Source organism: Caulobacter sp. 10L414 (assembly GCF_056395525.1).
Genome location: NZ_JBFTJR010000028.1, coordinates 1 through 52,706, shown reverse-complemented (window position 1 = coordinate 52,706; position 52,706 = coordinate 1). Strand labels below are relative to the sequence as shown.

Genomic DNA, 52,706 nt, shown 5'->3' with positions numbered 1-52,706 from the left:
CCGCGCCCGGCGCGAGCTCTATGTCGGCGAGTGGCTGCCCGAGCCCGTGGTCGACGTCGACGAGACCTTCGGCCTGGGCGAGAACCTGACCGTGGCCTTCCTGCTGGCGCTGGAGCGCCTGACGCCGCTGGAGCGGGCGGCCTTCCTGCTGCACGACGTGTTCGACACGCCCTTCTCCGAGATCGCCGCCACCCTGGACCGCTCGGAAGCCGCCGTGCGCCAGCTGGCCGCCCGGGCCCGCGACCACGTCAAGGCCGGCAAGCCCCGCTACAAGCCCAGCCCCGACGAGGAGCGCCGCCTGACCAAGGCCTTCATCGCCGCGGCGCTGAGCGGCGACGCCGCCACCCTGCGCGGACTGCTGGCGCAGGACGTGGTCATGCACGCCGACGGCGGCGGCAAGGCCTCGGCGACCATGAACCCGGTCTTCGGCCTCGACAACGCCGTGCGGCTGCTCGAAGGCATCGCCCGCAAGTGGCCCCAGCCCGACGACGTGGCCGTTCGCCTGGCGCGCATCAACGGCCAGCCGGGCGTGGTGCTGTCGCACGCCGGCGTGGTCATCCAGACCATGGGCCTGGACATCGTCGAAGGCCGCATCGCCGCCGTCTACACCATGCGCAATCCCGACAAGCTGGCGCGGGTCGTGGCCTGACGATTGCGAGGCGCGGATAAATCGCCGAGCTTGCGGTCATGTCGCCCTATCCTCTCCAGCCGAAATCAAGCGCCAAGCTGACCCCAGGCGATTTCTGGCCGATCCCGCTCGTGAACGGCCGGTTCGGCTGCGGCCGAGTGCTGCAACGGCCGCCTGCCGGCCTGATCGGCGGCAGAACCCAATTCCTCGGCGGTCTGATGGACTGGCATGGCGACGCGCCTCCGACCGCGGCCGATCTGCGGGGCGCTTCGACTATCGACCAAGGCATAATGCCCTTGAGGTCCATCACCGACGTCGGCGGCGCGATCCTCGGCAACCGCCCACTCGAGCACGACGGCGAGCAGCCATGGACCTTCGTCAATGGTGATCGCATCCAGCGCGGCTATGACGACCTGCGCGCCTGGCGCGATCCGACAGACAACAATCTGCCGCCCCTCGGCTGGCAGGGTTGGAATGTCATCTGGCTGCGTGCAAACGAAAGGCTGGCCGGCGTCGACCTGCCGGACGACGCCGAGCCGCCTCGCCCCGGAACGCCTTAAGGCAACGGAACCTTCGCCAGGCTGTCCTTGGTCTCGCAGGCCAGCTTGCCGGCCTTGCCCGCCGCGCCGGAGATGTCGTCGAGCTTGGCTTCCTGGCGCCAGTTCTTGGGCAGGCCCTTGTCGCCGGCGAAGTCCATGCCGAGGTCCATCCACTTGTCGGCGGCGCAGTCGAGGGCGAAGAGCATGATCGGGCCCTTGCCGGCCGGCCAGGCCTTGTAAGGCCCGCCGCCCTTGCCTTCGGCGATGCGCAGCACCACCAGGCCGGACTTCTCGTCCACCCTCAGGAAATCGGCGTCATAGAAGGTCTTGGCCTCGCCCGGGGCCGGTTTCCAGGTCTCCGCCGGAGCGGCGACCGGGACGAGCAGAGGTACGCTGAGCAAACACGCTACGAGCCGCTTCTTCATGGCGGTCCCTCCCCGTTATCGTTCGCTGGTGAAGGAGGCTATGCCGGTCGCACAACCACGGCAAGAGAACGTCGTTATGCGCGTTCGGCGGCGTGCATTTCTGTGGTCGCGAGCTCTCGCGCCAGATCGGATCGGCTCTCTCCACGCCGTCTTTCCCCGCGAAGGCGGGGATCCAAGCTGACTTTCAGGAGGAGGCACGGCCGTGGATCAGGTGCGGATTCGGCTTGGGTCCCCGCCTTCGCGGGGATGCTCGGTGAAAAGTCGTTTAGGCTTGCAAATTGGGATCCGGCTTAGAGGCGCCCCTACCTCAGGGTCAGCCCCGCGCCGCCAGCCCCTGCGCGATGGCCGCGTTCAGCGCCGCGACGGCCGCATCGGGACCTTCCGGATGGGCCCAGACCCCGCCCGAGACGGCCAGGAAGTCGGCGCCGGCGGTCGCCAGGCCCGCGGCGTTGGCGGCGGTGATCCCGCCGATGGCCACGCACGGAACCTCCATCGTCTCCTGCCAGATCGACAGGATGTCGGGCTCGGCGACGATCGGCGCGTCCTTGGTGGTGGTCGGGAAGAAGGCCCCGAAGGCCACGTAGTCGGCCCCGGCCTCGGCGGCCTCCATGGCCAGGTGGCGGCTGTCGTGGCAGGTGACGCCGACCATGCGGTCCTTGCCCATCAGTTTGCGGGCGGCGGCATAGGGCGTATCGCCCTGCCCCACGTGCACGCCGTCGCAGTCGAGGCGGGCGGCCAGATCGGGGCGGTCGTTGAGGATCACCGCCACGTCGTGGGCGCGGGCGATCGGCGCGATGGCCTCGACAGCGGCGGCCACCGCCTCGTCGGAGACGTCCTTGAGACGGATCTGCAGGGCCGCCACGTCGCCGCCCTCCAGGGCGCGGGCCAGCTGGCGGCCGAAGGCGGCCAGGTCCGGCAGGGACGGCGGGGTGATCAGATAGAGGCGGCAGTCGAGCGTCATGCGCCGCCTTTACGCCGATTTGGGGCGGAGCGCGACTTTGGGGGAGCCTGGGCCGGGAAGGCTCTCTCCGATAGACCCCATATACACCGTAAATTCCCCGCGAAGGCGGGGACCCAAGCCGACTTTCAGGATGAGGCTGCGCCGCGACAGATCCGCCGGCTCAGCTTGGATCCCCGCCTTCGCGGGGAAGCTCGGGAAAAGGGGGGCCAAGCTCTCGGCTGTTACTCCGCCCCCTCGCCTGCGACGACGCGCCGCCGTTCACTCGACTGAGAGTCAGTTGCAAACCGGTGGAAAACTGTTAGATGAGAATGACAATCATTCGGTAGGGCGTTCTTTCCTTGTACGTCTGCAATTGTAACGGCATCCGCCAGCGTGAAGTCCGCGCCGCGATCGACGCGGGGGCGACTCGTCCGGCCGAGATCTTCCGCCACAAGGGCTGCCAGGCCCAGTGCGCCAAGTGCGTCTGCGAGATGCGCCAGATGATTCAGGAAGCTCAGGAAGCTCTGGCTTACGCGGCCGAATAAGGCTTCCTGCGACGCAAAGTCGACAATTTCAGGTTACCGCGAAGCACTCTCACGCTTTTCTGTGAGGCTGCGAAACACTTGCACACATTACTGTTGAAGCGCAGAAAAACGCGACTAAGGGTTCGGTCGAACTCGAACCTTAGGAGGCCGCCATGCAAGGCGATCCCGGCGTTATCCGCGTCCTGAACGCTGTGCTCACCAACGAGCTGACGGCCGTCAACCAATACTTCCTGCATGCGCGCATGCACGACAACTGGGGCTTCAAGCGCCTCGGCCAGATCGTCTACCAAGAATCGATCGGCGAGATGAAGCACGCCGACAAGCTGATCAACCGCATCCTCTTCCTGGAGGGCCTGCCCAACCTGCAGGACCTGCACAAGCTGAAGATCGGCGAGACCGTTCCCGAGTGCCTGGCCGCCGACCTGTCGATCGAGCTGTTCAACCGCGAACTGCTGGTGCCGGGCATCGTCCAGTGCGAGCAGGCCCGCGACTACATCAGCCGCGAACTGCTGCGCGAGATCCTCAACGACACCGAGGAGCACATCGACTACCTCGAAACCCAGCTGTCGCTGATCAAGTCGCTGGGCGAGCAGAACTACCTGCAGAGCGCCATGGGCGAACTGCCGGCGGCCTGACCCGCCACGCAAGTCCAAAGACTTCGAACGGCCTTCCCGCTCCCGCGGGGAGGCCGTTCTGCTATTCGCCCAGGCCTATTCGCAGAGCGCTTCCAGCGCGTCGCGGTCGAGCAGCTCGACGTGGCGCACGGTCGGCAGGGCGATCAGGCCCTCCTGCAGGAAGCCCGTCAGGGTGCGCGACACCGTCTCGATGGTCAGGCCCAGATAGTCGGCCATGTCCTGGCGGCTCATCGGCAGGTCGAAAGCCGCCTCGCCGGTGCGGTCGGCCAGCAGCAGCAGGAGGCCCGCCACCCGCTCGCAGGCGCTGCGGCGACCCAGCATCAGCACGTGGTCCTGGCTGCGCTGCAGGCCAGAGATGGTCAGTTGATAGAGCTGGCGGGCCACCTGGCCGTCGCGGGCGGCCAGGTCGCTGAGCGCCCGGCGGCGGACGATGCGGACGGTGACCTCGCTGACCGCCTCGGCCGTAGTGCGGCGCACCTCGCCGGCCTCGAAGCCGAAGGCCTCGCCGGCGAAGTGGAAGGCGTCGATCTGGCGGCGGCCGTCGCGCAGCAGCCGGCCCGTGCGCACCGTGCCCTCGACCAGTTCGTAGACGTGGTCGGCGCGGTCGCCCTCGGCGAAGATCTCCTCGCCGGCGGCGTAGCGGATCACGCTGGCGGCGGCGACCGGCAGGGCCGGCTGGGCGCAGGCGGGCTCGAAACGAAGGGGCGACAGCATCAGAGACGGCTCCCGAAGGAATGGGGGCGAGAGACGCCGCCCCAACGCCGACACATTCCCCCTACTCTTCGTACGGGTAAATTCGGGAGCGCCGCATAAGGGGTTCTGCGTAGGCGCCGCCCGGGGAGGTTCCTCGTCAGCGCCTCTTGACCATCCGCTCCAGCTCCACCGCCCGCACGGTGGTCATGCTGAGATGGCAGCCGCCGATGTTGAGCATGTCGATGGTGCCGCCGGTCAGGCCTTCCTGGCATTCGGCGTCGCGGCGCTTGATCCAGGCGCGCTGGACGGTGCGCAGCTTGGCCTGCTCGGCCTTGGAGCGCCTGGCCATCACCGCCTTGTAGGCGCGGTTCAGGCGGGCGTCCTGTTTCTGGAGCTCTTCATGGGTGCAGCCGGCCATGGCGGCGGTGACGCCCTTGATCGCGTCGCCGCTATTGAGGCAGCGGTCGTAGGCCGGCGAGTATTCCTTCTGGGGATCGATCGGATCCGAGGCGGCGAAGGCCGGCGGCGCGGCGATGGCCAGCAGCATCAGGCCGGGCGTCAGTCGTCGTAGCAGCATGCGGATCCTCGCTTTCGGCGGGCAGGATGACCCGCCGATCTCGACGCCTTCAAGGCGCCGCGCCGCTAGAGGTTCCTGGCGATCCGGTCGGCCAGGGGCGACAGGTCCCCGCCGTCGTCGTCGAACACGCCCATGTCCTCGGCCGTGACCTGGGCGAACAGGTCCTGCGCCGCCTGCGAGGTCGTCAGCAGGTCGAGCGCGGCCTCCGCCTCGTCGCCTGGCCAGCGGTCAAGCCGTGCGCCCAGCGCCTTCAGGCGCGCTTCGAACAGTTTCAGGTCCATAGCCACAGATCTTCTTCTGCCTCTGGAGTCTCGTCTTCAAGGTCTGCCGGCCCCGTTTCAGGAGCGAGCGGACCGCCTGTTCCGAACAGCCCATGGCGTCGGCGATTCTACCGACCTCGAGCTCTTCGAAATAGAACAAAGTCAAAGCCTGGCGCTGGGTGTCCGGCAGCTTGCCCAGGGCCTGCTGCAGGGTCACGGCGACCTCCGAGCGTTCGAGGTTGGCCAGGGCGTCGGCCTGCGCCGGCCCTCGCACCTCGGCGTCGGCCAGGCGGGTGATGACCTCCTGGCTTTCCGGCACGGCCTTGCGGACGCGGCGGCGGTCGATGGCCTTGTTGACCGCGATGCGGTGCAGCCAGGTCGAGAACCGCGCCTCCGGCGCCCAGCGCTCGCGGGCGCGCCAGGCGGCAATAAATGCCTCCTGAGCCGCGTCCTCGGCCTCCTGCACGTCGCCCAGGACGTTCAGGGCCAGCCGCCGGACCATCCGCAGATGCCGGTCGACCAGCACCCGGAACGCCAGCTGGTCGCCCTCGCGGCAGGCAAGGAACAGGTCCTCGTCCGACCGCGCGTCCGCCAGCCCGAACTCGCCCGTCACAGTCATCGCTGAATTCGCCATGGCGATTACTCGCCTCCATCGCTGTATCGCAATGGGATTGGCAAACAGCGTGCCATATATCGGATAACTAAATTATTGAATTCACCCGATACATTTCGAATACATCGGCGCGTTGCTATTTTTCAGAGCGGAGTTCTTTGCAGAACGGACGCAACAAGTCGAGTACGATTTGATACGAATTCGACACATCTTTGCGGCGACTGGCGCGAACCATGCTGTCGAGCACGTACTGGTAGAAGCTGCGCAACGTCCTGCCGTCCGGTCCGGCGGCCGAGAAATCCAGGCTGGTCGACAGCACGGTGAGGATCTGGGTGGCGCGCATGGCGTGTCGGCACATTTGATCCAGCCGCCCCTGCTCGTGGGCGAATTTTGCCGAGCCGATCGCCCGGTAGAGCTCCTCGTGCACCGAGGCCAGCACGTCGCGCGGGCTGGCGGTGAGGCGGCTGGAGGCCGCGTAGGCGCTGAACGCCTGGCTGTTAGTCGTCGTCATCGCTGCTGGCTCCGAGGATGGCCTTGATCTGCTCTTGAAGGATCTGGGCGGCGTAGAGCTCTGTCTCCATCGCCGAGTACTTCGCGATCAGCTTGGTGCGGTACGTCTCCGCGCTGTCGCGGATGCTTTCCGATTGCTCGGTCAGGTCGGCGTTGACCGTGTCGAGCGTGTTGATGCGCTGCTGGATCACGCCGGTGGTGGTGTTGGCGTAATCGCTCATCAGGCTGGTGATCAGGTTGGCGAAGCCCTGGGTGATCTGCACCGAGATCGTGCCGCTGGTCGGGTTGGCCAGGGCGAAGGACAGGCCCTCGTAGATCGACCCCGTCGCGCCGACGATGCGGCTGCCCGAGATCGTGAACAGGCTGGAGTCGCCGTCCACCGACACGCTGGAGATCGCCCCGTCGGTGACGGTGACCTCCAGGTCGAAGTCGTAGGACAGGGTGGTGTCGTTCTTGAGGAGCTTGAGGTTGCTGTCGCTGGCCTCGAACTTGGTCTCGAAGAAGGCCGCCACGCTGGACAGGTCGGTCAGCAGCAGGTTGTCGAGCGAGGTCTCGTCCGACAGCTCCAGCTGGTTGGCGCTGTTGAGCGTAATGCCCAGGGCCGACAGGTCGGTCAGCTCGTCGTCCGAGCCCGAACTGCCGCCCAGCAGGGCGTTCAGCTGGCGGTTCACATCGCGCAGGATGCCGTCGGCGAACAGCACCGCGTCGTCGGCCACCGTGCCGTCGGCGCCCACCGTCTGGTTGGTGACGACGAAGGCCCGCAGGGCGTTGTAGGCGTCGATGAAGTCGGTGATCGCCGTCTTGATGTCGTCGTAGTTGGCCTCGATGTCGAGGGTGATGGTCTGGCCCGTCGTGGCCTGCATCAGCGAGATCGACAGGCCGGGAATGACGTCGGTCAGCTCGTTGCCGTCGCTCTCGATCTCGACGCCGTCGATCGTGACGATCGAGGGCTGGGCGGCCTGCAGCACATTGGCGAAGGCGCCCGTGCTGTCGGTCAGGCCCAGCGACTGGCCGATGTCGTCGCCCGAGACCGAGGACATCGTGATCTGCTGGTTGGTGTCGCTGGTCGACATCACCAGGCGCGTGCCGGTCGAGCTGGTGATCAGGGTGGCGGTGACGCCGGTGGTCGAGGTCTTGGCGTTGATGGCCGCGGCGATGTCGCTGACCGTCATGGTCGAGGTGACGGTGATGTCGGCGGCGGTCCCGCCGTCGACGCCGATCGAGACCACGCCCGACAGGTTAAGCGCCGTGCCGGCGGTCTGGGCGCTGGACGTCACCTTCATGGCCTTGGCCAGCTGGGTGACGGTGATTTCGTAGGAGGCCGCCACCGCATCGCTGTCGGCGTCGACGGCGATCACCGAGGTCGCGTCCGTGCCGTCCGAGGCGGTGAGGTAGGCGCTCTTCTCGTCGAAGGCGTTGGTGGTGGTCGTGACCGAGCTGTAGGTCGTGCCCGCCAGCGCGGTCATGGAATCCGAAATCGCCTGCAGCAGGGTCTGCAGCGACTGGTACGAGGCGATCTTGCTCTCGTTGGCCGTGACCTTGGCGTCGATGGTGTCGGCGCGGGCGGTCTTCTGGGCGACGGCCGCCTCGATCAGGGAGTCGGTGTCGAGGCCCGAGATCGTGCCCGTCAGGTAGGTCGTCGAACCCGAGGTCGAGACGCTGCTGGTCGTCGTCATGGCAATGTCCGGAAAGTCGGCGGGAGAGCCTTAAGGGGCTCCCCCGCCAGTCTGCAGGACGACGGGAGCCAGGCCCCCGCCATCGCGACACGAGCGACTACTGCAGCAACTTCAGAAGCGACTGGCTCATCGAGTTGGCCTGGCTGAGGGCCGAAATCGCTGCGCTGGTCAGGGTCTGAGCGTTGGTGAAGTTGGTCTGCTCGGCGGCGATGTCCACGTCGGTGATCGCCGACGCCGCCGACTCCAGGTTCTCGAGCGACGTGGAGATCACGTCGCCGCGGAACTCGAAGCGCGACAGGGTGGCGCCGACGTCGGCGCGCATTTTCGAGACCGCCGTGATCGCCGAGTCGATCTCGTCCATGGCAGCGACGGCGTCGCTGGTGGAGGTGATCGAGGTGACGGTCAGGTTCAGCCCCGTGGTGTTGGCCTCACCCAGCTCGACCTTGATGACATCGGTGCTGGACGTGCCGACCATGAAATCCACGCCCGTGCCTTCGGTGTAGTTGCTGTCACCGTTGAGCAGAGTGACGCCGTTGAAGGTCGTCGTCTCGGCGATGTCGTTGATTTCCTCGGTCAGCTGCTCGTACTCGGCGCTGATGTACGACAGGTCGGCAGTGCTCGACGTCCCCGACTGGGCCTGGGCCGTCAGGGAGTTCATGCGCTGCAGGATGTCGGCGATGTTCGACAGGGCGCCGTCCGCGGTGTTCAGCACCGAAGTGCCGCTGGTCACGTTGGTGGCGGCCTGGTTGAGCACGGTGATGTCGGCGTTCATGGACGTCGCGATGGCGAGGCCGGAGGCGTCGTCCTTCGCGCTGACGATCCGCGAGCCGCTCGACAGCTTCGCCAGGGATTCGCTCTGCGCGGCCGAATTGTTGTTCAGGTAGCGCAGGGCGGTGTTGGCGGCCGTGTTGGTGGAGATAACAGGCATGTTCTAGTCCGGTTCTCTGTCTGGAGTCCGCCCGGGGGAGAGTCCGGTCGGGAAGCTGTCCGCCGTTCTGACGGCCTGGCTTCGACGGGTTGAACGGGACGTCCGCCGACGATGGGGCGGATTATTTTTCGCAAAACGAGCGGCGCGCTTGAGCCCTCCCCCTCCACCCGTCTTTCCCGCCCTTGTGGCGGGAACCCCTGGTTCCATTCGCACGTGAAGCGCCAGCGGACTGCCAAGCAGTCCGCCCCTCTCGCCCATGCGGCTGACAGAGGGGTTCCCGCCACAAGGGCGGGAATGATGGGAGTAAAGAGACCCCCAAAAATAATCCGCCCCATCCGGCGCGGAGCCTCCGTTGAACCCGTCGATCGGCGCCCAGAGCGACCGGACCGCTTCACCGGAGGGCTTTCTCCATGACCACCGTCTCCTCGGCGACGAGCACCAGCACGACCAGCTCCAGCAGCTCGTCCGGCACGCTGCAGCTTGGCACCACCGACTTCCTGAAGCTGCTGATGACGCAGCTGACCAACCAGAACCCGCTCGATCCGACCGATCCGACCGAGTTCACCAGCCAGCTGGCGACCTATTCGTCGCTCGAGCAGCAGATCAACATGAACGACACGCTGACGACGATGTCGGACAACATGTCGTCGCTGCTGACCCAGGTTCAGCTGCTCGCTTCGGCCTCGGAATAGGGGCCGCGAGCATGAGCCTGTCCTCCGCCCTCTCGACCGCCGTCTCGGGCCTGTCCGCCCAGAGCATCGCCCTGTCGGCGATCTCCGAGAACATCGCCAACGCCTCGACCACCGCCTACAAGACGACGGAAGTGTCGTTCCAGTCGCTGGTCAGCGGCGCCATGGGCACCAACACCTCGACCAGCTCGGTGGTGGCCAAGACCAACCAGGCGCTGAACGTCACCGGCGCCATCTCCTCGACCAGCGTGGCGACCAACATCGCCATCGACGGCTCGGGCTATTTCGTGGTCGCGGCCAACGCCGGCGACACCGGCAGCGACCTCGTCTACAGCCGCAACGGCAGCTTCTCGACGGACGCCAACGGCTATCTGGTCAATAGCGAAGGCTATTACCTGATGGGCTATCCGACGGACTCCGACGGCAACGTCCTGGCGTCGAACACCAGCGACCTGACCAGCCTGTCGGCGATCAACCTCGACTCGATCAGCGGCACGGCCAAGGCCACCTCGACGGTGAGCATGGCCGCCAACCTGCCGGCCGACGCCACGACGGGCCAGAGCTTCGACACCAGCATGGAGGTCATCGACTCCCTGGGCGTCAGCCACACCGTCGGCCAGACCTGGACCAAGACCGGCGACAACACCTGGTCGCTGACCCTGTCGGACCCGACCCTGACCAAGGACAGCGCCACCACCTCGGGCACGATCAGCCCGAGCACGGTGACGGTGACCTTCAATTCCGACGGCAGCCTGGCCACCACCGACCCGTCGCCGGTCAACATCAGCATCACGGGCCTGTCGACCGGCGCGGCCGACAGCGCCATCGTGCTGGACCTCGGCTCGACGGGCGGCACCGACGGCCTGACCCAGTACGCCTCGACCTCCTCGACCCTGTCGATCAGCCCGACCTTCGAGCAGGACGGCGCCAACTACGGCGAGCTGTCGGGGATCAGCATCGACGAGAGCGGCCTGGTCACGGCCAATTTCGACAACGGGGTCAGCCTGGCGATCTACCAGATCCCGGTCGCCACCTTCAGCAACCCCAATGGCCTGACCCACGTCTCGGGCACGGTCTATGACGAGAACACCGCCGCCGGCCAGGTGCACCTGAACCTGCCGGGCGAGGGCAACGCCGGCAGCCTGGTGGCCAGCGCGCTGGAGGGCTCGACCACCGACACGGCGACCGAGTTCAACAAGATGATCATCGCCCAGCAGGCCTATTCGGCCGCCTCGCAGGTGATCAGCGCCACCAGCGACATGTTCGACACCCTGATCCAGGCCGTCCGGTGAGCGTCATGGGCACGATCGAACGCCTGCACACCCGCGCCCAGAAGGCCCGCCGCGATCCCAAGACGCCCGTGGTCTCGTCGGTCGAGGAGGCCCGCGCCCTGGCCCGCAGCATCGCCGAGGGCCTCTCGGCCCTGTCGGACGACCAGCGGCTGCTCATGCTGTCGAACCTGCACGAGGTGCAGGCCACGCTGGAAGAGCGCATGGCCGGCCTGGAGACCGAGATGGCCCAGGAGCGCGTGCGCATCCAGGCGGTGAACCGCGGCCTGAACGCCCAGGCCGGCTATCGCGGCGGGGTGGCGTCGCTGCGCGACCACCGGCGCCGCAAGGACTGACGCCATGTCGCTGTCGTCGATCATCAGCTCGGCCTCGTCGGCCCTGTCGACCGCGCAGATGCAGATCGCGGTGGCCAACGCCAACGTGGCCAACGCCGACGACCTGACCTACACGCGCAAGACGGTCAGCACGAGCGCGACCACGGCCCTGAACTCGGCCTCCAGCGCCACCGTGCAACGGGCGGCCGACACCTACCTGGCCAAGACCGTGGTCAAGACGGCGTCGGCCTCGGGCTACGCCTCCACGATCGACACCTACATGCAGTCCTACGACGCCGTGCTCGGCTCGGTGGACAGCGGCGATGACCTTTCCAGCCTGCTCGACGCCTTCTCCAGCGCCCTGACCAGCCTGTCGGCCAGCGCCGACAGCGACACGGCCAAGGCCGCGACAGTCTCGGCCGCCTCGGCCCTGGCGGCTGGGATCAGCAGCCTGTCGGCCTCGATCCAGGACCTGCGCACCCAGGCCAACGCCGAGATCGCCACGACGGTCGACACCATCAACTCGACCCTGTCGACCCTGGCCTCGCTGAACGACCAGATCGTCTCGATCACTGCCCAGGGCGGCGACGTCACGGCCCTGCAGGACCAGCGCGACGCGGCCCTGACCACCCTGTCGGGCCTGATCGGGGTCAGCAGCTACACCACCTCCGACAACCGGCTGGTGGTCTACACCACCGGCGGCGACCAGCTCTTGGGCACGACGGCGGCCAAGCTCTCGTACACCGCCTCCAGCACGCTTTCCTCGACCAGCGTCTATCCGACCTCGATCGCGGGGATCACGCTGAACGGCAAGGACGTCACCGAAAGCCTCGATTCCGGCCAACTGGGCGCGCTGGTGACCCTGCGCGACGAGACGCTGGTGGGCGAGCAGGCCGAGCTCGACGCCCTGGCCTCGACGCTGATCGACCAGGTCAACGCCATCACCAACGCCGGCTCGGCCACGCCAGCGCCGACCAGCCTGACGAGTTCGTCCAGCGTTTCGGGCGCCGACGCCTTCTCCGCGACCGGCACGCTGCGGGTGGCCGTCGTCGATTCCAGCGGCTCGACGGTGTCGACCCAGGACATCGATCTGTCGGCCTATTCCACCCTGGCCGATCTCGTCAGCGCGCTGGACGCCGTCGACGGCCTGTCGGCGAGCATCGGCTCGGACGGCAAGCTGTCGATCACCGCCGACAGCAGCGCCAACGGCGTCGCCCTGGGCGACATCGGCGCCTCGGTCGGCGCATCGGCGCAGGGGTTCTCGGACTATTTCGGCTTCAACGACCTGTTCTCGGGCTCGACCGCCGCCGACATCGCCGTCTCGTCCAGGCTGTCGGGCGACTACGGCCTGCTGGCCACGGCGGCCCTCGACACCACCTCGACCCTGGCGGCCGGCGACCGGGCCCTGTCGACCTCCGACAGCGCCACGATCGACAAGCTGTCGGCCATGCTGTCGGGTACGCTGAGCTTCGCCGCCGCCGGCGACCAGGGCGCCAAGACCGTCAGCCTGTCGTCCTATGCCGCAAGCTTCGTCTCGGGCGCGGCCACCCTGGTTTCCAACGCCTCGTCCAGCGCCGCCAGCGCCCTGTCGACCTACGAGGCGGCGACCACGCGCCTGCAGAACACCACCGCCGTCAATGTCGACGAGGAACTGGCCCTGCTGACCACCTACCAGTCGCAGTACGAGGCCAACGCCCAGCTCGTCTCGATGGTGCAGGAGCTGTTCGACACCCTGATCCAGATGGTGAACTGACCATGATCAGCCGCATCGCCACCTTCGGCCATTCGACGACCATGCTGGCCGCCAGCCTCAAGGTGCAGGCCAAGCTGGCCGACCAGCAGGCCCAGACGGCCTCGGGCCTGAAGTCGACCACCTACGGGGGCCTGGGCAGCAACACCGGCAGCCTGCTGCGCCTGTCCAGCCAGAGCAGCGCCCTCACGGCCGAGAACGCCGCCGCCCAGACGGCCACCGCCTACGTCAACGCCGCCTATTCGGCGCTGGGCGACATCGCCGACCTCGCCACCACCATCAAGACCCAGCTGGCCTCGATGATCTCGAGCACGACAATCGACTCGGCCACCACCGCCCAGTACGCCACCAATTGGCTAAGCGACCTGCAGGCGCTGATGAACAGCACCTCCGGCGGGGCCTACCTGTTCTCGGGCACGGCCGGCGACACGGCCGCCGCCGACTTCAGCGACGCCGACTGGGACGCCTCGGCCAGCGTCGACGCCGACTACTACCAGGGCTCGTCGGCCACGCGCACCTTCACCACCACCGACGGCCAGACCATCGACCTGTCGGTCTCGGGCGGCTCGGCGGCGTTCGAGAAGCTGGCCCGCGCGCTGTCGATGATCATCGCCTCGCCCGACGACAGCGACGTGGTCTCGGCCGCCTACGACCTGGCCGGCGAGGCCCTGACCGGGATCGGCTCGCTGCAGGAACAGGTCTCGATCCAGGCCTCCACCCTCGACCGCCTGATCGAGCGCAACGAGGCCAAGATCGAGAGCATCGACACCCTGGCCTCCAACCTCAAGGACGCCGACCTCGCCGAGACCGCGGTCCTGGCCACCCAGTACGAGACCCAGCTGGAAGCCATGTACTCGATGATCTCCAGCCTCTCGTCGCTGAGCCTGACGAAGTACTTGTAGGGCGCGAGTGCAAGGAACCTCCCCCCGTGGGGGAGGCGGCCGAAGGCCGGTGGGGGGCCGTTTTCAGCTTCCAAGACGCCGGCCGATTTTCCACCCACTCCCCCCACCGACCGCTTCGCGATCGCCTCCCCCAGAGGGGGAGGTTCCCTGGCGCTCGCCGCCCTACATGCGGCGCCCACCATTGCAAACCCGCAAGACCTCGACATACGGCGGCAGGATCGCCCAGCCACAAGGGCGGCTCGCCTGACCGGAGTCTCGATGCCCTCGCCCGTTTCCCCCAGCCGTCGCGGCCTGCTGGCCCTGGCCGGCGCCGCGCCCTTCGCCGCCATCGCCGCCTCGGCCCGCCCCGTGGCGGCCGCCGAGACCGTCTGCGCGCTGACGCCCCAGGTCACGCAAGGCCCCTACTGGTTCGATCCCAAGCTCGACCGCGCCGACATCACCGAGGGCAAGACCGGCGCGCCCGTCACCGTGGCCCTGACCGTCGTCGACGGCGCCTGCCGGCCGCTGAAGGGCGCGCGGGTCGATATCTGGCACTGCGACGCGCAGGGCATCTATTCCGGCTACGAGGGCCAGGGCGACGACCACCGGACGGCCGCCAAGGGGCAGACCTTCCTGCGCGGGGCCCAGACCACCGACAGCGCCGGCAAGGTCGCCTTCAGGACCATCTGGCCGGGCTGGTACGAGGGCCGCACCCCGCACATCCACATCAAGGTGCACCTGGACGCGCGCACGGCCCTGACCGCCCAGCTGTTCGTGCCCGACGCCCTGTCGGAGTTCCTCTACGAGAACCTCCCGGCCTACAAGCGCCCGCGCCAGCGCGACATGTTCAACCGCCAGGACGGCATCGCCCTGCAGGGCGGCGAGGCGATGGTGGCCAGCGTCAAGGAGGCCAAGGACGGCTACGTGCTGGCCCTGGTGCTGGGCGTCGACCCGGCCGCCGACTGGAAGGACGACGCGGGGATGGGGCCGGGTGGTCCCATGGGCGGTCCGGGTGGTCCAGGCGGTCCGCCGCCCGGAGGCATGGGTCCCCCGCCCGGCGGCATGAGCGGCCGCCCGCCCGGCCCGCCGCCCGGCGGTTTCCCCAATGGCGGCCCGCCAGGCGGCGGTCCCCCGCATCACGAGGCCCCGACCGGCGAAGCGCGGCTGAAGGCGATCGTGCCGGGGGTGTAGGCCCCCTCAGTCGCTCCGCGACAGCTCCCCCAGAGGGGGAGCATCTGAAGCGCCAAGATCCTCCCCCTCCGGCGGAGGTGGCCCGGAGGGCCGGAGGGGGATAGCGCCGCGCCCCCTTTCCTCCTCGACGTTCACAAGCCATCCTCCCCGCCAAACGGCCGTTCGGCCTGCGAGGGGATGGAAATGCACAAGACGATCTGGGCCGCGCTGGCGGTCTGCGCGGGGCTGGCCGGAACCACCTGCGCCCAGCCGGCGCCGGTCGGTCCGCAGCCGAAGAACGACTACACGCAGGACGCCGCCTGGCTGTGCCGCCCCGGCCGCCAGGACGCCTGCGCCCAGGACCAGACCGCCACCATCGTCGCCGCCGACGGGTCGACCAGGGTCGAGCCGTTCAAGGCCGATCCCAAGGCGCCGATCGACTGCTTCTACGTCTATCCGACGGTGTCGACCGACCCGGGCGGCAACAGCGACATGACCATCGATCCGGCCGAGACGATCGTCGCCGAGCAGCAGCTGGCGCGCTTTGGCCAAGTCTGCCGCACCTTCGCGCCGATGTACCGGCAGGTGACCCTGGCGGCCCTGCGCCAGGTGATGCAGGGCAAGCCCTCGCCCGGCGACGAGAACCTCGCCTATGGCGACGTGCTGGACGCCTGGAAGGACTATCTGGCCCGCGACAACGGCGGCCGCGGCGTCGTGCTGATCGGCCACTCGCAAGGCTCGCGCCTGCTGCTGCGCCTGCTGGCCGAGGAGGTCGACGGCAAGCCGGTCCAGAAGCAGCTGGTCTCGGCCCTGATCCTGGGCATGAACACCCCGATCGATCCGGCGACCGACGCCTATGGCGACATCAAGATGTGCCGCAAGCCGGGCCAGACCGGCTGCATCGTCAGCTACGTGTCGTTCCGCGCCTCCAGCCCGCCGGCCGAGCCGGCCTTCTTCGGCAAGGCTACGCCGGACGGCAAGCGCGCGGCCTGCGTCAACCCGGCGGCCCTGGCGGGCGGCGAGGCGCCGCTGCACGGCTATTTCAGCGACCGCACCATCGCCGGAGCGCCGCGCAAGACGCCCTGGGTGAAGGGCAAGGACCTCACGACGACCTTCGTCTCGACGCCGGGCCTGGTGAGCGCCGAATGCGCGACCAGCGGCCCCTACGACTACCTGGCCATCAAGGTCCACGGCGACCCGGCCGACCCGCGCGTCGACGACATCCCCGGCGACCTGATGGTGCTGGGCTCGCCGCTCAAGGCCTGGGGGCTGCACCTGGTGGACGTCAACCTGGCCATGGGCGACCTGGTGGCGCTGGTCGGGGCGCAGGGGAAGGGCTGGAAATAGCAGAACTTCCCCTCTCCCCTTGTGGGAGAGGGTGGCCTCCCGAAGGGAGGTCGGGTGAGGGGTCGCACTTACAGAAACGCTGCGAAAGCCGATCAGCTTTCGCAGCGTTTTGCGTTTGAGAGACCCCTCATCCGTCAGCTTCGCTGACACCTTCTCCCGCAAGGGGAGAAGGATCCGGGTCATTTCCCCGTCACGCCCTTGAAGATCCCCATGCCCAGCACGAGGACGACGAGGAACACCACCAGGAACAGGAAGAACAGGATCTTGGCGACGCCGGCCGCCGCGCCGGCGATGCCCGTGAAGCCCAGCGCGCCGGCGATGATGGCGACGACGGCGAAGATCAGAGCCCATTTCAGCATGGGAAAGCTCCTTGCACTTGGCCCGCGCGATGCGGGCTTTGCAGGATCAACGTCGCCTTGGCGCGCGTCGTTCCTTGTGTTCGCCCGCCTGCGCCGCTAACTCCAAAGCCATGGCCGCCAAGCCCGAGAACCCGACCGAACCCTTCAAGCGCGCCCTGGCGCACGCCGCCCGCTCGCTCGCCGAGACGCCGGACCTTGAGATCGTGTTTTCGGGCGAGTCGCCGGGCCTGGTGGGCAACCGGGCGGTGCTGCCGCATCCGCCGCGCGACCTGTCCGGCCCCGAGGCCGCCCGCCTGCGCGGCATGGCCGACCAGATCGCCCTGCGCCTGGCCCACCACGATCCCTCGACCCACGCCCGCTCGCGCCCGGCCGCGCCCGACGCCCAGGCGATCTACGAGTCGCTGGAGCAGGCCCGTATCGAAGCCATCGGCGCCAACGCGCTGGGCGGCGTGCGCGCCAACCTGACGACGGTGCTGGAGACCCGCCTCGAAAAGCAGGGCCTGACCCGCGCCGTCGCCTTCGACCGCAACAACGCCCCGATGGCCGAGATCCTGGGCCTGATGGTGCGCGAACGCCTGACCGGCGACGCCCCGCCCGATGGCGCGAAAGCCCTGGTCGAGATCCTGCGCGCCGACATCGAGAACAAGGCCGGCAAGGACCTCGACCGCTTGGCCGCCGCCGTCGGCGACCAGGCCGCCTTCGCCAAGGTCACCCGCCAGATCCTGCGCGACCTCGACCTGGGCGACGACGTCAACGACGCCACCGAATCCTCCGACGAGGACGAGGGCGACGACGACAATCCCACCGACACCGCCGACGACGATCAGGGCGACGGCGAAGGCGAGCAGACCGACGGCTCCTCGCCGCAGGAAAGCGAGGCCTCCGATCGCGAAAGCCAGGCCGGCGACGAGGAGATCGTCCAGTCCGAGCAGGAAGGCGAGCCGCAGGACAGCGAGGACACGCCCGACATGGGCGACGGCGCCAAGCCCGCTCGCCCCGACTCGTCGGCCGACAAGGGCGGCGAGCCGGCCTACAAGGTGTTCACCACGGCCTATGACGAGGTGGTCTCGGCCGAGGAGCTGTGCGATCCGGACGAGCTGACGCGCCTGCGGGCCTATCTCGACCAGCAGCTTTCGGCCCTGTCCAGCGTGGTCTCGCGCCTGGCCAACAAGCTGCAGCGCCGCCTGCTGGCCCAGCAGAACCGCGCCTGGACCTTCGACCTCGAGGAAGGGATGCTCGACGTCGCCCGCCTGACGCGGGTGATCATCGACCCCACCGCGCCGCTGTCGTTCAAGCAGGAAGAGGACCAGGAGTTCCGCGACACCGTCGTGACCCTGCTGATCGACAATTCCGGCTCGATGCGCGGCCGACCGATCATGGTCGCGGCCGTCTGCGCCGACATCCTGGCCCGCACGCTGGAGCGCTGCGGCGTCAAGACCGAGGTGCTGGGCTTCACCACCCGCGCCTGGAAGGGCGGGACCAGCCGCGACGAGTGGATCAAGGCCGGCAAGCCGCCCTCGCCTGGCCGCCTGAACGACCTGCGCCACATCGTCTACAAGGCCGCCGACGCGCCCTGGCGCCGGGCCCGCAAGAACCTCGGTCTGATGATGCGCGAGGGTCTCCTCAAGGAGAACATCGACGGCGAGGCCCTGATGTGGGCGCACCAGCGGATCATCGGCCGGCCCGAAGCCCGCCGCATTCTGATGGTGATTTCCGACGGCGCGCCGGTGGACGACTCCACCCTCAGCGTGAACTCGGGCCACTATCTGGAGCGGCATTTGCGGCAGGTCATCGCCGAGATCGAGGGCAAGAGCCCGGTCGAGCTGATCGCCATCGGCATCGGCCACGACGTGACCCGCTACTACCGCCGCGCCGTCACCATCGTCGACGTCGAGCAGCTGGGCGGGGTGCTGGTCGAGCAACTGGCCGCCCTGTTCGACGAGGAGCCGCGCACGGCCGTGCGAGCGCGCGGCCTGCTGCCGCCGCCGCCCACCGTCGTGCCTTCCGCCCCCAAGGCCGCGCGCAAGGCTTCCGCGTGATCGGATTGCGCAGCCTGCTCGTCCTGGGCCTGGCCGGCGGCATGCTGGCCCAGTGCGGCCCAAAGCCCGCCCCGCCGCCGCCCGTCGTGCTGCCCGCCGCGCCGGTCAAGGTCGGCCCCGAGATCGGCCTGACCGCCACGCCCGTGCCGCTGAACGCCACGGACGCGACCCAGACGGCCGTGGGCCGCTTCGTCTATGCCGGCGGCCTGCACGTCACCAGCGCCGACACCAGCCGGCTGCACGGCCTGTCTGACCTGATCCTCACCGACGACAACGGCCTGGAGGCGATCACCGACGACGGCGACCGCTTCTCGGCCAAGCTGGTGCTTGATGCGAACGGCCGGCTGGTCGGCCTGACGAACGGCAAGCTCTCGCCGCTGCTGGGCGTCGATGGCGAGGGCCTGCGCGGCAAGACCGAAGGCGACGCCGAGGGCCTGGCCCGCCTGCCCAACGGCGAGCGCCTGGTCAGCTTCGAGCGCGATCACCGCATCTGGCGCTACGCCGTGGGCGCCGACGGCCAGTGGAGCCGCCCCGCCGTCGCCCCCAAGCCGGCCACCGTCTTCCCCGACAACGAGGGTATGGAGGCGATCACCGCCTATCCGGCCGCCGGTCCCGACGCCTATCTCGTCGGCGGCGAGGAGGGAGAGGCCTGGCTGTGCCGGCTGTCGACCAGCTGCCAGTCGATCGCCCCGCAGACGCCCAACGACTTCACCTGGGGCCTGTCGGGCTTCGCCGCCTTCGAGGGCAAGGCGCTGGCCACCCTGCACCGCGCCTACGATCCCGTGCGGGGCTGGCGCGCCCAGGTGCGGTTCCTGCCCGATCCCCTGCTGCCCGCGGCCAAGCAGTATCCGCTGGCCACGCTGATGCTGGACGGCGCGGTCACCCGCGACAATTTCGAGGGGATCGCCCTTGCCGCCGGCCCGGGCGGCGCCACGCGGATCTACCTGCTGTCGGACGACAACGGCGGCTCGATGAACCAGCGCACCCTGCTGCTGGCCTTCGACTGGACCCCGCCGCCTCCGGCGCCGCCCGCCCCGGCCCCGCCGCCCAAGCGCAAGCGCCGCTGAGGCCGGACCTCAACCGCCGGTGACGATCTCGAACGCCGCGCCGGGACCGGCGGCCGCGTTCAGCGCCGACAGCACGACATCGATGCGGTGGGCGTAGGCCTGTCGCCTCTGGCCTTCCGACAGGGCGAACAGCATGCCGATCGGCTGGTAGGTCTCGTTGGTCAGAAGCGCGCCGGTGTCGCCCGGCAGGAAGAACGGCGCCTGGTTGTCGGCGACCGTGACGCAATCGGTGAACAAGCAGGATTCGCCGTTGCCGTATTCGACGCGGGTCTGGGTCGTGATCAGATCGATCAAGCCGATCGTGGCGCCGGATGTCCGGCCGCTCTTGCGCACGCGCGCGAGCGGCGTCGGGACGACCGCGGGCATGACGATCGGTGCGAAGCTCCCGACGCCGGTCATGATCCGGGGATCGACGGCCACCGACACCTCGGCCGCCGCCACATCGGCCTGGGGCGCCTGCTCTCCGGCGCTCAGCACGCCGGCATAGGAAAGCCTGGCGATCGCGGACTGCGACACGTTTCCGTCCTCGAACGACTGCTGCTGCACGTCGGGCCCTCCGACGACGCCGTTGAGCTCCGGATCGAGCACGTGACGGCAGGACACCATGAGGGGCCGCTGCGAAGGCTCGCCCTGGTTGCGGACGTAGAAGCCCAGCGTGCCGCTGTAGATCGTATGGAGCGGCGCTATGGAGACGCCGCAAGGGGGACGGGCGAAACTGCGGGTGAAGGGCGCGGCCGCGGCGGCCATCGGCTGGGGGCCGGCCAGGATCTTGCCGACCTCCTCCACGTGCACGGGCAGGCCGGCCAGCATCGACGGGGCCTGGAACGCCTGGGCGTCCTGCGCCACCTGCAGCACGATGGAGGGCTTGGGCGCCTGGTCTCCCTGCGCCGCGCGCAGGCCCAGACCCACGCTCACCGCGGCGACCCGTCCGGCCGCATGGTCCTGGCGCAGCGCGTCGAAGCCATGCCACAACGCGTGGAAAGCCCCCTCATCGCAGACATGCGCTCCGAAGCTGTCCAGATCCCTCTGATAGTTGGACGATTGTCCGATCATCCTCAGAGTCCCCGCACCCTCAACGCTTGGATGAAACTCGCCGAGGCTCGCGCGAAAGACAATGGCCAAGCTGCGACGGCGATCCTGCTTTGCCGTTCCCTCGCCGCGGATCGGCGGCCGGGCGGGGCTCTGCCGCCGTGGCGCCGCATTGCAACAGGACCGTCCCGTCGATTGCCGAAACTCGGGTCCAGCCTGTCTGGTCACGCTAGAGAAAAGGGATAATTTCACCTGAAACTAACCGGTTTCGAGGTGCTCATTTGCTGCTCAACGTGCCTTTTGCGCACACAGCTTTCGCGGGCGTCGTAAAAAATTGACGCTCGAAGTCAAAAAGTCGCTTGATATGACAACGCTGTCAGCACTATTAGGTTCGTGACGGCGACGAACTGGCGAGATCCGGTCGGCCGTCAGAGGAACGCATCGGGAGGAGGTTGATCCCAACCCCCTTTCCGGAATGACTGAAATGCAACGTGTGTTTGTTCTGGCCGCTTCGGCCATCGCTCTCCTGAGCGCCCCCGCCGCCTTCGCCGGTGAAGTCACCGTCAAGGTCGCCGGCCGCACCACCGCCGCCGTGCACGCCGACATCGTCAAGGCCGCCACCTCGGTGTGCCAGGAAGACAACGGCTCGACCACCTACGGCGCCGACGTGCTGCCCTACTGCATCCGCGACGTGGCCCGCGCCGCCGTCGAAAAGGTCGGCAGCCCGACCCTGACCGCCTACGACAAGACCCAATGGCGCCCGAACGGTCTGATCAAGACCGCCTCGGCCCGCTAAGCGCAGCAAAGCCTTAGCCCATCGGGACCAGAGCCCGCGGAGCCCCCGCTCCGCGGGCTTTTGCTTGCCTGGACGGCGAGTCGTGACACCGGTAACAAGCGCGTGAAATCAATGACTTCGCCCGGAAGTTGCGGCAACATGACTGTTGATAACTGATCAGCGATGAGCTAAGGCTGTTCTCCGGCGACAGAGCGGGCGAGATCCTGGACCAGTCGCCGGAGGAACGCGTCGGGAAGCGGTCGATCTGAACCGCGCGCTTGAAAGCGCCGCCCGACCTGGAATCCATCCCGATGATCCGCTCCGCCGCTCTCGCTCTCTCCGCCCTGGCCCTGCTGGCCGCCGCTCCGGCCGGCGCCGCCGAAGTCCGCGTCAAGGTCGCCGGCCGCGCCGCCGCCGACGTCCGCGCCGACATCGTCAAGGCCGCCTCGACCGTCTGCTGGCAGGACGTCCGCGGCGAGTCGCTGGCCATGTACCTGTACCCGGCCTGCGTCCGCTCGTCGGTCAACGACGCCGTGACCAAGCTCGGCAACGCCGACCTGATCGCCTACAACGCCGCCAACCCGGCCAAGCCGCTGGAAATGGCCGCCCGCTAAGGCGACCAGCCCTCCAAGGCTTCAAGAGCCGCCGTCGCCCCGCGACGGCGGCTTTTTGCTGGGCGCTGCGATGGACCGGAGCGGCCGCGAGAGACCGCCCTTCCGCGAAAGTCCGCCATTCCCGCCCTTGCGGCGGGGAATGCACCACGGTCGGCTTTCGACCCATGTCGGACTTACGAGGCTTGCACGCTGACAACGCCTGGATGATGGTCCGATCCGGAGGTGGCGGCTTGGATGAATAGGTTAGGCGCCTTCGGACTGATCGCGGCGGCTTTGGTCGGGTCCGCGGCGACCGTCTACGCGAGTTTTCGCAAGACCCCGTTCTTCCCCGAGTCGCTCCAGACCACCGTGGGGGAGTGTCCCAAGAACAGGGACTTCCCCGCCCACCGGCGGCCGATCCTCGAGCGGGACGAGGCTTCATGGTTTGCCGGCCAGTTGTTGGACCTGCACGAGGCCCCGCTCGCTCAGACAGGCGCGGGCCAGCCAACGCTCCGGTTCTCGATGTTGAATGGCGGCGCGCGTACGGTCACGGTCCGGGTGACGGAAGTCGAAGGCGGACGCCTGCATCTGACGGGCAAGTGGCTGCAAGGTACGGCGGTCTGCGCAGACAAGCAGGGATGCGTCGTAGAGAAGCTGCTGTCGCCTTCGGAGCAGGCGCGACTGGAAGCCGCCGTGGCGCCGCTCCTGGCGGCGCCGTCTTATGGATGTGACGGCGCAGTCGATGCCGGTGTTTCCGTCCTGGAAGCGAGCCAGGGGGACACGTACCGCATCTGGCACCAACGATCGCGGCCGACGGACGATGTGAGAGCCGCGGGTCAGGTCTTTCTCCAGCTTGCCGGATGGCCGCTGGCCGATGAGCTCAGATAACCCGCCCTCTTGGCTGGCGTCGCGCGAACCGGCCTGGATCGAGGGCGGGAATGACGACCTCGAAGGAAACGCGAAAAAGCCCGCCAGGCGAACCTGGCGGGCTTTTCGTCATCGGCCGCCAATCCCGAGGACTGGAGGGCCGAAAGGCTTAGGCGGCTTGCGCGGCGGCCTTGGCCTTGGCCTTCACCTGGGCCTTGATCTTCAGGGCGCGCGGCGACAGCTGCTCGTCCTTGGCGCCGAGCAGGAACACGTCCAGGCCGCCCTTGAAGTCCAGGGTGCGCAGGGCAGCGTTGCTGATGCGCAGCTTGAAGGATTGACCCAGCGATTCCGACTGCAGCGTGGCAGGCGACAGAGCCGGCAGGAAGCGGCGCTTGGTCTTGATGTTCGAGTGGCTCACGTTGTGGCCGATCATCGGACCGACGCCCGTGAGTTCGCAACGGCGCGACATGACGAGTACCTTGGGCTAGGCGAAGCCGAAGGCCCCGCGAACATAATGTCAGGCGCGCTTCCGGACAGGTCCGCCGCGCGAGAGGGGGCGATATAGGCGATGGAGCCCAGCAGAGTCAAGGCGCATGGGCTTGAACGCTCGCCATCACCCTGCCTTCAATCGCGGTTCATCTGCGCCTCCTTATATACGCGGCCATGAAGGAGTTCGACCGCATGCGTCTCATCGCCCTCGCCGCCCCCGCCCTCGCCGCTTCCCTGGCCGCCATGGCGGTGGGATTCGCCGCGACCGCACCGGCGAAGGCGGCCGCCCCGAAGTCGACGATTCTGCCCGGCCACTGGGAGTACAGCTACCGGATCGGCATCATCCCGGCCGGCAGCGAGGACAAGTGCATCAAGCCGGCCGACGCCGCCCAGTTCTCCAAGGGCATCTGCACCCGCCGCTACAAGTGCGACTACACGACCAACCAGGTCGACGACGGCAAGATCGCGCTGAAGGGCACGTGGACCGACAAGAAGGGCCGCGTGGCTCCCGTCAGCGCCAAGGGCAGCTACACCCCCGAGAGCTTCAAGCTCGACGTGAAGATGAAGACCGTCAACGGCCTGCCGATCGCCGGCGAGATGAAGGCCAAGCGCCTGGCCGCCACCTGCCCCGCCGACGTGGACTAGAGCGGATCGGCATTAAAGGGCTCGCCACTCGCAGCTCGCCCAATCCCCGCGAAGGCGGGGACCCAAGCTGGCTCTCAGAAACGGCGCAGCCGTGGGCAACCCGCAACCTCAGCTTGGATCCCCGCCTTCGCGGGGATTGGGCGGATTAGAGGGACGGCCGTTGACGAATGCCGATACGGCCTGCCCGCCCCCCTCGCGGAACGCCTTTGTGGTTAACCGGCGTTAAGCTACAATAGCTTGTAGGGAACAAATCCCGAATTGGCCGGTGTCAGCGATTCGGTCCTGATTCGTTTCGCGCGCGTTCCCGCGCTTCAAGCCTTGCCGTTAACTTGGCTGTGGACGTCCACCGGTTACCCCCAGCAAGTCGCGCAGGATCCGCAACCTTGCGGCGCGCGCTCGCGGCGCTCCACCTTGGCGATTGACAGCGACCGACGCTCCGACCGAGCCTTGCGCCTCACGCAATGACCAAGGGCGGGGACGATGCACGAGCAGGAAGACAACACCATCTACACCGTGGTCGTGAACCACGAGGAGCAGTACTCGATCTGGCCGGCCGACCGCGAACCGCCGCTGGGCTGGCAGAGCACCGGCTTTTCCGGCCTCAAGAGCCAGTGCCTGGACTACATCAAGGAAGTCTGGACCGACATGCGCCCCAAGAGCCTGCGCGAGGCCATGGCCCGCGAGGGACGCTGAAGCCGCCTACTCGGCGGCCACCTTCACCGCGACGGCCTCCAGCGCCTGGGCCACGGTCGGGCCGGGGTCGTCGTGGATCACCCGCGACAGGTCGCGGCCGTCGACCACCTGGCCGCAGGCCTCGCAGGCCAGCTTGGGATGGAAGTCGCAGCCGCAGGCCTTGTGTACGAAGTGCACGGGGCCCGCGCCCACGCCATAGACGTGGCGATCGCCCCACTCGGCCATGGTCAGCAGCACGTTCGACAGGTCGCGCCCCTTGGCGGTCAGCACGTATTCGTGGCGCGGCGGCCGTTCCGAATAGCGGCGCGTCTCCATCACCCCGTAGCCGACCAGGCTTTTCAGCCGCGCGGCCAGCACGTTGCGCGCCACGCCCAGCCGCTCCTGCCATTGCTCGAAGCGCCGCACGCCCTGGAAGGCGTCGCGCAGGATCAGCAGGGTCCAGGGATCGCCCACCACCTCGAGGGTGGCGGCGATGGCGCAGCGTTGCTGGCTATAGTCGGCGGTGCGGCCCATGCCGCGAAAGTGCGGCGTTCCGCGAGGGAATGCAAGGGCCGTTGCTTTTCAGTACGAACCCGAGTAGGTTTTTTATCGCAATCGACTCTCTCGGTTCATTGCTCGACTTTCCGGCCGACGACGGGAGCCGCCCTTCCGCCGCCGGCCGCTTCTTGCGCCGGACCATCGCGCAAGACGCTTGCGCAAGCGGGCCGATAGAGGGCCTATTCCACCGCAAAACAAACGTATCGGGAGTTCATCCATGTCCAATCGCGCCGATCCTGTGGTGATCGCCAGCTTCGCCCGCACGCCGATGGGCGGCTTCCAGGGCGCGCTGGGCGGGGTGAAGGCCACCGAGCTGGGCGCGACCGCCGTCAAGGCGGCGCTGGAGCGCGCGGGCCTGGCGGGCGACAAGGTCGACCAGATCATCATGGGCTGCGTGCTGCCGGCCGGCCTTGGCCAGGCCCCCGCCCGCCAGGCCGCCCTCGGCGCGGGCCTGCCCAAGTCGGTCGAGGCCACCACCGTCAACAAGATGTGCGGCAGCGGCATGCAGGCCGCGATCATGGCCCACGACGCCCTGCTGGCCGGCAGCGCCGACGTCATCGTCGCCGGCGGCATGGAGAGCATGACGGGCGCGCCCTACCTGATGGCCAAGCACCGCGGCGGGGCCCGCATCGGCCACGACCAGATCTGGGATTCGATGTACCTGGACGGCCTGGAGGACGCCTACAGCCCCGGCAAGCTGATGGGCGCCTTCGCCGAGGACACCGCCGCCGACTACCAGTTCGGCCGCGAGGCCATGGACGACTACGCGACCAGGGGCCTGATGAAGGCCAAGGCCGCCGTCGAGAGCGGCGCCTTCGCCGCCGAGATCGCGCCGGTGAGCGTCACCACCCGCAAGGGCGTCGAGACCATCGACAAGGACGAGCAGCCGCTGAAGGCCGACCCGGCCAAGATCCCCACCCTGCGCCCGGCCTTCTCGCGCGACGGGGCGATCACCGCGGCCAATTCCAGCTCGATCAGCGACGGAGCCGCCGCCCTGGTGATGACCCGCAGGAGCGTCGCCGAGCGCCTGGGCCTGCCGGTCGTGGCCACCGTGGTCAGCCACGCCGCCCACGCCCACGAGCCGGGTCTCTTCACCACCGCGCCCGTGCCGGCCATGAGGAAGGCGCTGGACCGCGCCGGCTGGAGCGTCGCCGACGTCGACCTGTTCGAGGTCAACGAAGCCTTCGCCGTCGTGGCCATGATCGCCCAGAAGGAACTGGGCATTCCGGACGACAAGCTGAACGTCAACGGCGGCGCCTGCGCCCTGGGCCATCCGATCGGCGCGTCCGGCGCCCGCATTCTGTGCACCCTGATCTCGGCCCTGCAGGCCCGCAAGGCCAAGCGCGGCCTGGCTTCGCTGTGCATCGGCGGCGGCGAGGCCACGGCCATAGCCATCGAACTCGCCTAATTTCTACCCAATATGCGGCATTGCGGCCCGTCGCGCGGCAAGACCTTGCGCGACGGGCCGGCAAGCGTTACCTGTTGATCTGCAAGCCTACCTGGACCCTTTCAGACTTCATGCCCTCGCACCTGATCACCATCGCGCTCTTTACGACTGGCCTCTCGGCCGGCGTCGCGATGTGGTGCGCCATGATGTCGAAGATGAACCAGATTAAAACCGTGCCTGTCAGGACGGGGCAAAGACGGCGCGCAGACTAGGGACCTCCCTGGAAAACCAAGCCGAAGGATCACGAGATCCGAAAAAGCCCCGCCTCCGAAAGGAGCGGGGCTTTTTCGTTGCGCGGTCCGACGGTCCTCAAACTCAAAAGGATCTTCGAACATGAGCTACCTGCCTTCCCCACCCGCCTTCCACAGCGACGACGACGGCGTCACCGTCCACCAGCTGTTCCTGTCGGCCCAGGACGCGCCCAGCGCGCTGGACGCCGTGCGCCAGAGCCTGGCCGACTGCGGCGGCGAGCTGTGCAACCTGTCGCTCAAGCCCGTCGGCCAGCTGGTCGAGGCCTCCTTGCGCGTCCGTCGCCTCGGCGACCAGGCCGCCCGCCTGCTCGCCCGCGACCTGGCCGCCTGGCCCGGCGTCAACTCGGCCAGCGTGGAACACCAGTGGGTGCGGCCTTGAGCGACCTCAAACAGGACGACGAGAAACGCCGCCTCTTTCTCGTGACCGCTGAAGACACGCCCGACGCCCTGATGCGGGTGCTGGGCGTGGCCAGCGTGCAGCAGGTGCGCCTGCGCGCCCTGACCGCCCATCCCGAGGGCGCCGACATCTCGATCCGCCTGGAGATCGACGACCAGGGCGACGACCGGGCCCAGGTCCTGGCCGCGCGCCTGTCGTCGGTGCCCGCGGTGCGGGGCGTTGGCCACGGCTGGCGCTGATCGCCTCCATCCTTTCGCCGCCCGGCTTCGTACCTATGTCGAGCTTCTGAAAGGACCGCCCATGATCCGTCGCCTCTTCATCGCCCTGGCCCTGCTGGTCGCGCCCCTGGCCGCCCTGCCGTCCGCGGCCCTCGCCGCCACCAAGACCGCCGTCTTCGCCGGCGGCTGCTTCTGGTGCATGGAGAACGACATGCGCGGCATTCCGGGCGTCGTGAAGGTCGAGAGCGGCTACACCGGCGGCCACGTGAAGAACCCGACCTACCGCGACGTGACCAGCGAACGCAGCGGCCACTACGAGGCCGTCCGCGTCACCTACGACCCGGCCAGGATCGAGTACGCCTTCCTGCTGTCGCGCTACTGGAAGCTGGTGGACCCCACCGACGACGGCGGCCAGTTCTGCGACCGCGGCCCCTCCTATCGCCCCGCCGTCTTCGTCGACGCCGAGCAGCGCCCCGCCGCCGAGCGCTCGCGCGCCCTGGCCGCCCAGCGCCTGAAGACCGGCACGATGAAGGCCCAGATCCTGCCGCTGCAGACCTTCTGGCCGGCCGAGCCCTATCACCGCGACTACGCCAAGAACAATTCGGTCGAGTACCACCTCTACCGCACCGGCTGCGGCCGGGATCGGCGCCTTGCGCAGGTGTGGGGGAAGTAGGATGCGACCCTCCCCCTGAAGGGGGAGGTGGCCCGAAGGGCCGGAGGGGGAAGGTCCTGCTGAACCGGCGACAGCTCCAGTCCTCGTAATTTCCCCCCTCAGTCGCTCCGCGACAGCTCCCCCTTCAGGGGGAGCATTAAAATTACAGACCTAATCTCTCGACATTCCCTCGCGCGCGTGAAAACGTGGCTGCAACGATAGAGGGAGACGCCGCGCCGATGCTTCGCGCCGCTTTGTTCGCCACCGCCTGCGTGGCCGCCGCTTCCGCAGCCCCCTTCCAGACGGCGATCGCCCAACCTTCTCCGAAGGTCTCGGTCACCATCTACAACAGCAACCTGGCGCTCGTTCAGGACCAGCGGACGATCGACGTCGCCGCCGGCCGCCAGCGGCTGGAGTTCAAGGACGTCTCGGCCGCCATCCGGCCCGAGACCGTCAGCCTGTCCTCGCCCAACCTGGCCGTGGTCGAGCAGAACTTCGACTACGACCTGCTGACCCCCGACAAGCTGATGGAAAAGGCGGTCGGCCGGCAGATCAAAATCATCCGCACCAATCCCGGCGACGGCAAGGAAACCACCGAGACCGCCACCGTCCTGGCCGCCAACGAGGGCGTGGTGCTGAAGATAGGCGACCGCATCGAGGTGCTGCGCGACGACGGCGTGCCCACCCGGGTGATCTTCGACAAGGTGCCCGAGACCCTGCGCGCCCGCCCGACCCTGTCGGTGACGGTCAACGCCGACAGGGCCGGCCCCACGCCGGTGACGCTGAACTACCTGACCTCGGGCCTGTCGTGGTCGGCCGACTATGTCGCCCTGTTCGACGAGAAGAAGGGCGCGCTGGACCTGCAGGGCTGGATCACCCTGCAGAACAACTCCGGCACGGCCTTCGAGAACGCCCAGACCCAACTGGTGGCGGGCAACGTCAACCAGTTCAACGGCGGCGGCTACAACGGCGGCGCGACCTCGGCCGGGACCGAAGGCAGCGACCGCGAGCGCATCGCCGACTACTACATCTATCCCCTGCCCGAGCGGACCACGATCGCCTCCAACCAGAGCAAGCAGGTCGGCTTCCTCAGCGCCCAGGGCGTGGCGGCCAAGAAGGTCTACGAGGTGCGCGAGTACGGCTTCTCCAGCGACGCCAACCCGCAGAAGGCGATCACCGCCATCCAGTTCAGCAATTCGAAGCTCAAGGGCCTGGGCGACCAGCTGCCGGCCGGGACCATGCGCGTCTACATGCGAGACCAGGCCGGCGATCCCAAGTTCATCGGCGAGAACAACATCGGCCACACCTCGGCCGGTTCGGAACTGTCGATCAAGACCGGCGAGGCCTTCGACGTCTCCAGCCAGGCGACCCTGGTCTCGCAGGAGAAGATCTCCAAGACCCGCTCGCGCTACGTCATGAAGTACCTGGTCCGCAACGCGCGCCCCGAGGCGGTGACGGTCGAGCTGCGCCAGGCCGGCCTGTGGCGCGACGGCAAGGTCACCGACGAAAGCCTGCCCAGCCGCCGCATCGACGCCCGCACCCTGGCCTGGAGCGTGCCCGTGCCCGCCAACGGCGAGACCATCCTGACCTTCACGGTGGACAACGGCTGGTGATCCCGAACCCGATCCGCAGGGAACCTCCCCTTGTGGGGGAGGTGTCGCCGAAGGCGACGGTGGGGGGAATGACTGCAGGCCTTGCCACGCCCCCCACCGGTCGCTGCGCGACCGCCTCCCCCACAGGGGGAGGTTCCTGGGTCGTGCGCTCCGCCCTCGTCGCCCTCGCCCTGCTCTGCGCGCCCCTCGCCGCCCCAGGCGCCGCCCGCGCCGACGTCATCGCCTCGCCGGCGCCGGAGGCCGTGGCCGTCACCCTCTATCGCGACGGCCAGGGGCCGGTGCAGAAGCTGTCGCCGTGGGAGCGCCAGCAGGCCTTCGAGAAGGGCCTGGTCATGGTCAGCGAGACCCGCACGGTCGACCTGCCGGCCGGGCGCCACACCCTGCGCTTCGACGGGGTGGCCGAGGGCCTGATCGCGCAGAGCGCGGCCATCGAGGGGCTGCCCTCCGGCGCGGTCGAGCGCAATTACGACTACGCCCTGCTCAGCCCCGGAACCCTGGTCGAGCGCTCGCTGGGCAAGCCGGTGAAGGTGGTCCGCACCAACCGCGAGACCGGCCGCCAGTCCAGCGTCGAGGCCACCCTCGTCCAGGGGCCGTCCGGCCTGATGGTGCGGACCGCCGACGGCGTCGAGGCGCTGGGCTGCTCGGGCGGCGCCGAGCGCCTGGTCTTCGACCGCGCGCCCGACGGCCTGTCCAGCAAGCCCGCCCTGTCGGCCGTGATCGACACGCCCATGGCCGGGCGATACGAACTGACCCTGACCTACCTGGCGATCGGCGTGAACTGGCAGGCCGACTACGTCGCCACCCTGAACCCGGACGGCCAGACGCTGGACCTGCTGGGCTGGCTGACCGTGATGAACAGCTCCGGCTCGACCTTCGCCGACGCCCCCGCCCAGCTGGTGGCCGGCAAACTGTCGCGCGTGCCCACCAGGATCGTCCGCCCGCGCGTGGTTCCCGTGCGTCGCGACTGCTGGCCGATGGACACCACGACCCACGGCGAGGCGGTCGAGATGGACGTCGGCGGCATGCCGGCCATGATGGCCCCGCCGCCCCCGCCGCCCCCTCCGCCACCCCCGCCGCCGGCGCCCGTGGCCATGGGCTACTCGGCCAATCGCGTGGCCCTGGCCGAACAGTCGGACCTGGGCGACTACAAGCTCTACACCCTGCCCGAGCGGGTGACGGTCGCGGCGCGGCAGACCAAGCAGATGGCCTTTCTCGACGAGAAGGGCGTGCGCTACCAGCGCCTCTACGTCGTGCCGGTCTCACCCTGGACCGACTACGCCCAGGAGCAGCAGATCGCCGCGCCGCAGGTCGTGCTGCGCCTGGAGAACAAGAAGACCGAAGGCCTGGGCAAGCCCCTGCCCTCGGGCGCCCTGTCGGTGATGGAGACGGTCGGCGGCGTGCCCGCCTTCGCCGGCGAGCAGGCCGTGCGCGACGTCGCCGTCGGCGAGCCCGCCGACCTGATGATCGGCCGCGGCATGGACGTTCGCGCCCGCCCCCGCCTGGTGGAGGACAAGCGCGCCAACAAGACGATGGTGCGGCGGACCTACGAGGTTGACCTGGCCAACAGCAAGTCGATCCCCGTCACCTTCGAGATCCGCCACGACCCCAGCGTCCAGTTCTTCAAGGTGGTGTCCGAGCCCCTCAAGCACGACATCCGCCAGGGCCAGGTCGCCTGGCGCGTGACGCTGAAGCCGGGYGAGAGCCGGGTCTTCCGCTACGCCGTCCGGCACGCGGGCTGAGGCCACGAAAAGGGCCCCGCTCCGGTCGGAGGGGGCCCTTCTATCCGTCGAGGCCGATCGCCTCAGAACGGCAGGATGTTGCGCTGGCGGCTGTAGGCCAGGTAGCCGATGTTGGCGCCCAGGCGCAGGCCGACGCCCGCGCGGATCGGGGCCAGGACGATGGTGTCGGCCTTCTGATAGTTCACGCCCAGGCCGCCCACGAGATAGGCGCTGCCCTCGACGCCGGGGAAGCGGCGGAAGATGGCGTCCGGGTACTGCAGGTTATAGCAGAGGGTGAAGACGCGGCTGGCGTTGCCGCCCCAGTCCCAGCCCACCGACGGGCCCTGCCAGTACACTTCCTGGGTGGGGCGGTCCTTCATGTAGAGCAGGCCGCGGCCGTAGCGCAGGCCCACGGCGATGGCGCCCGAGCCTTCCTCGCCGGCCACGTAGCCGGTGGGCTGGCCGCGCTCGCGGAAGATCCGCTCGATCGCCGCGCCGGCGCTTTCGGCCGTCACGCCCAGGAAGTCGGACGTGGCGCGGACCATCTCGTCGGCCGAGTAGGTGGCCGCCGCGCCCGTGTCGTAGGCCGGTCCGTTCGGATCGGGATTGCGCGGCTGGGAGGTGCTGGCGCAGGCGCCGAGACCAACGGAGGTCAGGCCCGAGGCCATGCCGGAGAGGATCAGCGAGCGGCGGTCCATGTGTCTTTCTCGCAAGTCTAGAGCGTGACAGCCGAAAGTGTCGGCGGTTTTGGCGACCGCCACGCTCTCATGCTTCATTTAGAGACCGCCTCTCTGCTCCTGGCTGGCCAGGAACAGGCGGGCTCTACGTGTCGACACTGTCACAGGCTTTCATGTCGGGTTTGGGGCGCGTTGCTTAACGGGCGGTTAAGCATGTTGCGCGCACCGGGCCCGCCAGACTCAACGCGCGGTGCGCTCCACAAGGTCCGCCAGGTGCTCGGCCGCGTCGGGCACGGCCACCGAGCGCGCGCCCTTGGCCATGCGGGCCAGGCGGTCGGGGCTCTTGAGCAGGGCGTTCAGGGCGCCGGCCAGGGCGTCGACGGTCAGCTCGTCCTCCAGGCACACGGCCGCGCCGCCCGCCTCTTCCAGGAGCTTGGCGTTGAAGCGCTGGTGATCGTCGGCGGCGATCTTCAGCGGCACCAGGATCGACGGACGGCCGGCCACCGCCAGCTCGCAGCAGGTCGACGAGCCAGCGCGGCCGACGACGATGTGGCTCTGGCGCAGGCGTCCGGCCATGTCGCGGAAGAACGGCGCGACCTCGCAGTCGACCATGGCGTTGCGATAGATCTTGCGAGCGTGCTCCATGCTTTCGGCCCGGGCCTGCTGGAACACCTTCATGCGGCCGCGCATCTCTTCGGGCAGCTTGGCGATGGCCTCGGGCACCAGTTCCGACAGCAGGCGCGCGCCCTGGCTGCCGCCGGTGACGAGAATGCGCAGCTGCACCTCGGGCGGCAGGTAGGCCACCTGCGCCAGGTCGCGGATCTCCGGACGCACCGGGCTGCCGACCACGTGGGCGCGGGCCTTCACGGCCGGCTTGGCCATCTGCAGGGTCGGGAAGGCGCAGGCCACCTCGGTGACGTAGGGGGCCAGGAAGCGGTTCACCCGGCCCAGCACCGCGTTCTGCTCGTGAATGACGGTGGGGCGCTTTTCCAGCAGCGCGGCCAGCAGCGCCGGCAGGGCCGGATAGCCGCCGAAGCCGACCACCACCGACGGGTTCAGCCGCGCGAAGGCCTGCTTGGCCTGCAGCACGCCCTGCGTGACGGCGATACCGGCCTTGATCATGCCGATCGGGTCGCCGGCCTTGGCGGTGGCGGCCGACAGGGCCAGCCGCTCCTGGGCGGGGAACTTGTCGGCGTAGAACGCGCCGCGCTCGTCGGTGGCCAGCACCACGCGCCAGCCGCGGCCGATCAGGGCTTCCGACAGCGCCTGGGCGGGGAACATGTGGCCGCCGGTGCCCCCGGCGGCGACGATCGCCAGCTTGCCGCTCATCACGCCAGATCCGCCGCACGCACGGCGCAAGCCGGGAAGGTGTTACGCAACTGCAGTCTCCCTAACCCCGAGAGCCTTCAGTCGAAGGCGCCGGTCTGGCCGAACGGTCCGCCGCCGCCATAGGACCCGGGCCGCTTGCGCGTCAGCGCCAGCGCCATACCCAGGGTGAGCCCCATGGCCAGCATCGACGAGCCGCCGTAGCTGATGAACGGTAGGGTCATGCCCTTGGTCGGGATCATGTTCAAGTTCACAGCGACATTGATGAACGTCTGCTGGCCCAGGAGGACGAAAAGGCCGGCCGAAGCGACCTGCTCGAAGGGGTCGGCCAGCTTCATCGACTTGTAGAGCCCGCGCACCACGATGAAGGCGAACAGGCTGATCAGGGCCAGCGAGAAGACGAGGCCGTACTCCTCGGCGGCGACCGAATAGATAAAGTCGGTGTGCAGGTCGGGCACGTGGCGCTTCATGACGCCCTCGCCCGGGCCGCGCCCGAACAGGCCGCCGGCGTGGATGGCCTCGGCGGCGCGGGTCACCTGGTGGGTGTCGGCCTGGTCGGGGCTGAGGAACTTCTGCACGCGGGCGTGCACGTGGTCGAACAGGAAGTAGGTCGAGGCCAGGCCGCCCAGCGCCACCGCGCCCAGGCCCATGATCCACGAGATCGGCACCCCGGCCATCCAGAACGCCGCCCCGAAGGCGATGGTGATCAGCACGGTCTGGCCGACGTCGGGCTGCATCAAGAGCAGGGCCACGGCGATGAAATAGAGGCCGAAGGCGATCGACACGCCGGGCACGCCCTCGCCCTTCTGGCCCTCGGCGAACATCCACGAGACCAGGATGATCAGGGCCGGCTTCATGAATTCCGACGGCTGGAAGGTGAAGCCGCCGATCATCAGCCAGCGGGCCGCGCCCTTGGCGCTATGGCCGATGAACGGCAGGGCCGCCATGACGCCGATCGCGACAATGTAGATGAAGAACGCCGCCCGCCGGATGCCCTTGGGGCTGAGCATCGACACCGCCAGCACGATGGTGGCCGCGCCGACGCCGAACACCAGCTGGCGAATGGCGAAGTGGAACTGGTCGTCGATGCCGATCCGCTGGGCCGCGGCCGGGCTGGAGGCGAACGACAGCAGGACGCCCACGGTGACCAGGATCGCGGTCGCGCCCAGCAGCCAGCGATCGGTCGTCCACCACCACACCCCGAGGGGCGAGCGGTCGGTCCGGGCGAAGGCGTGGGCGGTCTGCTGGCGCATGGGGGCGAGAGTCGGGCGTTACGGTTAATCGAGTCTTGCCGCCGGCCGCGACCAAATCACGGCCGGCGCGATTTTTCCCCGCTATTCTACAGGCTTGACCTCAGCCCCGGCGGGCGGCGTGTCGGCCGGACGACCGTACTCCCACGCCCTGGCCAGCGGCAGCACGTGGTCGTGCAGGGCCTGGCCGAAACGGACCGCCTGCATCTGGATTCCGTTGTGGCCGGCGCCCGGCAGCACGACCATGTCCTTGGCCGGCGCGCGCAGGCCGTCGAACCAGGGTCGCACGAAGTCGGGATGGTCGTATTCGCCCTGGATCAGCACCATCGGCAAGGCGAAGTCGCGGCCCAGGGGCGCGGCCTTCCAGGTCTGGTTGGCTTGGTAGACGGCCAGCGACCGCTGGCGGCGGATGATCCTGCCGCCGTCCTTGTGGGTGAGCAGGTCCTTGAGGCTCCAGTCGGGCATGGCCAGCGCCTGGCGATAGAGCTGGCCCTGGCTCTTCCGGGGGCCCTCGGTCGTCAGATAGACCGGCTCGAGGACGTCGATCTCCTTCCAGCGGCCGGGCGGGTCATAGGGCGGCGGGCCGAAGGCGGTCAGCTTGGCCAGCAGTTCGGGATGCCGGCCGCTCTGGGCGACCGTCAGCATGTGGTCGTAGACGTGGCGGTCGCGGGCGTCGTTGTCGACCGCCTGGCCCGTGCCGGCATAGACCGAGAACAGGTCCGGCCGCCGGTGGGCCATGGTCAGGGCCACGCGCGATCCCCACGACCAGCCCAGCAGCGCGATGCGCGGCTTGTGCAGCCGGGTCCGCAAGTGCTCGCTCAGCGCCAGGCCGTCGGCGACGAAGCCGTCCAGGCCCTGGTCGGGATCGATCCGCCCGCCCGCGCGGGCCAGGCTCTTGCCGTGGTCGCGCCGGTCCCAGTGGACGACCGTGAAGTCCTTCTCCCAGCTCGCATAGTCCTCGGCGAACAGCGAGGTCGGCATGCCGCCGCCATGCACGACCAGCAGCACCGGGTTGTCGATGTTCTCGCCCCGGATCACGACCCATTGCTCGCCGCTGGGCAGCTTGATGAAGCCGCTCTCCTGGATCCCGTCCTCGGCGTCGATCCGCAGCCGTTCGGCCGTCTGGTGCTGCACGAACGCCCGCGTCGCCGCCGCGCCCCCGCCCACCGCGATGGCCACGGCCGCCGTCCCGATCGCGCCCCGGCGCAGCCATGTCTTGAGCTTGCTCATGCAGTTGTCCCCGATGTTGAATTTACAGTCGTAAACTGCAACGAGCGAGATAGACTCTACAAGTGTAATTTTCGCCGTCCCCGAGCCCTTCTCCCTGGAGGGAGAAGGTGGCGGCCGAAGGCCGTCGGTTGAGGGGTTAGGGACGGTTGACGGCGTGCCGGTACGACGTCAGGCGCCGTCACCCCTCACCCTCCCAGGCTATCGCCTGGGCCCCTCCCTCTCCCCTCCGGGAGAGGGAGGGGGAGCAAGGCCACTTAAATACCAACGATCTGCGATTGCTGGACGCGACGGCGAAACCGGCGGATGCTGCGCGCTTCACGGTCCAGCTTGGGAGGGCTTGATGACCGCAGTGAACACCCTGTCCGCCGGGGGCAAGACCCCGTGGCACGTCTGGCTGGTCGGCGTGGTCGCCGTCCTGTTCAACGCCATCGGCGTCTTCGACTTCGTGATGAGCATGACCCAAGGCGAGGCCTACATGGCCAGCGCCGGCATGACGGCCGAGCAGATCGCGCACTATCGGCAGATGCCCGCCTGGATGACCGGCGTGTGGGCGATCGGCGTGTTCGGGGCGTTCGGGGCCTCGGTGCTGGTGCTGCTGCGCCGCAAGCTGGCCTTCGGCGTCTTCGCCGTCTCGCTGGCGGCGTTCCTGGTCAGCCTGCTCTACACCTACGCCCTGACCGACGGCGGCAAGGTCATGGGCCAGCAGATGGCGATCACCAGCGCCGTCATCGCCGCCCTGCTGGCGTTCTTCACCTGGTACGCCTGGGCGATGGGGAAACGGGGCGTGTTGAAGTAGGGCGACTGGCCCCATCTTCCCGTCATTCCCGCCCTCGTGGCGGGAAACCCTCTGTCAGCCGCAAGGGCTGGAGGGGCGGCGTGCTCAGCACGCCGCTTGCATCTCATGTGTCAGCGGAACCAGGGGTTCCCGCCACAAGGGCGGGAATGACGGGAGAAAAGGAAGACTAAGCCCGCTTGGCCTTGGGCTTCACCAGGCCGTTGACCGCCGCGCGGAACGCCTCGCCACGGGCTTCGAAGTCGCTGAACTGGTCAAACGAGGCGCAGGCGGGCGAGAGCAGGACGATGGCGTCCTGTCCCGTGGCCGCCGCGTCCGCATGGGCGGCGGCGACGGCGGTTTCGATGTCGCCGCACTGCTTGACCGGGGCCTTGCCGTCTAGGGTCTTGCCGAACGCGTCGGCCGCCTGGCCGATCAGGTAGGCGCAGGCCACCCGCGGGAACAGATCCTGCAGGTCCTCGATGCCGCCGGCCTTGGGCACGCCGCCGGCGATCCAGTAGAACTTGGGATAGCTCGACATCGCCTGGCGGGCGGCGTCGGCGTTGGTGGCCTTGCTGTCGTTGACGAAGGCGACCTTGCCGATCTTGCCGACCGTCTCCATGCGGTGCGCCAGGCCCGGGAAGGTCATCAGGCCCTCGACGGCCTGGACCGGCGGGATGCCGATGGCGATCGCGGCGGCGTAGGCGGCGGCCGCGTTCTGCCAGTTGTGGCGGCCCGGCAGGCTGCGGGCGCGCAGCAGGTCGGCCATCTCGGTGACGCGCTCGCCGGTGGCGTCGTACAGCACGCCCTGCAGGGCGTAGACGCCTCTACCCATCGCTTTGCCGGCGCTGATCGGCCAGATGGTGCGGCGGTTGGCGGCGGTGATCTCGGTGCAGATCTGCTGGCACCAGGGATCGTCGACCCCGATGATCGCCGTGTCGCCCTTGCCCTGGTTGAGGAAGATGCGGCGCTTGGCGGCGATGTAGCCTTCCATCGAGCCGTGACGGTCGATGTGGTCGGGCGACAGGTTCAAGAGCACCGTGGCGTCGGCGTGCAGGCTGGAGGTCAGGTCCAGCTGGTAGCTCGACAGCTCCAGCACGTAGACCGCGCCGCCGTGCATGTCTTCCAGGCCCAGAATGCCGGCGCCGATGTTGCCGCCGACGCGGGTGTCGCGGCCGGCCTGACGGCAGACGTGGCCGATCAGGGCCGTGGTGGTCGACTTGCCGTTGGTGCCGGTGATGGCGATGATCTTCGGCTTCTTGTGCTCGGGCGCGGCGTTGACCGTGCGCGCGAAGAGTTCGACGTCGCCCAGGATCTCGACGCCGGCTTCCTTGGCCTTGTCGACCGTCCAGTGGGGCTTGGGATGGGTCAGCGGCACGCCCGGCGACAGCATCAGGGCGGCAAACTGGCTCCAGTCGGCCGTGGAGAGGTCGACGACCGGCAGGCCCTCGGCGCGCGCGGCCTCGCGGCCGGCTTCCTTCTCGTCCCACAGGGCGACCTTGGCCCCGCCGGCGATCAGGGCGCGCGCGGCCGTCAGGCCGGTGCGGCCCAGGCCGAACACCGCGACCGTCTTGTCCTCGAACCCACGGACCGGGATCATCCTACGCCCTCCCCTTACCGCAGCTTCAGCGTGGCGAGGCCGACGAACGACAGCATCATCGCGACGATCCAGAAACGGACGACGACGGTGCTCTCGGCCCAGCCCAGCTTTTCGAAATGGTGGTGGATCGGCGCCATCAGGAAGATGCGCTTGCCGGTCTTCTTGAAGTAGGCGACCTGGATCATCACCGACAGCGCCTCGGCCACGAACAGGCCGCCAACGATGCCCAGCACCAGTTCGTGCTTGGCGCAGACGGCGATCGAGCCCAGCGCGCCGCCCAGGGCCAGCGAGCCGGTGTCGCCCATGAAGATCTTGGCGGGCGGGGCGTTGTACCAGAGGAAGCCCATGCCGCCGCCGATGATGGCGCCGCACAGCACCGCCAGCTCGCCGACGCTCGGCACGAAGTGCAGGTTCAGATAGTCGGCGAACTTGTAGTTGCCGACGAGGTAGGCGATCAGGCCGAAGGTCGAGGCGGCGAACATCACCGGCACGATGGCCAGGCCGTCCAGGCCGTCGGTCAGGTTCACGGCGTTCGAGAAGCCGGCGATCGTGATCGCGGCGAAGGCCACGTAGAACCAGCCCAGATTGATCACCAGGTTCTTGAGGATCGGGAAGACCAGCGAGGTCTCAAGGCCCGGCGTCATCTGCGACTTCGGGGCGAAGATGATCAGGGCCACGGCCGCCAGGATCGAGACGATGAACTGGGCGACCAGCTTCTGGCCGCTGGAAAGGCCGGCGGTCGTCTGCTTGGTGACCTTGGCGTAGTCGTCCATGAAGCCCAGCACGCCGAAGGCCGCGGTGATGCCCAGCACCACCCAGACGTGGACGTTGCGCAGGTCGGCGAACAGCAGCGAGCCGACGAACAGGCCGGCCAGGATCATGAAGCCGCCCATGGTGGGCGTGCCCGACTTCTCGAGCACGTGGCGCTCGATGCCGTCGGTGCGGATCGGCTGGCCCTTGCCCTGCTTGGCCTTCATCCAGCGGATGAAGCGCGAGCCCATGGCCACGGCCACGATGTAGGCCGTCAGCATCGACATGCCGGTGCGGAAGGTCAGGTACTTGAGCAGGTTCAGGACCGGCACGTGCTCGTGCCCGCCACGCGAGAGCCATTCGTAGAGGAAGTACAGCATCAGACTTGTTCCCGCCGGCCGAGCGCGGACAGGGCGGCGGCGATTGCGCCGGCCCGTGACCCGTTCGACCCCTTCACCATCACCACGTCGCCGGGCTGCATGGCCGCGACGATCTGCTGCGCCAACGCGGGCGCGGCGTCCGCATAGCCGCCTCGGCGCTCCTGCGGAAGCGCGTTCCACAGCGACATCATTAACGGCCCGGCGCAGAACACCAGGTCGATGCCCGCCTCGGCGATCGGCCCGGCCAGCTGCGCATGGAAGCTCGGGCTGTCGGGCCCCAGCTCCAGCATGTCGGTCAGGGCCACGATCCGGCGGCCGGCGACCTTGCGCGCGCCCAGGGTGGCCAGGGCGGCCTGCATCGACACGGGATTGGCGTTGTAGCTCTCGTCGACCAGGGTGAAGGCGCCGCCGTCGATGGCGACCACCTGCTCGGCGCCGCGCCCCTCGATCGGCGCGAACTCGGCCAGCGCCGCCAGGGCCGTGGCGCGGTCGACGCCCAGGGCTTCCAGCATCAAGAGCACGCACAGGCTGTTGGGGCCCCAGTGCACGCCGGTCTGGCGGATCGGGAAGGAAACGGCCTGGCCGTCGAGCTCGGCGACGACGGTCGCGCCGGCGCCCTCGACCACGAAGTCGATGAGGCGGGCGCTGGTCCCGTCACGGCCAAAGCTGCGCACCACGGCGCCAGCCTTCTCGGCCTCGCCCTTCAGCAGGTCGAACCATTGATTGTCGGCGTTCAGCACGGCCACGCCGCCGGGCTCCAGCCCGTCGAAGATCTCGGCCTTCGCCCGGGCCACGCCGATCTCGCCGTCGGCGAAGTTCTCCAGGTGCACCGGGCCGACCGTGGTGATCGCCACCGCGTGCGGACGGATGAACTTCGACAGGGGCGTGATCTCGCCCGAGTGGTTCATGCCCACCTCGAACACCGCCCGCTCGGCGTCCCGCGGCATGCGGGCCAGCGTCAGCGGAACGCCCAGGTGATTGTTGTAGCTCTTCACCGAGGCGTGGGCCTTGCCGGCGCGGCGCAAGCCGGCCTCGACGGCGCGGGTGACGCTGGTCTTGCCGACCGAGCCGGTGACCGCGCCGCGGCGGGTCTGGGGGGCGCGTTCACGAGCGGCGACGCCCAGGGCCTCAAGCGCCTTGAAGGTGTCGGCGACGACGACGGCGGGGGTCGCGACGGCCTGCGAGACCAGGGCGCCGGCCGCGCCCTTCTGCGCCGTCTGGGCGACGAACTCGTGACCGTCGCGCACGCCGGCCAGGGCGACGAACAGGTCGCCCGGCGCGATGCTGCGGCTGTCGATCGACACGCCGGTGGCCGAAAAGTCGCCGGCGACCTGGCCGCCCGTCGCGGCGGCGATCTCCTCAGCCGTCCAGAGGGCTTCAGCCATTGACGGCCTCCAGCGCGCTCAGGGTCTCGGCCACGTCGTCGAAGGGGTGGTTCACGCCAGCCACCAGCTGGCCCTGCTCGTGACCCTTGCCGGCCACGACCAGAACGTCGCCGTCTTCCAGCAGGGCCACGCCCGCGCGGATGGCCTCGCGGCGGTCGCCGATCTCGCGCGCGCCCGGGGCGGCGGCCAGGATGGCGGCGCGGATGCTGGCGGGGTCTTCCGAGCGCGGATTGTCGTCGGTGACGATGGCCACGTCGGCCAGGCGCGCGGCGATCTCGCCCATCTGCGGACGCTTGGTGCGGTCACGGTCGCCGCCGGCGCCGAACACCGCGATCAGCTTGCCGCGCACGTGCGGGCGCAGAGCCTTCAGCACCGTCTCCAGGCCGTCGGGCGTGTGGGCGTAGTCGACATAGGCCTCGCCCTTGCCCGAACCCTTGCCCACGCGCTGCAGCCGGCCGGCCGCGCCCTCCAGCTTTTCCAGGGCGGCGAGCACGGCGTCGAGGTCCTCGCCCGTGGCCAGGACCAGACCCGCGGCGACCAGCACGTTGCTGGCCTGGAAGTCGCCGGCCAGCGGCAGGCGCACTTCGAATTCGCGATCCTGGGCGGCGACCTTCAGCAGCTGGCCCCAGGGGGTCGGCTCGCGCGAGACCAGCTTCAGGCCCTGGCCCTGCTCGCCCACCGACAGGATGGTCTCGCCCGAGGTCACGGCGGCGGCAGCGAAGGCGGGGAAGGCGTCGCTGTCGGCGTTCAGCACGGCGGTCGCGCCGCGCGGCAGCAGGGCTTCGAACAGGCGCAGCTTGGCGGCCCGGTAGCAGCCCATGGTGCCGTGATAGTCGAGGTGGTCCTGGGTAAAGTTGGTGAAGCCGGCGGCGCTGATCTTCAGGCCGTCCAGGCGGCGCTGGTCGATGCCGTGCGACGAGGCCTCGACGGCCAGGTGCGTCACGCCCATACCGGCCAGCTTGGCGGCCATCTCGGCCACATCGGCGGCGTCGGGCGTGGTCAGGCCCGGCGGGGTCAGCTGCTCGTCCGGGACGCCCGGCGCGCTGACGACGACGCCCAGCGTGCCCATGCTGGCGGCCTTCCTGCCCAGCAGGGCCAGGATCTGGCGGGCGAAGCCGGCGACCGAGGTCTTGCCGTTGGTGCCGGTGACCGCGATCACCGTGGCCGGCTGGGCGGCCCAGAACTCGGCCGCGGCCAGGGCGTAGGCGCGGCGGATGTCGCCGGCGTGGGCGGTCGGGACCGGCAGGCCTTGAACGTCGTCGGGAGCAAGGACGGCGGCGGCGCCCGAGGCGATCGCGCCCGGAATGAAGCTGCGACCGTCGACCTTGCTGCCCGGCAGGGCGGCGAACAGGAAGCCTTCACGCACCTTGCGGCTGTCGGCGGTGACGCCGGCGATGGCCGGATCAGCGTCGAACGGACGGTGCAGGATCTGTGAAAGCGTCTTGGTCAAAGTCCCGCCCCTGGCGTGGTGGCTTTCGGCTGGGCGCCGGCGATGATGAGGTCGTTCCGGCGCTGGACGCCGAGGAACGGGGCGATGCGGTCGATGACCCGGCCGGCCGCCGGCGTGGCCACCCAGCCGCCGGTCGAGAAGCCGAAGGTCTTGGCCGTGCCGTGCGGCTCGTCCAGCAGGATCAGGACGAAGTAGCGGTCGGCCTCCAGCGGCCCCTCGGTGGGGAACACCGCGGCGAAGGACGAGACCTGGCGCTGGTGGTTGTAGCCGCGGATCGACGGATCGTACTTCTCGCCGGTGCCGGTCTTGCCGCCGACCGACAGGCCCTTGACGTCGGCCGTCTTGCCGCTGCCGCCGGTGACGTTGGCGCGCATGATCTGCAGCATCTGCTGCGAGGTCTCTTCGGACAGCACGCGCGGGCCTTCCGGGCGCACGCCGGGCGGCAGCTTGCGGATGGTCAGCGGCGGCATGGTGCCGCCGTTCAGCAGCGGGCCGAACGCGCGGGCCAGGGCCAGCGGGCTGACGTTCATGCCGTGGCCGAACGAGGTGGAGGCCACCGCGTCGGTGTCCCACTTCTTCGGCGTCAGCGGACGGGCGGACTCGCGCAGCTCCACCTTGGCCGGCTTGGTCAGACCCAGGTTGTTGTAATACTGGCTCAGGCGCTGGGCGCCCACGCCCTCGGCCAGGCGCGCGGTGCCGATGTTGGACGAGTGCTGGAACACCTCGACCAAGGTCAGGATCTTCCGCGAGGCGTGGTAGTCGTGGATCGTGCGGTAGCCCAGCTTGTAGGGCTCGCGCGCGTCGAAGGTCGAGCTGGGCGTGGCCACGCCCGTATCCAGACCGATGGCGACGGTGAAGGCCTTGAAGGTCGAGCCCATCTCATAGACCGAGGCGGCCGCGCGGTTCAGCTTGGCGTCGTCGCTGGCCTTGCCCGGATCGTTGGGATCGAAGTCCGGATAGCTGGCCAGACCCAGGATCTCGCCGGTGTGCACGTTGGTGACGATACCGACCGCGCCCTTGGGGCCGAACTCCAGCGCGGCCTTGCGCAGCTCGTCCTCGAGGGCGGCCTGGACGCGCAGGTCGATCGACAGGGCCAGAGGGGCCGCGCCCTCGCCCTTGGCGGCCGCGGCGTGGATATCGTCGTTCAGCGCGCCTTCGGCGCCGGCCAGGCCCTTGCCGCCCGCGTCGACGAAGCCGACGAAGTGCGCGGCCGAGACGCCCAGCGGATAGACGCGGCGGGCCTGCTCCTCGAACTCCACGCCCGGCAGGCCCAGGTTGAAGATGGCGTCCTTCTGGGCCGGGTCGAGACCGCCCAGCAGGAAGGTGCGGCGATCGCCGAAGATGGCCTTGTCCAGGCGCTTGGCCGGCACCTGCGGCAGGGCCTTGCCCAGGGCGGCGCGCGTGGCCTTGGCGTCCCACACTTCCTTGGGGTCGATGTAGAGCGCGTAGTGGGTCAGGTCGACGGCCAGCAGCTTGCCCTCGCGGTCGACGAGGTCGCCGCGCGCGCCCTCCATGGCCGCCAGGAAGCCGCCGTTCTTGCCGGCGCTGGAGAACACGGCCGCCCAGGTGGCGCCGACGGCCAGCACCATGAAGGCGCAGGCGAACAGGGCCAGGACGAAGAAGATGCGGATGCTGGTGTCGTCTTCCGGCTTGGCCGCGGCGCGCGAGCGCTCGAAGGCGTGCTCCAGGCGCCAGACGCGCTCGATCAGCCAGCGCCAGGCCGGACCGCCGCCGTGGGGAACCAGGTTGGCCAGGCTCATCGCGGCGCCTCCTCGGCGCCGGCGCTGACGCCGTCGGGGGCGTCGGCGGCGGCCAGGGCCGGATCGGCCGCGGCGGCGACCGGCGGAGCGGGCGGCTTGGAGGCCGGAACCGGCTTGCGGGCGACGTCGATCAGCGCGTCCTCGCTGGTCTCGCGCTCGGGCGAGATCGGGGCCAGCTGGGCGGCCTGGGCCAGCGATTCAATGCGGCGCGGCTGCTCCAGGTGGGCGACCTCGGCCTGCAGCAGGCGCACCTTGATGCGCTCTTCCTCGATCTGGCGCTCGACCGAAGCGATCTCGGCCCGCTCGCGACCGGCGAAGGCCTTGGCCATGTAGACGCCCAGCACCAGGGTCAGCAGCACGCCGACGCCGACGATGTCGACGACGCGGAAGCCGCGCACGCGGCGGTGGAAGACCTCCGAGATCCTCATGCCGAGGCCTTCCACACGGGGGCCTCGGTGCGGATGGCCGCGCGCAGCTTGGACGAGCGGGCGCGCGGATTGACGGCCAGTTCCTCCTCGCCCGGCGCGATGGCCTTGGTCGAGATCAGGCTGAAGCTGGGGGGCGCGCCCTGGGCGGTCGGCGGCGCATGGCGCGAGCCGCCCGGCGTGCGCCCGGCGCGCTCGGCCAGGAAATTCTTGACGATGCGGTCTTCCAGCGAATGGAAGGTGACCACGGCCAAGCGGCCGCCCGGCTTCAGCACGGCCTCAGCGGCGGCGAGCCCCGCCTCCAGCTCGCCCAGCTCGTCGTTGACGGCGATGCGCAGACCCTGGAACGAGCGGGTGGCCGGATGCACCTTGGCGCCCTTGCGACCGCCCAGCGACCGCTCGATCACCTCGGCCAGATCCAGCGTGCGGGTGAACGGCTTTTCGGCGCGGCGCTTGACGATGAAGCTGGCCACGCGGCGCGAGGCGTGCTCCTCGCCGTAGACATAGAGGATGCGGGCCAGTTCGGTCTGGTCCAGGGTGTTGACCAGATCGGCCGCCGTTGGGCCGTCGTCGCCCATGCGCATGTCCAGGGGACCGTCGCGCATGAAGGAGAAGCCGCGCTCGGCTTCGTCGAGCTGCATGGAAGACACGCCAAGATCCAGGGTTACGCCGTCCACCGACGCAGGCCCAAAATAGGCGGTGATTTGCGAGAAACGGTCCTGAATCAGCCGAAAGCGACCATCCGCCGCGGGAAGATCGCCGGTGAAGCGCTGCACCGTCGGATCGCGGTCAAAGGCCGTGACCGACGCGCCCGAACCCAGGATCGCGCGGGTGTAGCCGCCGGCGCCGAAGGTGCCGTCCAGGATCATGTCGCCCGGCTTGGCGTCGAGCGCGGCGACCACTTCGCTCAGCAGGACCGAGATGTGCGGAGCGGCGCTCATGCGGCGCCTCCCAGGCGCGCTGTGCGCTGCTGGGCGCGCAGCGCGGCCAGGCCGTCGCGGGCCAGTTCGCGCTGGGCGGCGCGGTGGGCCTGGAAGGCGTCGCGCGACCAGATCTGGAAGCGCTCGCCCAGACCCACGATCGTCACCTCGTCGGTGAGGCCGAACATGTCGCACAGCACGTCGGGCAGGGTGATGCGGCCGGCGGTGTCGAACGACAGGCGGGCCATGCCGCCCAGGACGCTGGTCTCCAGCGCCGAGCGCACCGGATCACCGAAGGGCAGCTCGTCGATCACCGCCTGATAGCGGTCGAACAGGGCCTTGCCGCCGGCTTCCAGGCAGTCGGCCTCGATCGAGGGGAAACAGAAGATGCCGTCGAAGGGGCCCGAGACGGCGGCGCGGAACTCCTGCGGCACCACGAGGCGCCGCTTGCTGTCCAGCTGCTTCTCGAACGTCGAGAGGAACACCCCGCCAACCCTTGCCCAAAACACGGTCGCCCCAGCACGAGTCCGACCGGCCTGAATGGGTTAACATGGGATGAAGTGGGAAACAATGACACCAGGGGCCATTTCGCCAGGAATTCAAAGGGGCTAGCGGTAATATCAGACCGCTTCGAAAGGTTAATTTCGGAACATACAGACAACTGAATTTCTATCCACAGACTCGCACACAGACGCATCCCATCCCGGCCCATTTCGGTGGGCCTTGGGGCGCTTGGGGTTGCGGAAAGTTTGATGGACCAGACGGCCTGTAAGCCGGGTTCTGTGCCGCCCCTGTGAACAGGGACGCGACGATCATTCCTCTTGGCCGCCCATTGCTGGACGACTCTCGCGACCAACCCGGATCCTCTCGGCCAGTGACGACCTAGCCGGCAAGCCGGCGCGGGATCCCTATTCGGTCTTGCTCCAGGCGGGGCTTGCCATGCCGTCCCTGTCGCCAGGTCCGCGGTGGGCTCTTACCCCACCCTTTCACCCTTCCCGCCCCGTAGGGAGGAGGTTTGCTTTCTGTGGCGCTTTCCCTGGGATCGCTCCCGGTGGGCGTTACCCACCGCCTTGTCACCGTGGAGCCCGGACTTTCCTCGACTCCCCGAAGGGATACCGCGATCGCCCGGCCATCTGGTCCGCGCGCTGTTTGCGCCGGGGAACGGCGAAGGTCAATGACGGATCATTGCCTCCCCTCATATCCCGTCATTCCCGCCCTCGTGGCGGGAAACCCTGGTTCCGCTTGTGCGAGAAGCGCAGCGGACTGCTCAGCAGTCCGCCCCATCCGCCCTTACGGCTGATAGAGAGCTTCCCGCCACAAGGGCGGGAATGACGGGCTTTCTGGGAAAGACCGAGCCTCAGCCCTCGCCGCGCATCCACGCCGCCACCGGGTGGTCGCCCAGCGCCTCGATCACGCCCGCGCGTTCGGCCTCGCGCTTGTTCTGGCCCAGCTTGAACGTGCCTTCCAGACGCTCGACATGCAGCCGGGCGCCGACGATGCCGCCCAGCATGGCTTCGAACCTGGCCGGGGTCATCTTGCGCCGCGTCCATATCGGTTTGGGCAGCAGGCGCGTCTCTTCCTGGACCGACAGGTCGTCGAGCAGGGCGATCGTCTCGGCCTCCGACAGCGGCGTGACGAAGCCCTCGGCCTCGACGGAGACATAGTTCCAGCTCGGGACCTGATCATCGGTCCCATACCAGTCGGGACTGACATAGGCCTGCGGGCCGGTGGCCAGGGCGATGGCCGAAAAACCCGTCACCACCGCTCCGGCCACGGCGTTCATCCGCGACACGTGGAAATCCAGAAACAGGCCATCGGCGCCGAGGTCGCGCACGACCACCGGCGTCTGGGCCACGAACGGCCGGCCGCCGACGCTGGCGCACAGCGTCACGAACGGATGCCCGGCGAAGAAGGCGAGCAGGCGCGCGCGGTCCTCGACATGAAAGGCCCTGGCCGGATGCATCAGGCGCCCGCCGCCGCCCGCAGCAGGGCCACCAGGCGCGCGCGGGTCTCGCCGTCGGCCACGCCGTCGAAGCGGCTCTGCAGCCAGTGGCGCTGGAAGGCGCCGACCACCGTCTCGGTCCACTCGTCGTACTGGCCCGAGGGCGCGCAGTCGAAGCCCAGGCGGGTCAAACCGGCCTGGAGCGCGAAGACGCCGGTCCCCTCCTCGCCCCGGCCCAGCGGCGCGCCCGGCGAGGACGGCGGCTCGACCCACAGGCCATGGCCGCTTTCCGCCAGGCGCTTCCACGGAAACAGCTCGCCCGGATCGATCTTGCGGGCCGGCGCCACGTCGGAATGGCCGATGATGCGGTCGTCGTCGATGGTCCAGCGCGAGCGGATGTCGGCCAGCAGGTTGATCACCGAGGCGATCTGGGCGTCGGGAAAGGCGCGATAACCGAACTCGTGGCCCGGATTGACGATCTCGATGCCGATCGAGGACGAGTTGATGTCGCGCACGCCCTTCCAGAAGGCCGCGCCGGCGTGCCAGGCCCGCCGCTCCTCGGCGACCAGGCGAAACACCCGGCCGTCCTCCTCGACCACGTAGTGGGCGCTGACCTTGGCCTCGGGATCACGCAGGCGCTCGATGGCCGCCTCGCCGCTCTCCATGCCGGTGTAGTGCAGCACGACGGTGTCGGGCACGGCCTTGCGGGCGTCGAAGTTCGGCGACGGGGCCTCGACGATGGTCATTGCGAGCGGTCCTTGAGAAACATCAGAAGCGGCGTCACCTGGTTGCGGCGCAGGGCCACGATCAGCACGCCGGCGAGAGCCAAAGCCGCGCCCAGGCCCATGCGCAGGTCGAAATGGTCATGGGTGATGGCGACGCCCAGACCGATGGTCATCAGCGGCGTCATCAGGGTGAGCGGAGCGATCAGGTTGGCCTCGTAGCGCTGGATCAGCCCGTAATAGCCGGTGTGGGCGATCACCGACACCACCAGCGCCGAATAGGCCACCGCGGCCACGAACGGCCAGCCGGCCTCGAACGCCTTGTCGCCGGCGCCCGGCTCCAACGCCAGGCTGGCGGCGGCCAGCAGCCACACCGAGGTGAAGCCCACCCAGGCCTGCAGCTGCAGCGGCTTGACCCGCTGGATCTGCTTCATCATCACCGCCCCCAGCGAGCCGGCCAGGGCCGAGGCCACGACCAGCCACAAGCCCATCGACAGCGAAAAGCCGTGCGGGTTCCAGATCACGATCAACGCGCCCGCCAGGGTCAGGGCGATGCCGACGCCGCGCCGCCAGTGGATCTTCTCGCCCAGCATCAGCACCGACAGCAGGGTGGTGAACGGCACGCCCGCCTGCACCACCACCGCCGCGGCCGACGGCGAGGCGGTCTTGAACCCCATGAACAGCAAGGCGAAACCGCCCGCCCCCATCAGCACGCCGACCACCAGCATCCGCCAGGTGGGCCGGGGCGCGGGCAAGAGCCAGGGCAGGGTCACCGCCGCGACCAGCGCGAAACGCACCGCCGCGTAGAACAGCGGCGGCACGCCCCAGTGGGCGACCACGATCTTGGAGACGATGTTGTTGCTGGCCCAGATCAGGCAGATCAGCACCAACAGGCCGAAGTCGCGTAGGGACATGCCCCTCGCATACTTGGCGCCGAGGACCATGCGCAATGAAAACCGACGTCGCCGGACGCGCCGCAATTGACGTCGGGTACAAACGGTCGTTTTCTGCGGTGAACAGCGTTCACTTAAAACAGGATCCGGGCTCACCGGACCAGCGGGGACGGAGACGCGCATGACCACCGAGTACTTCGACGTCCTGATCGTCGGCGCGGGCCTGTCGGGCGTCGGCGCGGCGCATCACCTGACGCGGCGCTGCCCGGGCAAAACCTACGCCATTCTCGAAGCCCGCGACGCCATCGGCGGCACCTGGGACCTCTTCCGCTATCCGGGCATCCGCTCGGACAGCGACATGTACACCCTGGGCTACGCCTTCAAGCCGTGGCGGCAGGCCAAGGCCATCGCCGACGGCCCCTCGATCCTGAACTACGTGCGCGAGACCGCGACCGAGGCCGGCGTCGACGAGCACATCCGCTTCCGCCACAAGGTGCGCAGCGCCGCGTGGAGCTCCGAGACCGCCAGCTGGACGGTGCAGGCCGAGCGGGTCGACACCGGCGAGACGGTCGAGATCGCCTGCGGCTTCCTCTACATGTGCGCCGGCTACTACGCCTACGACGCCGGCTACACGCCCGACTTCGAGGGGACCGAGCGCTTCAAGGGGACGATCGTCCACCCCCAGCACTGGCCCGAAGACCTCGACTATGCCGGCAAGAGGGTGGTGGTGATCGGCAGCGGCGCCACGGCGGTGACCATCGTGCCGGAGATGGCCAAGACCGCCGCCCACGTCACCATGCTGCAGCGCTCGCCGACCTACGTGGTCTCGCGCCCGGCGGAAGACGGCCTGGCCAACTGGATGCGAGCCAAGCTTCCGGCCATGACCGCCTACGGCGTCACCCGCTGGAAGAACGTGCTGATCACCATGCTGTTCTTCAACCTGGCCCGGAAGAAGCCCGAGAAGACCAAAGAACGATTGATAAGCCTGGTCCGCGACCAGCTGCCCAAGGACTACGACGTCGAGACCCACTTCACGCCGCGCTACAATCCCTGGGACCAGCGGCTGTGCCTGGTGCCCGACGCCGACCTGTTCGACTCGATCAGGAACGGCTCGGCCTCGGTGGTCACCGACCACATCGAGACCTTCACCGAGGACGGCCTCAAGCTGAAGTCGGGCAGGACGCTGGAGGCCGACATCGTCGTCACCGCCACGGGCCTGCGGATGCAGCTCCTGAGCGGCATGGAGGTGGTGGTCGACGGCCGCTCCGTCGATCTGGCCAAGGGCTTCAGCTACAAGGGCATGATGTTCAGCGACGTGCCGAACATGGCCTCGGCCTTCGGCTACACCAACGCCTCGTGGACGCTGAAGGCCGACCTGACCAGCGAGTATGTCTGCCGGCTGCTGAACCACATGGATCGGGCGGGCATGGACATCTGCATGCCCCACCTGGACCAGCCCGACATGGCCGCGGTTCCCTGGCTCGACTTCTCGTCGGGCTACGTGCAACGGGTGATGGACAAGTTCCCCAAGCAGGGGACCAAGGCGCCGTGGAAGGTGCACCAGAACTACGCGCTGGACCTGGCGGCCCTGCGCCTGGGCAAGCTGGACGACGGCGTCATGCGGTTCTGGCGCAAGCGGGCCAGGGCGGCGGCCTGACGGCCGCCGCCGCGCACGTCAATTGATCGAGATCGGCGTGCTCGAGGTCACCCCGAAGTGGCCCATGGTTCCGTAATAGCCGAGCAGCGTGAAGAAGACGCCGCCGCTGGCGTAGCCGCCCGAGCCATTGGTCCAGTAGACCTCGAGGGTCTGCTTGCCGGTTGGATAGGCCGGAGCGAGCAGCATCTCGAAATCATCGATGTAGAGCCTGTCGGGGGCGACCCGGACGTTCCACGGCGCGCCGGTGAAGCTGACCTGCTCACAGCCATAGCCGCCGGTGACGACGGCGCTGGAGACGGTCGCCGAGGTTCCGCCCGCCGGCACGTCGAAGGTCATGGTGAAGTTGCAGGAGGCCCAGGCTTCGATGTTCATCACGCCCTCGACCGTGAAGGTGGTCGGATTGGGCGTGATCACCTGGGCCTGAGCACTGGCGGCGAACAGCGCGCCCGCCATCAGGACGGGTGCGAACAAGCGCGAGATCAAGGACATTGATACCTCCCTAGTGGTTGTTTGTTATGCACAACCATCAGTACAATTCACATCGATGTAAATCAATGCCGCGAATGGCGCGGGAGCGCATGGAACCCAAGGTCCAGCTTGCCGTTCCTGATCGGCGTTCATCACCCTATGATGGGCGCGAAGCAGTGGAGCGGGGTGTCATGCGGGCGGTTCTGACGAAGATTGCGATCCTGGGCGCGGCGGCGTCCCTGGCGACCGGTTGCGCGACGGCCCAGCCGGCCTATCCGGCCAAGCCGGCCCAATCGACCATCGCCAGCAAGCCTCCGCCGCCCCCCGCCAAGGACTCCGACGGCGACGGCCGGCCCGACGGCTGGCGCGAGAAGTCGATGGAGATCGGCACCCAGCCGGCCCGCGACGTCGGCCTGTCGAAGAAGAAGATTCCACCGGTGCTGGAAGAGGCCCTGGCCGATCCCTACAGCCTCAAGGGCCTGAAGACCTGCGCCAAGCTGGTGACCGAGATCCAGCGGCTGAACGACGTGCTGGGCCCCGACTACCAGACCGGCAACGAGTACACCGAGAACCGCACCGGCAAGCTGGCCGAGGCCGGCGGCAAGGCGATCGTCAACTCGATCATCCCGTTCCGCAGCCTGGTGCGCGAGATCTCCGGCGCCGCCCCGGCCGACCGCCACCTGGAAGCCCTCGGCGACGCGGGCCTGGCCCGCCGCGGCTTCCTGCGCGGCGTGCACCAGAAGCAGGGCTGCAAGCAGCGGTTCTAGGCCAGAAGACCATCCCCCAGAAGGGGGAGGGTCTAGTCACGTCAACCGATAGCCCTTGGCCTCGATCACCGGCGGCAGGTCCTCGCGGCCCAGCGAGAACAGCAGGTCGCGCTCGACGGTGCGGACCATGGCGTCCAGCGGCAGGTCGTTGTCCTCCAGGCCGAACGGGTCTTCCAGCTGGTCGCCCAAAGCGTCGAGGCCGAAGAAGGTGTAGCCGATCAGCAGCACCAGGGCCGGCGTCCACCAGCCCAGCGCATGGGCCAGGGCGAACGGCAGCAGCAGGCAGAAGACGTGCGCCGTTCGGTGCAGCATCAGCGAATATGAGAAGGGCGAGGGCGTGGCCTTGATCCGCTCGCACGCCGCCTGGACGTGGCTGAGCTCGGTCAGCCGGCCCTCCAGAACCGACAGGTGGATCGCGGTCAACGCGCCCTGCCTTTCCAGCCGCGCGCAGTCGGCGCCGACCGCGGCCAGCGCCGCGTCGGTCGGGTTGGGCGCGGCGGCCAGGCCGGGAACCTCGCGCCAGCGCGCGATGGC

57 protein-coding genes and 1 other RNA gene (1 of these 58 running past the window's edge) are annotated in these 52,706 nt (G+C 68.8%); 27 read left to right on the top strand and 31 right to left on the bottom strand.

Going from position 1 to position 52,706, the window contains the following annotated elements; genetic code table 11:
* Both AC1DCG_RS13170 and AC1DCG_RS13165 read left to right on the top strand, forming a co-directional pair.
* Positions 1–649: the 3' portion of a sigma-70 family RNA polymerase sigma factor gene (locus AC1DCG_RS13170; RefSeq protein ID WP_477030394.1), read on the top strand. 209 nt of this gene lie to the left of the window's left edge; only the last 649 of its 858 coding nucleotides appear in the window; the start codon falls outside the window, past its left edge; it ends in the stop codon at positions 647–649.
* Between the two features lie 38 nt (positions 650–687).
* Positions 688–1,188 (top strand): hypothetical protein, encoded by a 501-nt coding sequence (locus AC1DCG_RS13165; RefSeq protein ID WP_477030393.1) that lies wholly within the window; start codon positions 688–690, stop codon positions 1,186–1,188.
* On the opposite strand, the gene AC1DCG_RS13160 is transcribed toward AC1DCG_RS13165, so the two are convergent.
* Both AC1DCG_RS13160 and thiE read right to left on the bottom strand, forming a co-directional pair.
* The gene (locus AC1DCG_RS13160; protein WP_165257797.1) at positions 1,185–1,592 is read right to left on the bottom strand and encodes a hypothetical protein; all 408 of its coding nucleotides are present in this window, start codon (positions 1,590–1,592) and stop codon (positions 1,185–1,187) included. The genes AC1DCG_RS13165 and AC1DCG_RS13160 overlap by 4 nt on opposite strands.
* Positions 1,593–1,905: 313 nt before the next feature.
* Positions 1,906–2,553, bottom strand: a complete 648-nt coding sequence (gene thiE, locus AC1DCG_RS13155; protein WP_477030392.1) for a thiamine phosphate synthase — start codon at positions 2,551–2,553, stop codon at positions 1,906–1,908.
* Positions 2,554–2,891: 338 nt separating this feature from the next.
* Here thiE and AC1DCG_RS13150 point away from each other — a divergent pair, with 338 nt between their 5' ends.
* Both AC1DCG_RS13150 and bfr read left to right on the top strand, forming a co-directional pair.
* Positions 2,892–3,077, top strand: coding sequence for a (2Fe-2S)-binding protein (locus AC1DCG_RS13150; RefSeq protein ID WP_058349592.1), 186 nt, complete (start codon positions 2,892–2,894; stop codon positions 3,075–3,077).
* 152 nt (positions 3,078–3,229) lie between these two features.
* Positions 3,230–3,712, top strand: coding sequence for a bacterioferritin (gene bfr / locus AC1DCG_RS13145; RefSeq protein WP_058349593.1), 483 nt, complete (start codon positions 3,230–3,232; stop codon positions 3,710–3,712).
* Between the two features lie 75 nt (positions 3,713–3,787).
* Here bfr and fixK read toward each other — a convergent pair whose 3' ends face one another.
* From fixK to AC1DCG_RS13110, 7 genes are all read right to left on the bottom strand, one after another.
* Positions 3,788–4,426 carry a transcriptional regulator FixK gene (gene fixK, locus AC1DCG_RS13140; RefSeq protein WP_165257801.1) on the bottom strand — a complete coding sequence of 213 codons (639 nt, stop codon included), beginning with the start codon at positions 4,424–4,426 and terminating at the stop codon, positions 3,788–3,790.
* 136 nt (positions 4,427–4,562) lie between these two features.
* Positions 4,563–4,982 (bottom strand): lysozyme inhibitor LprI family protein, encoded by a 420-nt coding sequence (locus AC1DCG_RS13135; RefSeq protein ID WP_477030391.1) that lies wholly within the window; start codon positions 4,980–4,982, stop codon positions 4,563–4,565.
* A 65-nt stretch (positions 4,983–5,047) separates the two neighbouring features.
* A complete protein-coding gene (locus tag AC1DCG_RS13130) occupies positions 5,048–5,263 on the bottom strand; it encodes a hypothetical protein (protein WP_477030390.1) in 216 nt (71 codons plus the stop codon).
* Positions 5,211–5,861, bottom strand: coding sequence for an RNA polymerase sigma factor (locus tag AC1DCG_RS13125; protein WP_477030389.1), 651 nt, complete (start codon positions 5,859–5,861; stop codon positions 5,211–5,213). The genes AC1DCG_RS13130 and AC1DCG_RS13125 overlap by 53 nt, the downstream gene beginning before the upstream one ends.
* 130 nt (positions 5,862–5,991) lie before the next feature.
* Positions 5,992–6,366 carry a flagellar protein FliS gene (locus AC1DCG_RS13120; RefSeq protein WP_165257808.1) on the bottom strand — a complete coding sequence of 125 codons (375 nt, stop codon included), beginning with the start codon at positions 6,364–6,366 and terminating at the stop codon, positions 5,992–5,994.
* On the bottom strand, positions 6,353–8,041 hold the full coding sequence (gene fliD, locus AC1DCG_RS13115; protein WP_477030388.1) for a flagellar filament capping protein FliD: 1,689 nt from the start codon (positions 8,039–8,041) through the stop codon (positions 6,353–6,355). The genes AC1DCG_RS13120 and fliD overlap by 14 nt, the downstream gene beginning before the upstream one ends.
* Positions 8,042–8,138: 97 nt before the next feature.
* Positions 8,139–8,969 (bottom strand): flagellin, encoded by an 831-nt coding sequence (locus tag AC1DCG_RS13110; protein WP_101720057.1) that lies wholly within the window; start codon positions 8,967–8,969, stop codon positions 8,139–8,141.
* A 410-nt stretch (positions 8,970–9,379) separates the two neighbouring features.
* Between AC1DCG_RS13110 and AC1DCG_RS13105 the strand changes: the two genes are divergently transcribed.
* The 7 genes from AC1DCG_RS13105 to AC1DCG_RS13075 all read left to right on the top strand — a co-directional run bounded on the left by AC1DCG_RS13105 (position 9,380) and on the right by AC1DCG_RS13075 (position 16,409).
* The gene (locus AC1DCG_RS13105; protein WP_101720058.1) at positions 9,380–9,661 is read left to right on the top strand and encodes a flagellar hook capping FlgD N-terminal domain-containing protein; all 282 of its coding nucleotides are present in this window, start codon (positions 9,380–9,382) and stop codon (positions 9,659–9,661) included.
* An 11-nt stretch (positions 9,662–9,672) separates the two neighbouring features.
* Positions 9,673–10,950 carry a flagellar hook protein FlgE gene (flgE, locus tag AC1DCG_RS13100; RefSeq protein ID WP_165257813.1) on the top strand — a complete coding sequence of 426 codons (1,278 nt, stop codon included), beginning with the start codon at positions 9,673–9,675 and terminating at the stop codon, positions 10,948–10,950.
* Positions 10,951–10,955: 5 nt separating this feature from the next.
* Entirely contained in the window at positions 10,956–11,282 is a 327-nt protein-coding gene (locus AC1DCG_RS13095; RefSeq protein ID WP_477030387.1) for a hypothetical protein, read from the top strand.
* A gap of 4 nt (positions 11,283–11,286) precedes the next feature.
* Entirely contained in the window at positions 11,287–13,014 is a 1,728-nt protein-coding gene (flgK, locus tag AC1DCG_RS13090; protein WP_477030386.1) for a flagellar hook-associated protein FlgK, read from the top strand.
* A gap of 2 nt (positions 13,015–13,016) precedes the next feature.
* Positions 13,017–13,913: a flagellin gene (locus AC1DCG_RS13085; RefSeq protein WP_477030385.1), complete on the top strand. Its 897-nt coding sequence runs from the start codon at positions 13,017–13,019 to the stop codon at positions 13,911–13,913.
* Between the two features lie 258 nt (positions 13,914–14,171).
* Positions 14,172–15,083 carry an intradiol ring-cleavage dioxygenase gene (locus tag AC1DCG_RS13080; protein WP_477030384.1) on the top strand — a complete coding sequence of 304 codons (912 nt, stop codon included), beginning with the start codon at positions 14,172–14,174 and terminating at the stop codon, positions 15,081–15,083.
* 183 nt (positions 15,084–15,266) lie between these two features.
* Entirely contained in the window at positions 15,267–16,409 is a 1,143-nt protein-coding gene (locus tag AC1DCG_RS13075) for a DUF3089 domain-containing protein (protein ID WP_477030383.1), read from the top strand.
* A 179-nt stretch (positions 16,410–16,588) separates the two neighbouring features.
* On the opposite strand, the gene AC1DCG_RS13070 is transcribed toward AC1DCG_RS13075, so the two are convergent.
* Positions 16,589–16,768 carry a DUF1328 family protein gene (locus AC1DCG_RS13070; protein WP_101720065.1) on the bottom strand — a complete coding sequence of 60 codons (180 nt, stop codon included), beginning with the start codon at positions 16,766–16,768 and terminating at the stop codon, positions 16,589–16,591.
* A gap of 110 nt (positions 16,769–16,878) precedes the next feature.
* On the opposite strand from AC1DCG_RS13070, the gene cobT reads away from it, so the two are divergent.
* Together cobT and AC1DCG_RS13060 are read left to right on the top strand one after the other, a co-directional pair.
* Positions 16,879–18,807: a cobaltochelatase subunit CobT gene (gene cobT / locus AC1DCG_RS13065; protein ID WP_477030382.1), complete on the top strand. Its 1,929-nt coding sequence runs from the start codon at positions 16,879–16,881 to the stop codon at positions 18,805–18,807.
* A complete protein-coding gene (locus AC1DCG_RS13060; RefSeq protein WP_477030381.1) occupies positions 18,804–19,874 on the top strand; it encodes an esterase-like activity of phytase family protein in 1,071 nt (356 codons plus the stop codon). The genes cobT and AC1DCG_RS13060 overlap by 4 nt, the downstream gene beginning before the upstream one ends.
* Before the next feature lie 9 nt (positions 19,875–19,883).
* Here the strand turns inward: AC1DCG_RS13060 and AC1DCG_RS13055 are convergent, their stop codons facing one another.
* Complete coding sequence (locus tag AC1DCG_RS13055; protein WP_477030380.1) at positions 19,884–20,927, bottom strand: hypothetical protein; 1,044 nt, start codon at positions 20,925–20,927, stop codon at positions 19,884–19,886.
* 460 nt (positions 20,928–21,387) lie between these two features.
* Between AC1DCG_RS13055 and AC1DCG_RS13050 the strand changes: the two genes are divergently transcribed.
* The 3 genes from AC1DCG_RS13050 to AC1DCG_RS13040 all read left to right on the top strand — a co-directional run bounded on the left by AC1DCG_RS13050 (position 21,388) and on the right by AC1DCG_RS13040 (position 23,159).
* On the top strand, positions 21,388–21,699 hold the full coding sequence (locus tag AC1DCG_RS13050; protein WP_058346490.1) for a hypothetical protein: 312 nt from the start codon (positions 21,388–21,390) through the stop codon (positions 21,697–21,699).
* Between the two features lie 290 nt (positions 21,700–21,989).
* Positions 21,990–22,292, top strand: coding sequence for a hypothetical protein (locus AC1DCG_RS13045; protein ID WP_116490553.1), 303 nt, complete (start codon positions 21,990–21,992; stop codon positions 22,290–22,292).
* A gap of 234 nt (positions 22,293–22,526) precedes the next feature.
* Entirely contained in the window at positions 22,527–23,159 is a 633-nt protein-coding gene (locus tag AC1DCG_RS13040; RefSeq protein ID WP_477030379.1) for a hypothetical protein, read from the top strand.
* 148 nt (positions 23,160–23,307) lie between these two features.
* Here the strand turns inward: AC1DCG_RS13040 and rpmB are convergent, their stop codons facing one another.
* On the bottom strand, positions 23,308–23,607 hold the full coding sequence (gene rpmB, locus AC1DCG_RS13035; protein WP_101715328.1) for a 50S ribosomal protein L28: 300 nt from the start codon (positions 23,605–23,607) through the stop codon (positions 23,308–23,310).
* Positions 23,608–23,819: 212 nt separating this feature from the next.
* On the opposite strand from rpmB, the gene AC1DCG_RS13030 reads away from it, so the two are divergent.
* Entirely contained in the window at positions 23,820–24,272 is a 453-nt protein-coding gene (locus AC1DCG_RS13030) for a DUF3617 domain-containing protein (protein ID WP_477030378.1), read from the top strand.
* Positions 24,273–24,752: 480 nt separating this feature from the next.
* A complete protein-coding gene (locus tag AC1DCG_RS13025) occupies positions 24,753–24,965 on the top strand; it encodes an MbtH family protein (protein ID WP_165257841.1) in 213 nt (70 codons plus the stop codon).
* Between the two features lie 6 nt (positions 24,966–24,971).
* Here AC1DCG_RS13025 and AC1DCG_RS13020 read toward each other — a convergent pair whose 3' ends face one another.
* Positions 24,972–25,478, bottom strand: coding sequence for a winged helix-turn-helix transcriptional regulator (locus tag AC1DCG_RS13020; RefSeq protein WP_116568002.1), 507 nt, complete (start codon positions 25,476–25,478; stop codon positions 24,972–24,974).
* Positions 25,479–25,719: 241 nt separating this feature from the next.
* Here AC1DCG_RS13020 and AC1DCG_RS13015 point away from each other — a divergent pair, with 241 nt between their 5' ends.
* The 6 genes from AC1DCG_RS13015 to AC1DCG_RS12990 all read left to right on the top strand — a co-directional run bounded on the left by AC1DCG_RS13015 (position 25,720) and on the right by AC1DCG_RS12990 (position 31,819).
* The gene (locus AC1DCG_RS13015; protein WP_477030377.1) at positions 25,720–26,910 is read left to right on the top strand and encodes an acetyl-CoA C-acyltransferase; all 1,191 of its coding nucleotides are present in this window, start codon (positions 25,720–25,722) and stop codon (positions 26,908–26,910) included.
* A 372-nt stretch (positions 26,911–27,282) separates the two neighbouring features.
* Complete coding sequence (locus AC1DCG_RS13010; RefSeq protein WP_165257846.1) at positions 27,283–27,579, top strand: hypothetical protein; 297 nt, start codon at positions 27,283–27,285, stop codon at positions 27,577–27,579.
* The gene (locus AC1DCG_RS13005; RefSeq protein WP_165257849.1) at positions 27,576–27,836 is read left to right on the top strand and encodes an ACT domain-containing protein; all 261 of its coding nucleotides are present in this window, start codon (positions 27,576–27,578) and stop codon (positions 27,834–27,836) included. Before AC1DCG_RS13010 ends, AC1DCG_RS13005 begins: the two co-directional genes overlap by 4 nt.
* Before the next feature lie 64 nt (positions 27,837–27,900).
* The gene (gene msrA / locus AC1DCG_RS13000) at positions 27,901–28,488 is read left to right on the top strand and encodes a peptide-methionine (S)-S-oxide reductase MsrA (protein ID WP_477030407.1); all 588 of its coding nucleotides are present in this window, start codon (positions 27,901–27,903) and stop codon (positions 28,486–28,488) included.
* Positions 28,489–28,706: 218 nt separating this feature from the next.
* Positions 28,707–30,080: a DUF4139 domain-containing protein gene (locus AC1DCG_RS12995; RefSeq protein WP_477030376.1), complete on the top strand. Its 1,374-nt coding sequence runs from the start codon at positions 28,707–28,709 to the stop codon at positions 30,078–30,080.
* Between the two features lie 143 nt (positions 30,081–30,223).
* A complete protein-coding gene (locus tag AC1DCG_RS12990) occupies positions 30,224–31,819 on the top strand; it encodes a DUF4139 domain-containing protein (RefSeq protein ID WP_477030375.1) in 1,596 nt (531 codons plus the stop codon).
* A 62-nt stretch (positions 31,820–31,881) separates the two neighbouring features.
* Here the strand turns inward: AC1DCG_RS12990 and AC1DCG_RS12985 are convergent, their stop codons facing one another.
* From AC1DCG_RS12985 to AC1DCG_RS12970, 4 genes are all read right to left on the bottom strand, one after another.
* The gene (locus AC1DCG_RS12985; RefSeq protein WP_058349935.1) at positions 31,882–32,496 is read right to left on the bottom strand and encodes a DUF1134 domain-containing protein; all 615 of its coding nucleotides are present in this window, start codon (positions 32,494–32,496) and stop codon (positions 31,882–31,884) included.
* 219 nt (positions 32,497–32,715) lie between these two features.
* Complete coding sequence (gene murG, locus AC1DCG_RS12980; RefSeq protein WP_477030374.1) at positions 32,716–33,804, bottom strand: undecaprenyldiphospho-muramoylpentapeptide beta-N-acetylglucosaminyltransferase; 1,089 nt, start codon at positions 33,802–33,804, stop codon at positions 32,716–32,718.
* Positions 33,805–33,881: 77 nt separating this feature from the next.
* Positions 33,882–35,054: a putative lipid II flippase FtsW gene (gene ftsW, locus AC1DCG_RS12975; protein ID WP_165257857.1), complete on the bottom strand. Its 1,173-nt coding sequence runs from the start codon at positions 35,052–35,054 to the stop codon at positions 33,882–33,884.
* 81 nt (positions 35,055–35,135) lie between these two features.
* Complete coding sequence (locus AC1DCG_RS12970; protein WP_477030373.1) at positions 35,136–36,281, bottom strand: alpha/beta fold hydrolase; 1,146 nt, start codon at positions 36,279–36,281, stop codon at positions 35,136–35,138.
* 340 nt (positions 36,282–36,621) lie between these two features.
* Here AC1DCG_RS12970 and AC1DCG_RS12965 point away from each other — a divergent pair, with 340 nt between their 5' ends.
* Positions 36,622–37,077, top strand: coding sequence for a hypothetical protein (locus AC1DCG_RS12965; RefSeq protein ID WP_165257862.1), 456 nt, complete (start codon positions 36,622–36,624; stop codon positions 37,075–37,077).
* Between the two features lie 166 nt (positions 37,078–37,243).
* Here AC1DCG_RS12965 and murD read toward each other — a convergent pair whose 3' ends face one another.
* From murD to AC1DCG_RS12905, 12 genes are all read right to left on the bottom strand, one after another.
* Positions 37,244–38,653 (bottom strand): UDP-N-acetylmuramoyl-L-alanine--D-glutamate ligase, encoded by a 1,410-nt coding sequence (murD, locus tag AC1DCG_RS12960; protein ID WP_165257864.1) that lies wholly within the window; start codon positions 38,651–38,653, stop codon positions 37,244–37,246.
* 14 nt (positions 38,654–38,667) lie between these two features.
* On the bottom strand, positions 38,668–39,783 hold the full coding sequence (gene mraY / locus AC1DCG_RS12955; protein ID WP_165257866.1) for a phospho-N-acetylmuramoyl-pentapeptide-transferase: 1,116 nt from the start codon (positions 39,781–39,783) through the stop codon (positions 38,668–38,670).
* Positions 39,783–41,168 (bottom strand): UDP-N-acetylmuramoyl-tripeptide--D-alanyl-D-alanine ligase, encoded by a 1,386-nt coding sequence (locus AC1DCG_RS12950; protein ID WP_477030372.1) that lies wholly within the window; start codon positions 41,166–41,168, stop codon positions 39,783–39,785. Before AC1DCG_RS12950 ends, mraY begins: the two co-directional genes overlap by 1 nt.
* A complete protein-coding gene (locus tag AC1DCG_RS12945) occupies positions 41,161–42,618 on the bottom strand; it encodes a UDP-N-acetylmuramoyl-L-alanyl-D-glutamate--2,6-diaminopimelate ligase (RefSeq protein ID WP_477030371.1) in 1,458 nt (485 codons plus the stop codon). Before AC1DCG_RS12945 ends, AC1DCG_RS12950 begins: the two co-directional genes overlap by 8 nt.
* Positions 42,615–44,378, bottom strand: a complete 1,764-nt coding sequence (locus AC1DCG_RS12940; RefSeq protein WP_477030370.1) for a peptidoglycan D,D-transpeptidase FtsI family protein — start codon at positions 44,376–44,378, stop codon at positions 42,615–42,617. Before AC1DCG_RS12940 ends, AC1DCG_RS12945 begins: the two co-directional genes overlap by 4 nt.
* Positions 44,375–44,806, bottom strand: a complete 432-nt coding sequence (gene ftsL, locus AC1DCG_RS12935; RefSeq protein ID WP_477030369.1) for a cell division protein FtsL — start codon at positions 44,804–44,806, stop codon at positions 44,375–44,377. The genes AC1DCG_RS12940 and ftsL overlap by 4 nt, the downstream gene beginning before the upstream one ends.
* Positions 44,803–45,744 (bottom strand): 16S rRNA (cytosine(1402)-N(4))-methyltransferase RsmH, encoded by a 942-nt coding sequence (gene rsmH, locus AC1DCG_RS12930; RefSeq protein ID WP_477030368.1) that lies wholly within the window; start codon positions 45,742–45,744, stop codon positions 44,803–44,805. Before rsmH ends, ftsL begins: the two co-directional genes overlap by 4 nt.
* Complete coding sequence (locus AC1DCG_RS12925; protein WP_477030367.1) at positions 45,741–46,208, bottom strand: division/cell wall cluster transcriptional repressor MraZ; 468 nt, start codon at positions 46,206–46,208, stop codon at positions 45,741–45,743. Before AC1DCG_RS12925 ends, rsmH begins: the two co-directional genes overlap by 4 nt.
* A 268-nt stretch (positions 46,209–46,476) precedes the next feature.
* Positions 46,477–46,860, bottom strand: an RNA gene (rnpB, locus tag AC1DCG_RS12920) — RNase P RNA component class A.
* Between the two features lie 220 nt (positions 46,861–47,080).
* Entirely contained in the window at positions 47,081–47,686 is a 606-nt protein-coding gene (locus AC1DCG_RS12915) for an FMN-binding negative transcriptional regulator (RefSeq protein WP_477030366.1), read from the bottom strand.
* Positions 47,686–48,411, bottom strand: coding sequence for an N-acetylmuramoyl-L-alanine amidase (locus AC1DCG_RS12910; RefSeq protein WP_165257885.1), 726 nt, complete (start codon positions 48,409–48,411; stop codon positions 47,686–47,688). The genes AC1DCG_RS12915 and AC1DCG_RS12910 overlap by 1 nt, the downstream gene beginning before the upstream one ends.
* Positions 48,408–49,301, bottom strand: coding sequence for a DMT family transporter (locus AC1DCG_RS12905; RefSeq protein WP_477030365.1), 894 nt, complete (start codon positions 49,299–49,301; stop codon positions 48,408–48,410). Before AC1DCG_RS12905 ends, AC1DCG_RS12910 begins: the two co-directional genes overlap by 4 nt.
* A 160-nt stretch (positions 49,302–49,461) precedes the next feature.
* Between AC1DCG_RS12905 and AC1DCG_RS12900 the strand changes: the two genes are divergently transcribed.
* On the top strand, positions 49,462–50,937 hold the full coding sequence (locus AC1DCG_RS12900; protein ID WP_477030364.1) for a flavin-containing monooxygenase: 1,476 nt from the start codon (positions 49,462–49,464) through the stop codon (positions 50,935–50,937).
* 18 nt (positions 50,938–50,955) lie between these two features.
* On the opposite strand, the gene AC1DCG_RS12895 is transcribed toward AC1DCG_RS12900, so the two are convergent.
* Positions 50,956–51,426 carry a hypothetical protein gene (locus AC1DCG_RS12895; RefSeq protein WP_477030363.1) on the bottom strand — a complete coding sequence of 157 codons (471 nt, stop codon included), beginning with the start codon at positions 51,424–51,426 and terminating at the stop codon, positions 50,956–50,958.
* A 170-nt stretch (positions 51,427–51,596) separates the two neighbouring features.
* Between AC1DCG_RS12895 and AC1DCG_RS12890 the strand changes: the two genes are divergently transcribed.
* On the top strand, positions 51,597–52,172 hold the full coding sequence (locus AC1DCG_RS12890) for a hypothetical protein (protein WP_477030362.1): 576 nt from the start codon (positions 51,597–51,599) through the stop codon (positions 52,170–52,172).
* Between the two features lie 36 nt (positions 52,173–52,208).
* Here the strand turns inward: AC1DCG_RS12890 and AC1DCG_RS12885 are convergent.
* On the bottom strand, positions 52,209–52,706 hold a 498-nt coding region (locus tag AC1DCG_RS12885; RefSeq protein ID WP_477041513.1), incomplete at its 5' end, for a bestrophin family protein.

What these genes read in the sequence shown, in the direction of transcription:
- AC1DCG_RS13040 (WP_477030379.1), top strand. Translation starts at nt 22,527, where the DNA reads ATGAATAGGTTAGGCGCCTTCGGACTGATCGCGGCGGCTTTGGTCGGG.
- AC1DCG_RS12950 (WP_477030372.1), bottom strand. Translation starts at nt 41,168, where the DNA reads ATGGCTGAAGCCCTCTGGACGGCTGAGGAGATCGCCGCCGCGACGGGC.
- fixK (WP_165257801.1), bottom strand. Translation starts at nt 4,426, where the DNA reads ATGCTGTCGCCCCTTCGTTTCGAGCCCGCCTGCGCCCAGCCGGCCCTG.
- flgK (WP_477030386.1), top strand. Translation starts at nt 11,287, where the DNA reads ATGTCGCTGTCGTCGATCATCAGCTCGGCCTCGTCGGCCCTGTCGACC.
- AC1DCG_RS13015 (WP_477030377.1), top strand. Translation starts at nt 25,720, where the DNA reads ATGTCCAATCGCGCCGATCCTGTGGTGATCGCCAGCTTCGCCCGCACG.
- AC1DCG_RS12970 (WP_477030373.1), bottom strand. Translation starts at nt 36,281, where the DNA reads ATGAGCAAGCTCAAGACATGGCTGCGCCGGGGCGCGATCGGGACGGCG.
- AC1DCG_RS13080 (WP_477030384.1), top strand. Translation starts at nt 14,172, where the DNA reads ATGCCCTCGCCCGTTTCCCCCAGCCGTCGCGGCCTGCTGGCCCTGGCC.
- AC1DCG_RS12985 (WP_058349935.1), bottom strand. Translation starts at nt 32,496, where the DNA reads ATGGACCGCCGCTCGCTGATCCTCTCCGGCATGGCCTCGGGCCTGACC.
- ftsW (WP_165257857.1), bottom strand. Translation starts at nt 35,054, where the DNA reads ATGCGCCAGCAGACCGCCCACGCCTTCGCCCGGACCGACCGCTCGCCC.
- AC1DCG_RS13050 (WP_058346490.1), top strand. Translation starts at nt 21,388, where the DNA reads ATGCAACGTGTGTTTGTTCTGGCCGCTTCGGCCATCGCTCTCCTGAGC.
- AC1DCG_RS12900 (WP_477030364.1), top strand. Translation starts at nt 49,462, where the DNA reads ATGACCACCGAGTACTTCGACGTCCTGATCGTCGGCGCGGGCCTGTCG.
- AC1DCG_RS13160 (WP_165257797.1), bottom strand. Translation starts at nt 1,592, where the DNA reads ATGAAGAAGCGGCTCGTAGCGTGTTTGCTCAGCGTACCTCTGCTCGTC.
- AC1DCG_RS13030 (WP_477030378.1), top strand. Translation starts at nt 23,820, where the DNA reads ATGCGTCTCATCGCCCTCGCCGCCCCCGCCCTCGCCGCTTCCCTGGCC.
- murD (WP_165257864.1), bottom strand. Translation starts at nt 38,653, where the DNA reads ATGATCCCGGTCCGTGGGTTCGAGGACAAGACGGTCGCGGTGTTCGGC.
- rsmH (WP_477030368.1), bottom strand. Translation starts at nt 45,744, where the DNA reads ATGAGCGCCGCTCCGCACATCTCGGTCCTGCTGAGCGAAGTGGTCGCC.
- murG (WP_477030374.1), bottom strand. Translation starts at nt 33,804, where the DNA reads ATGAGCGGCAAGCTGGCGATCGTCGCCGCCGGGGGCACCGGCGGCCAC.
- AC1DCG_RS12895 (WP_477030363.1), bottom strand. Translation starts at nt 51,426, where the DNA reads ATGTCCTTGATCTCGCGCTTGTTCGCACCCGTCCTGATGGCGGGCGCG.
- AC1DCG_RS13070 (WP_101720065.1), bottom strand. Translation starts at nt 16,768, where the DNA reads ATGCTGAAATGGGCTCTGATCTTCGCCGTCGTCGCCATCATCGCCGGC.
- rpmB (WP_101715328.1), bottom strand. Translation starts at nt 23,607, where the DNA reads ATGTCGCGCCGTTGCGAACTCACGGGCGTCGGTCCGATGATCGGCCAC.
- ftsL (WP_477030369.1), bottom strand. Translation starts at nt 44,806, where the DNA reads ATGAGGATCTCGGAGGTCTTCCACCGCCGCGTGCGCGGCTTCCGCGTC.
- AC1DCG_RS13165 (WP_477030393.1), top strand. Translation starts at nt 688, where the DNA reads ATGTCGCCCTATCCTCTCCAGCCGAAATCAAGCGCCAAGCTGACCCCA.
- AC1DCG_RS12940 (WP_477030370.1), bottom strand. Translation starts at nt 44,378, where the DNA reads ATGAGCCTGGCCAACCTGGTTCCCCACGGCGGCGGTCCGGCCTGGCGC.
- AC1DCG_RS13045 (WP_116490553.1), top strand. Translation starts at nt 21,990, where the DNA reads ATGATCCGCTCCGCCGCTCTCGCTCTCTCCGCCCTGGCCCTGCTGGCC.
- AC1DCG_RS12905 (WP_477030365.1), bottom strand. Translation starts at nt 49,301, where the DNA reads ATGTCCCTACGCGACTTCGGCCTGTTGGTGCTGATCTGCCTGATCTGG.
- AC1DCG_RS13130 (WP_477030390.1), bottom strand. Translation starts at nt 5,263, where the DNA reads ATGGACCTGAAACTGTTCGAAGCGCGCCTGAAGGCGCTGGGCGCACGG.
- AC1DCG_RS12995 (WP_477030376.1), top strand. Translation starts at nt 28,707, where the DNA reads ATGCTTCGCGCCGCTTTGTTCGCCACCGCCTGCGTGGCCGCCGCTTCC.
- bfr (WP_058349593.1), top strand. Translation starts at nt 3,230, where the DNA reads ATGCAAGGCGATCCCGGCGTTATCCGCGTCCTGAACGCTGTGCTCACC.
- AC1DCG_RS13025 (WP_165257841.1), top strand. Translation starts at nt 24,753, where the DNA reads ATGCACGAGCAGGAAGACAACACCATCTACACCGTGGTCGTGAACCAC.
- AC1DCG_RS13135 (WP_477030391.1), bottom strand. Translation starts at nt 4,982, where the DNA reads ATGCTGCTACGACGACTGACGCCCGGCCTGATGCTGCTGGCCATCGCC.
- thiE (WP_477030392.1), bottom strand. Translation starts at nt 2,553, where the DNA reads ATGACGCTCGACTGCCGCCTCTATCTGATCACCCCGCCGTCCCTGCCG.
- AC1DCG_RS13110 (WP_101720057.1), bottom strand. Translation starts at nt 8,969, where the DNA reads ATGCCTGTTATCTCCACCAACACGGCCGCCAACACCGCCCTGCGCTAC.
- AC1DCG_RS13020 (WP_116568002.1), bottom strand. Translation starts at nt 25,478, where the DNA reads ATGGGCCGCACCGCCGACTATAGCCAGCAACGCTGCGCCATCGCCGCC.
- cobT (WP_477030382.1), top strand. Translation starts at nt 16,879, where the DNA reads ATGGCCGCCAAGCCCGAGAACCCGACCGAACCCTTCAAGCGCGCCCTG.
- mraY (WP_165257866.1), bottom strand. Translation starts at nt 39,783, where the DNA reads ATGCTGTACTTCCTCTACGAATGGCTCTCGCGTGGCGGGCACGAGCAC.
- AC1DCG_RS13075 (WP_477030383.1), top strand. Translation starts at nt 15,267, where the DNA reads ATGCACAAGACGATCTGGGCCGCGCTGGCGGTCTGCGCGGGGCTGGCC.
- AC1DCG_RS12915 (WP_477030366.1), bottom strand. Translation starts at nt 47,686, where the DNA reads ATGCATCCGGCCAGGGCCTTTCATGTCGAGGACCGCGCGCGCCTGCTC.
- AC1DCG_RS12890 (WP_477030362.1), top strand. Translation starts at nt 51,597, where the DNA reads ATGCGGGCGGTTCTGACGAAGATTGCGATCCTGGGCGCGGCGGCGTCC.
- AC1DCG_RS13055 (WP_477030380.1), bottom strand. Translation starts at nt 20,927, where the DNA reads ATGATCGGACAATCGTCCAACTATCAGAGGGATCTGGACAGCTTCGGA.
- AC1DCG_RS12910 (WP_165257885.1), bottom strand. Translation starts at nt 48,411, where the DNA reads ATGACCATCGTCGAGGCCCCGTCGCCGAACTTCGACGCCCGCAAGGCC.
- AC1DCG_RS13095 (WP_477030387.1), top strand. Translation starts at nt 10,956, where the DNA reads ATGGGCACGATCGAACGCCTGCACACCCGCGCCCAGAAGGCCCGCCGC.
- flgE (WP_165257813.1), top strand. Translation starts at nt 9,673, where the DNA reads ATGAGCCTGTCCTCCGCCCTCTCGACCGCCGTCTCGGGCCTGTCCGCC.
- AC1DCG_RS13105 (WP_101720058.1), top strand. Translation starts at nt 9,380, where the DNA reads ATGACCACCGTCTCCTCGGCGACGAGCACCAGCACGACCAGCTCCAGC.
- AC1DCG_RS13085 (WP_477030385.1), top strand. Translation starts at nt 13,017, where the DNA reads ATGATCAGCCGCATCGCCACCTTCGGCCATTCGACGACCATGCTGGCC.
- AC1DCG_RS13125 (WP_477030389.1), bottom strand. Translation starts at nt 5,861, where the DNA reads ATGACTGTGACGGGCGAGTTCGGGCTGGCGGACGCGCGGTCGGACGAG.
- AC1DCG_RS13010 (WP_165257846.1), top strand. Translation starts at nt 27,283, where the DNA reads ATGAGCTACCTGCCTTCCCCACCCGCCTTCCACAGCGACGACGACGGC.
- AC1DCG_RS13120 (WP_165257808.1), bottom strand. Translation starts at nt 6,366, where the DNA reads ATGACGACGACTAACAGCCAGGCGTTCAGCGCCTACGCGGCCTCCAGC.
- AC1DCG_RS12965 (WP_165257862.1), top strand. Translation starts at nt 36,622, where the DNA reads ATGACCGCAGTGAACACCCTGTCCGCCGGGGGCAAGACCCCGTGGCAC.
- fliD (WP_477030388.1), bottom strand. Translation starts at nt 8,041, where the DNA reads ATGACGACGACCAGCAGCGTCTCGACCTCGGGTTCGACGACCTACCTG.